Source organism: Alistipes sp. i18-0019-D1 (assembly GCF_042852885.1).
In the GTDB taxonomy this organism is placed as follows: Bacteria; Bacteroidota; Bacteroidia; order Bacteroidales; family Rikenellaceae; genus Alistipes.
Genome location: NZ_AP031424.1, coordinates 1326444 through 1384114 on the forward strand (window position 1 = coordinate 1326444; position 57671 = coordinate 1384114).

The following is a 57671-nucleotide window of genomic DNA, read 5'->3' on the forward strand; positions in this document are numbered from 1 at the left end:
GAAATAACATGGGAGCATTATCACAAGGTCAGGAATGTTCGGGGGATTTTTTTTCTTTTGGGCGTTCCCGTGGGACGGTCGGGCTTTACGTTTCAAGTCCTCGCCTAAAGGCTGTGGGCTTTACTCTGCAATCCCTAACGCATGGCTGAAAAGTCCTCTTGCCGGTGTTCTTCTTCATACAGCCTCATGCGTTCTTGTAATGCTTCTTTTAAATTGTCGCTTTTTTTCAGTCCGAGTTTGGCACGTATGTTCGCTCGTTGGCTGGTTATGTTTCCGCTACTCCGATGTAATAATTCGCATATTTGGCTGACGGTCTTGTCTTGCAGTATTAAACGGCAGATGTTTAATTCGGACGGGGATAAATTGGGATATATTCTCCTGATTGTATCAAGTTTACTTTTTTCCTTTTTCTGGTATGCGGCAAGGGCTGTAAAAAGATTTTCTTTGGATTGTTCCCCTATTATGTTTAACAGGGAGCTTGTCTTTTCTTCCGGGTTATTCTCGCTTAACAACTCGGCGAACGCGAATAGTTCTTCCTTTTTCATTTGGAGACGTTTCAAAAGCATTTCCTCTTCCTCTTTTAGCAAGTTGCTACTTTTTAGCAAGCTGCTGATATTACTGTGTAAGGATCTTCCTAATAAGGGGATCATGGTGTATATGATGATGATCAAAGGCAGATAACTGTATAGGAACGGTTCGTCGGTGATAAGTGTGCAGATTGTATAGGAAGCTATGGTAAGGGAGGACAATAGGATGGAGATATTACTCATATAGGCACAGATGGAAAGCATGGTAAATAAGAGAGAGATAGTAATGTTACTCATTATCAATGCTCTTTGATAACTATATTCATATCCGCTACATATTGAGCAATAAATTATTTCGATAAAAATCTCGATATGTATGGCTATCAGTATAATGGAAAAGGTCGTGGTCAGATTTACTCTCTTTTTAAAATAAGCGAGAGTGCACATAATGATAAACAGGAATAATACGCTGTTAATATAATAAAACTGTTCATTGGGAAATGGAACTGAATATATGTATATGGGTGCGCATAAGACCAGCATGAGCAGGGATAGATGAAAGACTCGTTTTTGTTGATACGTTATTATCATTTCTCTTTCTTTTTTGTCGTAAGTTTGAGTTTTTATTGAACTTAGAAAAGAGGCGGCTTTTGTGCTGAATATCATGTATTTTATTGTTTTAAGTGTTATTAAGTATGATGTTTCTTGCAAAGATAACTGTTTTTTTGTATGTTTAAGTACTTTTCTTTATGATGTTAAGTATTTTTAGTTGTTGTGTAAGCATGATTGGCTGCTATGGTAAGTGTTGTAGTTGTTGTGTGGTCGTCTTTTTAAGTATTTATAAGTTTAAAATGTTTGTTTTTTGCTTTGGAAGCTGGTTTATAAGTGTGTATTTTTGCGGTCGAAATTCAAGGGGGTGTAAAAGCCTGGGTTTGGATTGTCATATTAACAAATGATTAAATGACGAAAAGAGGTTTTTATATTAAATGTGTATTGTTCGTGCTCGTGTTGAGTATAAGCGGAGAAATATCCGCTCAGGAGAAGCGTGATTCGGTAAGGATCTATTTTCATCAAGGAAAGGTAAATATAGATACATGTTTACTTGACAATGGGAACGAGATGGAGCGGTTTGCTAAAATCTGTTCCGCATTGAACGACTCCGTCCGTCTTATCAGGAAAATTCAAATAATAGGAGGAGCTTCCCCGGAAGGAGGGGGGCTGTTGAATGGAAGGCTGTCTGAAAAACGAGCAGAGGTTTTGTGGCGGTATATATCACCTTATATAAAGATTCCGGTATTGGAGAGGGATTTTCATTTTTCGGGAAGCGACTGGAACGGACTTATAACGATGGTGAGAGCGGATGTGAATGTTCCGGAGAGGGAGGATGTCCTTCGTTTGTTGGAGAAGATCGTCCGTTTGGAAAACCAGGACAGCCCTTATTTGGAGGGAGAACTGAAAAGACTGAAAGGGGGGAGGCCATACTCATATTTGTATAAATTCCATTTTCCGAAACTTCGTTCGTCGATGGTGAAAATATGCTATGATAGTGATCCGATAAATCCCGTCAGAGATACGGTATATATACATACACGTGATACGTTGTGCATCCGTGATACCGTTACCGTCATAGCTCCGGTAAAGAAACGGCCGTTTTGCATGGCGGTGAAAACAAACTTGCTTTATGACGCTGTTTTGATACCTGACATCGGGGTTGAGTTCTGTTTGGGGAAGAACTGGTCTGTGGCCGGGAATTGGATGTATGCCTGGTGGAAAAGTGATCGGAAGCATAATTATTGGCGTATCTATGGGGGAGATGTGGAGTTGCGCCGCTGGTTCGGTCGGAGAGCGGTGGAAAAACCGTTTTCCGGGCATCATGTCGGATTGTACGGGCAGATCGTCACCTATGATTTCGAATTGGGTGGGAAAGGTTACTTGGGGGATAAATGGAGTTACGGGGGAGGCGTGGCTTACGGCTACTCGTTACCTGTGGGACATCGGTTCAATGTGGATTTCACGTTGGGAATCGGCTACCTTGGAGGATCGTACAAGGAGTACATCCCTTTGGACGGTCACTATGTATGGCAGACCACTAAAAAACGCCGCTGGTTCGGCCCGACCAAGGCGGGTATCTCTTTGGTGTGGTTGATCGGCCGTGGCAACTACAACGAGAAGAAAGGAGGCAGGCAGTGATACGGATACGCTTTTGTCTGGTGTTCATATTTTTATGGATAGGACTGACGGCTTGTGAGCATAAGGATTTATGTTACGATCATCCGCACTTTGCCAAGGTGCGGGTAGTATTCGACTGGACCAAGATTTCCAATCATGACAAGCCTGAAGGCATGAGGGTCGTATTTTATCCGACCGACGATGAAAGCAACACGTGGATATTTGATTTCCCCGGAGGAGAGGATGGGGAAGTGGAGCTCCCCGAGAATGATTACCGGGTAATTTGCTTCAACTACGATACCGACGGGATGGTTTGGAAAGAAAACGGCAGTTACACGCTTTTTACTGCCGATACGCGTGATGTTCGGTCGCCGGATAACCGGACAATGGCTGTCACCCCACCCTGGCTGTGTGGCGACCATATAGACAGAGTTATCCTCAAGGACATTCCGGGAGGAAGCGCGGAGATAGTACGGCTAACTCCCGTAAACATGGTATGTCACTACACGTATGAGGTGAACGGTCTTCGGGGACTGGATAGGGTGGCGGATTTGCGGGCTGCTCTTTCCGGCATGTCCGGCTCGCTTAACATGTCCGGCGACAGTTTGCCCGCCGGTCTTTCGGAGAGCCTGCTCTTTGATGGAATGGTTTCACGGAATCAGATTATAGGCGGATTCTATACGTTTGGACATTCCGCACTTGAAGGAGAGCCCAATGTTTTCCGGCTGTATCTCAAGAACCGTTCCGGCAGCATGTCTGTATTGGAACAGGACGTGAGCGACCAAGTGCATGATGTCCCGGTAGCGGGGCATGTCGGTGATGTGCATCTGGTGTTGAATTTTGATTATGAGGTACCATCCGAGCCGGGAAGTGGCGGTCCGGGATTTGATGTGGACGTTGATGATTGGGATGATGTGAATGTGGATATAGTGTTGTAATCGAGTTTTATTAATTATATTTATTAACAATTTTATTCATTTTATGAAAAAAAGTACAGTAATGCTTGGGGCAATCTTTGGAACATTGTTGATGGGTTGCTCAGACGAGGAGATTGCGAATGTGGAAACCTCCTCACGGAATGCGATTGGTTTTAACGTGTTAAGTAATGCGGCGGAAACGAGGGCTACCCCTACTACCCCCGACAACTTGAAGAACACCGATTTCGACGTGTTCGCTTTTACGGGGGATGGTACTGCCTTCATGGGAAAGGTAGACACGGAATTTGGACATGACGGAGTGAAGATCGTGTACAAAAATGGTAAGTGGGATTATGACAATGCGAGCGACCTTCGTTATTGGCCTACCGAGGCTTTGGACTTTTACGCGTTCAATCCCGGAACGGTTAGTGAAGACATGATGGTGTTTTATAGTTGGGAAGCCACCAAGGATGTCCAAAAGATAAGTTATACCTGCATGGATGAGTATGGAGCCGGTACTCATGCAAACTACGACGTGATGTATGCCATGGCCAAAGGCCAGACAAAAGACATGAACAACGGAATAGTGAAATTTAATTTCAAACATATTCTGTCACAGGTCGTATTCAAAGCAAAGACCCAATACGATAACATGCAGGTGGACATCGACGTGATCAAGATTCATAATTTCAAATTTGCCGGCGCCTTCACATTGCCTGCGGCAGCCGATGGAACGGGAAGTTGGAGTTCGTCTGATTTAGTATTTCCACACGCATTTACCGTAGTGAAAAACGCAAACATCACGGTCAATAGCAATACCGAAGCTACCGATATTACCACAAATTCTCCTATGCTGAATATACCACAGGAGCTGACTGCTTGGACTGTTTCCGGAGCCAGCAAAACCAAGAAGGGTGCCGACGATGCGAAGCAATGTTATCTGGAGATCGCCTGCAAAATCCGGCAGTCCGGAGCTTATCTGTTGGGTTCAGCAAGCGAATACAAAACAATTTATGTTCCGTTCGGAGATACATGGGAACAGGGCAAGCGTCATATCTACACGTTGATTTTCGGTGGTGGTTATACTGATCAGGGAGAGGCTGTGTTGAATCCGATCCAGTTTGATGCAGAGACAACAGGCTGGGTTGATGCAAATAGCAACGTAAACGTTAAACCTTAAACAAAAAGTTTATCAATATCGTACCCGTTGGCAGGTTAAACATACGCAAGATTAATCCCGCCAACGGGTTCTTTATAGGGAATCGCATTTTCAATATACTTTTTGATGTGTAGGGGTGCTTTTTGCGTACCTTTTTCCTGGAGAATTTCTTTTGTGGAGTGTTTGCCCTGTATATTCCCGATACGCTGTTATAGCAGGGAACTGTTTTTATCCAAGTAGTCAGATATAGCCTCTTGCAATACCGATTTTAGCGAATCGCCTTTGCGGATCGCGATCAGCTTTAAGTTCTGGTGATAGGTTTCGTCCATGACAAAATTACAATGCACGGTTTTCGCTTTCTTCGGCTTTTGAGCCTCTTTTTGCCCGGCCGTGGATTGGATCAGGCTGTCTAATCCCCCGGTCAGCCCGGCCGACATACTGTTTTTTAAATCGTTCTTCTTTGCCATATGGTTACTTTATTTCTGTTAGCAGTTCGTTACATACCTTTTCGTAGTCCTCTGCCCCGGCAGATTTGGGGGCATAGTGAAAAATATCCTGCCCTTGTGTCGGGGCTTCGGCCAGCGTAATGGCGTTGCGTATATGGGTGCTGAACACTTTGCCCTGGAATGTTTCCTGTACCAGTTCCGAAACGCTCTTGTTCAGGTTCTTTCTTCCGTCGTACTGGGTTATCAGAACCCCGGCTATCGAAAGATCCGAGTTCAAACGTTGCTGCACCTTGTGGACGACCTGCATAAGTTTGGCCATTCCACGCATTGCCAGGAATTGAGCCTGAACCGGGATAATCAACCGATCCGAGGCCGTCAGTGCGTTAAGCGTGAGCAGCGACAGCGAGGGGGGACAGTCGATCAGGATATAATCGAATTTCTCCTTTTGGCCCTTGATAAGGTGGGCTAAGATAAGCTCCCGTCCGGCCTCGTTGATTAACTCCGTTTCAACGGCCGAGAGATCCAGGCAGGAGGGAACGACGCTAAGGCCGTCCTTATGCTCGTAGATCGGCAGGTCGTATTCGCCTTTCATCGCACCGTAGATCGTTTGGGGAAGCTCCGCAGAGAAGCCCAGCGATTCGGTCAGGTTGGCCTGCCCGTCAAGGTCGATCAAAAGAACCTTGTACCCTTTTTGACGTAACGCACCGCCCAGGTTGATCGTGGTTGTGGTCTTTCCTACTCCCCCCTTGTGATTCAATACGGAGATTACTTTTGCTTTGCTCATAAATTCAGTTTTTTAAATGGTTGTCATGTCCGCAAATATAGTCAAAATACTAATATACTAAAAGACTAAAAGTAGTATTTTCGTTTTTTGCGTGTTTTTTGTACCGATCGGGGAAGCGTACCGAAATAAATCCTGTTTCCGTCTTTCGGTACGTTTTGTTTCTGTACCGGAATTAATCAAAGACATATTAAACGAAAGAAATCAAACAACGGTAGATAGCAAACGGCGTAACCTCCCCTAAAGGTCGGTTAGCCACCAAATATTATATTTAGAATGAAGAAACGGGACTATAAGGAGCAAGAACGACAACGGCGCTATTATTTCTTCGACTACCTGTTCTGGTTGGGAGAAATGGCACAGAGGCATTACAAGGGCGAGCCAAGACGCCCCGACGGGGAGTCCATGCTGATGCTTTGCATCATGATATTTATCTATGAGCCGATCTTCCTTACAACCGCTCATTTCCTTTTCGACTCCACGGTATTTGAGTGGTTTACAGTCGCCATGATAGCCGGAATCGTCGCAATTCTCCACTATCTATCGAATGGTCGGATATACCCGTTTTCACGAAGGGAAGCGGTCATGCAGCACTATGAGGGACGCAGGTTCAGCCCCTTCAGATGTTACTTCTTCCTGTTCTCCCTCGGCTTTCTGATGATTGCCGAAATGTACCTGTTGCCAAGCACACTGATGCGGATAGACGGGCGCAAGGCGGAGCCGGTGGAGAACACACGGACGGAAGTTCCGCAAAGGTGGAGGGATTACCTTGCGCTGCATATCACGGTAGGAGCCCGTCAGGAAGTACCCAGCGAAGCCTTGCAATATCTGATTAATCAGGACGGTCGCACATCCCGATACGGGCAACCGGTCTATGTCATGCAGGTAAGGGAGGAAGATATGGGAGGAGAGTTCCGTGTAGGGCTATTGAACCATGCCACCTTTGATGAAATCCAAGACGGCAGCCAGAAGTTTGTCGAATGTACATGGGTCAAGGGATATACGCCGGACAGCATAAGGGTACTGCTGACCGGGTGGTACGAGGTGAGAAACACCGGGCTTTGTCCGGTGGACTCTCTGGAATGGACGGAAGATACGGAATTTTAAAACCTACAAAAGTATGAAAAGAGCAGAAACAGGAAGACCTCATTTATTTCGCTTGATTGCGATGATACATAAAACCGCATACATCCTTGCCTACGATATGCTGCGAAGGAAAGGGGGGCATGATTGGGTGGAGCGTCGGGCTGGTGGGATAATTGGACTTCCCTATCTCTCATTAATTTTGGTGGCATTACTTACGCTAAAAGACGACCCGAATAACGGTCAGAAAATAGTTACCGGCATATTGATCGGATGGGCGGTTGTCGCAGCATGGTGCATCTCCGGATTTCAGTTCAAACCTTCTGATTGGAGAATGGAAATCCGAGAAGAACTTGATTTGCGTCCTCTATATTGGAAAAAGGCGATAGAGGTGTACTATGCCGTTGTCATTGCAGTGGCGGTAGTGGCAGGCATTGTCATGCCCAATGTATAAATCCGAAGTGAAACATTAGTGGGAAATTCGCTACGGTCAGGGCGATGACGATAAGGACTATTTTGGCGAGCTTCCTGCCGGAGTGTTTCATCTTTCCGTAATATTTACGGAGCGCTTCACGCCGCCCGGCTGTGTAACGGAGCTGGCAAAATAAGTCGGGAAGAAAGCAAAGAATCATTACTATGGCAAAAGCAATTATCCAACTGAAAAGGCGAAATAGTAGCGGTATTCCAAGCGGTATGGTTATGGCAAACAGCCAGCATAGGAAAAGCAACATTCTCCCATTGAGATTGTTATGCTCTCGCTCGCTCCATTTTTCGGCTACATACCACATATAGTCGATGAAGCAGAACCGGTATTTGCGATTGTCCTTATCCATGCTCTCACCTCCATACAAAGAAATCGACCAATATGAGGATAATCAGAACGCTGACCAGCACTATCTTAATCCGTCGGCGTGTTTCGGGTTTGCAATCATCAAAGAACCATAGCTTTCCATGAAACTGCCACTCACATGCCCATTTCCAACGGAACAGCAACCCTGCAAGCCATAGGGCAAGCAACCCGACACCAAACAGCAACCCGTATTTAGGGTGAGCCTGCAACCACTCGAAAAACGCTTCCGCCTTGCTGTTCATAGCTTCGTATATATCGGTAACTTTCATTGCATAATTATCATTTGTCATACCATAATTCAATATACCAATCGCCCTCAATGTGTCTTGATGCCATACCGCCCGGTGCATCCGGATCATTCCTAACAAGCTCAATCAGGTCGTTCAGTTCCCAATTGACCGCATAGGTTGAGTCCTCCGCGAACCTGTAAGCATACTGCTTGTCCACACTCGGCCCGACAGACCAACCGGCAGAATAGTAAATGATAGAGATGCTTGGAACAATGGTGTCGGGCAGTTCCTCAATGGGAGGAATTGAGCTAAAATCGCCATGTTCAATCTGCCACAAAGTATGCCGGCTTTTGAAATACAATCTCCTACCACCCACCGATGCAAGCAGGGAATCAAGACGCGTGCATTTTTCATTGCCAAGACTTGACAAACACAATGAATCCGTTGCGCTCCCGATTGGATAGAACGGAGGGTAAATGTCGCCATACGGGCAATTCAACAGAATTTCGGTTATTTCATTAAACGCATCTTCATGGGCATAGAAATTATGAATCATATCCTCGTCAGACGGAGGATTGAAACCTCTGTTGCCACACCCTACGGCAATGAAAGCCACTACAGTTGCCGACAATAATACTTGCAGAAATCTACTCGCCATAGCCGATAATCGTGATTCCGAACGCAAAAATAATGTTTTTCGTCCACTCAATCACCACGTTATGCCGAAAAACAATGTGCCGGATGTCCTTTGTCTGCCGCAAAAACAGTATTTTTGCGAAAACGAAAAGCGAAGAAGGGTTTCAGACGGAAATATAAGTTCAGTATAATAGACTACCTGTATTATACGGGTAGCATACGACGCATCCACAACAGGTGGTCTATGCCGTTGGATGCTATCTTCTTGTGGGTTTTCGCTGTTGTCCCTTCGCTTCTTATAATAAGATTCCTATACTGGGTAATACCGTTGTGGCTGCCGTCAGCTTTGTCTGTCGGTTGGGTCTGGGCAACAGTAGAGGTGTATTCAAAGATTGAAAAGAAGTACTTTACCAAAGCGAGGGAGCGTGCCTATTACCGCCGGTATCCTGAAAGGAAAGATAAAAACTATTTCTGGCTTCAGTTACTATTGCCGCTTGGTCTGTTTCTGATTAATTTGGGCATAGCCTATTGGCTTTTCTTTGTGTATCAATGAGCGGGAAGAATGGTAATAGTTTATGGTTCTGATATTTTAAAATTTAGACAATGAGCAAAATTCCAACGATAATTGTGATAATGTTATTATGCGGTTGCAGTTCCATGAAACACTACGGCGTGTTTCAATGTGACAATGGCAACGATTATGTCAGCGAGGGATTGTACCGTATCGTGGACAAGCGAGGGCGTATCGGGTACGCGGACGAAAGCGGCAGGACGGTCATCAAGCCCCGCTTCGCCTTCGGCTTCCCATTCGAGAACGGCAAGGCAAAAGTAACCGACAAGGGAGAAATGAAAGAAGTGCCGGGTTCGGACGGAGAATACCACTATTGGAAAAGCGACGAATGGTATTACATCGACAAGAAAGGGAATAGAAGTGAAGAAAACAGACAACAATAGTCTTACTTGAGAGACTTGAAAATGCCGCAAGGGAAACCGATTTGGGTTTATGGATGAACGAGACAATACATGCGTCAGATACATAGATATTTATCGTTTCGAAACACGGACGGGAGCTTGAAAGGCTTTCTAAAAACATCCCTGCTGTGCGATGATGCTTCTCAAACGGGACAAGTTTTCTGCTAGGGCAGTCTTCACGGAGAGCAGGTAATTCCTGCGCCCCCCCTTCCGTGCCGGAATCCATCACGATCTCGGAAATGCCGGCATCCCATTCCGAGGGAAAAAGCTTGTAGCCGGTATGTACTTGTCTTGCCAGACGGTTGTGAATCACTTGATAGTAGAGCGAGCCTTCCTTCATCTCGACGGAAGAGGCACGGAATTTAACTTTTATTGTTGCCATGAATATATCTGTTATTTAATTTTTCACCTGAAAACTAATCCCGGGGAAACCATTGCATGAATATTCATCTGCCTTTAACACATCTAAAAGCAAAAAGTCCCTTGGCGCACCGGCGTCACAGGAACTTTTCACATATAAAAGACACATGTTCTTTCACTGTATGCGTATATATTCCGAATACCTGATTTCCACATACGGGTTGTCACTGGAAATGGACTGATGGATAGCCTTTACACGCTTCCAGAACCACCATCCCTTGTATTCTACCCAAACCGCCTGATTGAGGGTTACCGGAACTTTGATGTCGCCTTTGAGCCGTTTGTTCTCGATCAACCCGGTAAGTTGGATATACGGTGTAACCATCTCCACCTTCTGCCGCAGCAGTGGAACGGTATCACGGATAATGAGCGTGTCACGGATGGCGGCATCTATCGGGGCTTTCACTTCGACTTCATGCCGTGCAGCCACTTCGAGGTTCCTGATTTTCACGCCTAGCCTTTCGATGGTCTCGGCATCCTTGGCACGGAACTCTTTATACTCATCTATAGTCAGCCGCAATGCCTTGGCATCGAGGACCATCGTCGCTGAATCGATCTGCATCCGCTTCACATCGGAAAGCAGTGCGGTGCTGTTCATGCGGAATCGGTCGCGTTCTTCCGTGAGGCGTATTGTCCGCCGGTGCTGCAGCCAGAGGATGCTACAGAGCAGCAACACCGTTGCCAGAAGTATTCTGTTTAATCTACTCATATGATACTGATTCTTCGGGGATGAACCACAGAAATTCATCCATATAGATTTCTTCCAACAATACAAGGCCGCCCCGGTTCTTTTTTCGGTTCTGCGGGAGGTCTTCAACGACCAGTCCACGGCGACCGACCAGTTCGTCCAACCTCATTTCGGAGAGTTCAGGCGAAGCGATGATGGTAACGTATGCATTCTTTTTCATAACTGGTCTTTCCATGATGTTTTTACTTGTGCGTTCCCTGACATTTGAGAAGTTCACGGATATCGGCACGGATTTCGTGCAGGTCATTCTGTACCGTGTTGAGCTGCATCATGGTTGCCTCGAACACGGACTTGTCCAGCTTCATGGCGTTGATACGGTCATACTGGTTCTTGATTTCCACTTCCAAACCGATACATTTGGTTTCCAGTTCTGCAATTTGGGCGGTGTTGTTGACATGCTGTATGTACAGTGTCAGCGAGAACGAGAGTACCACGACAATGAGCTTGAAGTACTTCATTACAAATTCTTTGAGTTGTTCCATATCTTATTCCATTAAAAGTGAGAATGCGTCCCTGATAGCCCTCAGCAGAGTCTCGGCTGCCGCACTATCCCGGAACCCATAGATGACAAGCGCGATCATCATCGCCAGATAGACCCACCAGGCGATTTCTTCCTTAGTGATTTTACGTTTCCGCTTCGCCATCTTTTACAGGATTTTGGGGTACGATTACATTGAAGATAACATTGCCGTCGCTGCCTTCGATACGCAGGCGGTTCTCCTCCTTGTGCCTGATGGGGAAGATATCCATCAGCGCCTTGGCGGCATTGACCGACACGGCCCTGAGCGGTGCCGGAGAGAGCGGCACACCGAAACGGTCTGTATAGTCCGAAGTGGCCGTCTCGTCCATGATTGCCTTGAGAGTCTCGGTCACCTGCAGCTTTACAGCCATCGTCTCCATCTCGAACCGTTCCGAGGAGAGCAATGCCTTGATATGTGCCAGCACATGCGGTTTGTTCATCAGGTAATTGGCCGAAGCATACGGGTTCTTCACCGTATCCTCACCGAATACCTCCACAAAGCATTTTTTCGGCCGTCCGGCATATTCCAGCCCGCCGTTCACATAGAGGTTGCAGAATTGCAGCTCCTGCTCCGTGAGCGGTTTCTCTTCCGGCCTATCCTGCGTGTTCGTTATCTTGTCTGACATCGGTTCTTCCTTCCTTTTCTGAAAGAGTAGCGGGTTTGTATCCCGGAGGTTTTACAAAATCCGCCTTTTCATTGAGCAACTGCTCCATTAATGCGTCATAGAATACCTGGGCCAACGCATCGGCACACGCCTCCGCATCCGCTAGCGAGTTGATGAGCCGCAGGTTGAACTTGATTTCCAGGTCGTAGCCCGATATGAACGCCATCAGTTCGTTCCCGTCATAGCCCAGCGCCCCGTAGGTCATCCGGTCCGCCGTACGGAATGTAATGGTCTCGGGAATCTGTTCCCGGTCAATGCCTTGGGCTTCCTTATTCGTGTCCATACTCATATCTTGAAATATTTACGGGTTTTCTCTTTCTTCTGTGTAGCGATTGCCGCCCCTTCCGTCTGGCGCAGACGGGAGGTATAGACCCCCAGGATGTCAAGCGTGGCCGTCACATCCGCAGCCGCATCGTGGGCATCGTCCAGTTCCACCCCCAATTTTGAGGCTACCAGTTCCAGTTTATACGAAGTAACCTCCGGATCAGCGGCAAAAGCCAACCGTCCCATGACAAGCGTGTCGATGTAGTGCGGCTGGAAGTTGCCGTAATAGTCCTTGGTACCGGAAAAGGTCTTTTCAAACTCGGCGGCCAGTCCGGCATAGTTCATCAGCTGTTGCAGGAATCCGATATCGAAAGCGATGTTCTGTCCGACCAGCACGGGCTTGCACTGATAGCCCTTCGAGAGGGTGCTGCGTTTGGCGAAGGCGATGACATCTCCGGCGACTTTCTTCATGTCCACACCCTGTGTGCGCAGCATCTCCATGGTAATGGCGGAATAGTCCAATGCCGTCTGTTCGTACTTCATCGGGACATATTCCGGTTCTTTCGCCTGTTCATGGCGGGTACGCAACACCTTGCGTCGGGGAAGCCCCGCGTCCTGTTTCCCGTAGGGGGCGATATACGCCTGATAGCGGTCGAATACCTGCCATGTGTCGAAACGGACGGCTTGCAGGGCGATCTGTGTACAGGCGCATTCACGGCAGTCCAGCCCTCCGGTCTCGAAGTCCAGCCCGATGCCTACATATATCTTCTGTTCTGTCTTGGGTGCCATATCTTTTCAGGATTGAATGAATAACAATGAGTTCCTATAGGTCTGTAATGTATTGCATCCGTTGTAGTCGCTGTAACGGATGACGGCAGTGAGGATGACCACCCGGTCTTTGAGCGACTGGATCTCGGTGTGGTGTTCCATGTAATAGTCGTTCCAGCATACACATTCCGCCAGACGGTTGTTCTGGGAGAGTGTCAGCTTGGCGAAACGCTTCCGGCTTCCCGTCTCCCTGTCCTTGTAGGTATGTTCGGTTACATCCACCACCGTGGCGCAGACAGTCGCACGCCTGCCGTCGTTCTCGTCCCGTGCCACCTCGTCCAGGGTCAGGTAAGAGGCTTTTCCCTTGACCTGCCTGCGGGCTTCCGAATTGTTGAAGATGCGGCGATAATCGATGCTGCCTATGCCCGACACGGCAATCTGCTGCTGCGACCAGAAGAAATGCCGCCCGCGCATGTCCTGCGGGAAGTCTTTTTCAGAAAGGGAGAATCCCAGTTCCCGTGCTGCGCGTTCGAGCAGCGCGCAGCGTTCGGTAACCGCCCCGACTTTTTCGATACGGTCGAAGCATCCGGCAAGGATCATGTGCTTGACATGCCGGGCGTTCACGGGGACTTTCACGGCCTCTTCCGCGTTGTCGGGGTCGTCCCAGTAACTGTATTTCTTGAGTTTGTAACGGAATATGCGGTGGATGAAGTTCTCGATACCGGTATATGCCCCGCCCCGGTCGCGTTCCGTGACGATGTATTCCACTGTCTTGACACCGACCTGTTTGATACGGGTAAGCGACCAGAAGATTTCATCGGTGGCATAGTCGGTGAAGAACTCCGTCCCGGAGCGGTTGATGTCCGGCGGCACGATCTTGGCCGACGAGCAGCGTTCCATCTCCGCCATCAACGAAGGAATCTCCTTGTCGTCCGCCCATTGCAATGCCACCGTGTAGAATGCCGAGGGGTAATTGGCCTTGAGCCATGCCCCGCAATAGGCTGTAAGGGCGTATGCCGCGGCATGGGAACGGTTGAACGAATATTTCCCGGCTACCTCTATCTTGTGCCAGATTTCCTCCGCCTCATAGTCCGGGCATCCGTTCCCGACGGCTCCGGCAATGAAATCCGCCTTCAGCGTGGCCATCAGGTCGGCTTTCTTCTTTCCTATGGCCTTGCGCAGATAGTCGGTCTTCCCGAGGTCGAATCCCCCGAGCGTATGAGCAACGGACATGAACTGCTCCTGGTAGACCATGATTCCGAAAGTGTTCTTCGTTGCTTCATAACAGCCGTAGTTATAGACCGGGGCCACTTCGCCACGCCTGAAACGGACATAATCATCGGTGGCACCGATGTCGAGTGTGGCGGGACGGTACAGGGCATTGATGGCGATCAGGTCCTCGATACACTCCGGCTGTACATCCTGGATAAACCGGGTAATGCCCGGCGAAGAGAACTGGAACACATTCTGCGTGTTGCCGTCCGAGAGCAGTCGGTAGGTCTTCCCGTCTTCCAGCATATCCTGCGTAATACGCCCGATAGTAAGTTCCTGCCCGAAATTCCGGTTGACCAACGCGATGACGGCACTCAGTTTGGCAAGTTCCTTTGTCGCCAGCACATCCTCCTTCAACAATCCGATCTCATCGACCGAATAGCCGTCGAACTCCGATACCAGTGCCCCGTCCATCTTACGGACCGGCAGGAAATCGAAGCATTCGGCGGGCCTGCCGTCCCGCGTGTCCGGTGTGACAACGATGGCCGAGGCGTGTATGGAGGCCGCTTTGGGCTGTCCGAGCAATCCTTGCACGTCCTCGATGACCAGCGGATAGGTCTGGATAAAGTCCCGAAGTTTTCTGTTGAAGGCAGCCTGTCTGAACAGTCCTGTCCAGTCCGTGCCGTCATCTATCATGGCGGTAATATAGTTCACGATGGAGTGAGGCACGCGGTGTACGCGTGCCACGTCCTTCAAGGCGGCTTTCAGTTTCATCGTGGTAAAGGTGCCGGCGGAAAAGACACGCTGGCGGCCGTCCGCGTTGTACCGTTCTTCCAGGTAATCCTTGATCTCCTGCCGCCGGTCGGAGGCATAGTCGACATCTATGTCCGGCAGCGAAGCGTGGCCGCCTTCTGTCAGTCCTTTGTCCACAAAGGCATCCATGACCGTCAGCGGTCCGTCTGCTTTCCTGATTCTTATATGTGTTACTTTCATCTGATATATTTCTTGTATCGTATTATCGCGCTTACCGTCTGGCGGCTGACACCGTACTGTTTTGCCAGGCTGTTCTGGGAAGCCTGGCCGGAGGAATACCTCACCCGTATCTCTTCCGCCTGCCCGTTGGTCAGTTTGGCGTTCACGCTTTTCTCGCCGTAATCCCGTTTGAGGCCACCCGCTATGGCATGTTCCATATTCCGCTGGTGCGTACACATTTCCAGGTTATCCGCACGGTTGTTGTCGCGGTTCCCGTCGATATGGTTCACCTCCAGTCCCGGATTCCAGTCGGGCAGGAAGTGCTGTGCCACCAGACGGTGCACGGAGAACTTCTTTCCGACACCGCCCTTGTAGAGTCGGACACAGTCATAGAGCGAAGTCGTCCCACACCAATGACACATGATACGTTCGGGTTGTGTCCAGGTGATACCGTCATGCGAAACTTGCCGTTCCAGACTCTTGACACGCCCGAGGTTGCTGATCTTGTACTTTCCTTCATAGTTCTTGATATCCACCCAGATTTCCCGGGTGTCAGCCATGGGTTATACGGTTTAGTGCTGTCTGAAAAATTCCCAGGTCTATCTCCACGCCGATGAACCGGCGTCCCGTATTCCGGCAGGCCACGGCTGTACTGCCGCTGCCCATCGCAAAGTCGAGGACGATGTCTCCTTCGTCGGTGTAGGTGCGTATCAGGTATTCCAGCAGGGCGACAGGTTTCTGTGTCGCGTGCAGGCAGGAGAGCTGCTTGTCCGTCTTGAATTTCAGCACACTGCGCGGATAGCGTTCCGTGGATATGTAATCCCGGAAATTATCGTGCTTCCGGTATATCTCGCCGGCATCGCATTTCCGCTGGTGTTCGGCCATCACGACCTTGCGCTTGTGCCCGTCCGTCTTGATCGGATGATACTTCGGCAACCTGTCGTAAAAGACCAGAATGTCCTCGTGCGCCTTCATCGGCATACGCCTGGCGTTTAGGAAGCCTGTCGCCTGCGTCTTCTCCCATACCCAGGCATACCGCAGCCTGCGGAGATTGGAGCTGCCCAGCAGGCTCGTAAAAGGATGCTGGCAGAACAGCAGTACGGGAGTGTCAGGTCTGGATATGCCCTGTACAGCATTCCACATCCCGGGGATGTCTATCACAGCGTCCCATCGACAATGTGTCGTACCGTATGGAGGGTCTGACAATACCATGTCGGCAGTGATGCCTTCTTCAGCCAGCAGGGGCAGCACATCGAGTGCATCGCCCCGGTAAAGGTCGCAACCGTCATAGGGACGGTGGTGTTCGTAGGTCGGATTCATGGGTTTCGAGTTCCTTTAGGTTCCACAAGCAATCTCGGCGGTCAAAAAGGATTTCGTCGCCACACATCAATTCATCTGCGTATATCGTCCGCTCTTCTCCGTTACGGATTACCCGCATCCGGGCATCCGTGCACAGACGGTAAGTCTTGCCTTCAGATTCCATCTCCACATAGCGTTCGCCCTTGCCGAGTGTGATGTCCGGGGCAAGCACCGTCAGTTCGTCTTTCCAGCTGAGCCCGCAGCGTTCCGGCACGAGGAAGCGCGAGAAGATAAGGTCGTATTTCAGCGGGTCGATGGAGGTTATGCCAAGCAAGTAGGAAACCAGCGAGCCCCCGGCGGAACCGCGACCTATACCAGTTGCGATGCCTCTCCGGTGCGCCTCCCGCACCATATCCCACTGCACCAGGAAATAGTCCACATTGTCGGTCGATTCAATGATATAGACTTCCTCGTCCAGCCGTTCCCGATAGCGTTCCCGCTCCGGTTCCGGCACTTTCCGGTCCAGCCCGTCGTCAAGCAGTCGGAGGAACATCGTACGGCGGTCACCATACCGTTCCCGCTCTTCCGGTCGCATACGGTATTCCGGCATGAACATTCGCCCGGTCTCGAATGAGGCGTCCGCACGTCCGGCAATCTCCACCGTGGGACGGCACATGCGCCTGAACAGGGAATCGAAGTCCCATTGCCCGGAGAACAGAGGACGGAGCGTGTCATACAATTCATCCGCTGTCTTGAAATACTGGTCATCGCTCTGTTCATGGGCGGCTCCCGTGGCAATCTTGTTCACCACGATTCTGTACCCTGCATCGTCCTTGTCCATGTAGTAGCAGTCCGGAATCAGGACTGGTTCTACTGTAAATGAATCCGTGTCGGCATCATAACAGTTGCCGAAATAATATTTCAGGGCTTCTAGTTGCTCCCTGTCGATGCGGTCCGCCTTGTATTCGTTGGCGTCGACCTGGTAATAGACCGCTTCGGCACCTTTCCGGATACGCTTCACCTGTTTGGGGTGTCCGGCCATCCAGTAGACGGAACGGATGGCGAAAACCACCACACAACCTGCGGCATACATCAGCAGCTGTTCATAGCGGAGGGTGTTGTCTTCCGAATCGACCATGACGGCCCGTTGGATGCGCAGCAGATTATGCAGCCCCTCGTTATCCAAGGCATAAATCTTCAGCCCGACACGTTCTTCTTCGTGCATCATTGTCAGCGAGTAGCCGAATATATGTTTCAGCCCGGTATTGGCGCACTCCTTCTGAAGGTTCAGCGTGGCGGCCATTGTATTGCGGTCGCAGATGCCGACAGCCGTATGCCCGAGCCATTTCGCCTTGCGGCACAAATCTTCCGGCGAGCAGCAGGCGTTCAGCAGCTCGTAGGAGGTATGGATGCCGAGGTTCACGAAAGGTACATCATGTACCGGAGGCTTGGGCCGGCCGATATATTTCAGCAGGTTGAAACGGAATTCTTCCCGCAGGTCATAGTAGTACCAGTTCCTGCCGAACGGGAAGGCCACATGGAAGATTCCTTCTTCCATCAGCACATCCGGACTTTCCATCAGGTTGAACACGAGCTTGTCCCCGTCGCCGCGGAAGATGGATTCCACTCCCGACAGGTCGGCCGTGAAAAGCCGCCCGAAGCCGGGAATATCCACCACTTCCGTATCGACCGGGATATAGGTTATCCGTTGTGCATCGAGCCATGAGAAAAGTTCCTGTATCATCTTTCCTGTACTTTTTTGAGTTTGTATTCAAGGACGGACAGCAGGCGGCAGGCGAAAATCCCGTAGATTTCCGCTTCCGTGAGTTCGTCCCAGTCTTTGGCGGCATCAGCAATGTCCGCGATGAAAACCTCGAAATAGGGTTTCAGCCGTTCAGCCGTCCGCTTTACCGACTCGACGGCATCACCATCGTAACCGATGACTACGGTTCTGACGCCTTTCGATTGCAGCTTGTAGATCTGTACATCGGATATTTTCTTTCCGAAAGTGGCCACGGCTGCGACATGGGAATTGTCATAGAGTTCGAGTCTGCGGGTCAGGGCGATGACATCGAAAATACCTTCCGCGAGGATGACCGTATCGGTTTCATCCATACGGACGGCATCGTAGTTATAAAGGAGTCTGGAAAAGTCGTTTTCCGTGGAGTTCCGGTAACGCAGGATCTTGTACCCGCCGCTATGTCTGGTCTTGCGGTTGTGGGCGTCTATATCCTCTTTCGGCCAGGTATGGCGGGAGACATAGCCGACAACCGTACAGTCATCGATGACCGGAAAGACGACATAGTCCGCGTAGCGCGGATTGAGCCTGCCGGTTATCCCGACCGGGAAATACTCGTAATCGTCGAAACAGAAGCCGCGCCGCTGCAAATACGGATGCCGGAAAGTGCGCTTGTAAAAGTCCGGCAATTCGACCGGCACCAGTTCGTCGTCTATTTCTTCCGCCTCGTCCTTCTCCAGCAGGTGCAGGTTCAACGGTGCGGCAATGTCAGCTGTCTGCAAAACCATCAGGTCCATGCGACCGATAGCCGCCAGAAGTTGCTCCAATGTACGGGTGGATGCCCCGCAGGAGAAGCAGTGGGCCATGAAAGGCCGGCGGTGGGCAGTCGCCTTGCCGATGTAGATACCGAACTTACCGCCCGACTTTCCGCAGAACGGGCAGCGCGGAACGATAAGGTTCTTACCGCTCCCGTCCCGTTTGGCACCCGTCTCGCGGGTTATCTCCGAAACCAGATATTGATATTCCTGTACCGACAGTTCCATATTAAGGTATAGTCGTGACCGCTACAGGTTGGTTTGAAATGTTTGGAAAAAGAATCCGGATTAGCCCAATAAAAATAGACCGGCAGAATCATGGAAGGTCTTTCCACCCAAAGGAAAAGAGAAATTGTCTTCCCGGCTGGACAAAAAATGACTGCTTTTGTCTAATCGATAAAACAATATATAAATAAGGAGATTGATAATCAGCATTGGCTGATTATCAGGTGTAGAGATGTACTTTTCTAAAATGATCACTCTCTACATAAAAAAAGCGTATTTTTTGTGCAGTACAATAAACATACTGAATGAAAAGTATCGTTTTCCAATTACTACAAATAACGGATTTGTATTTGCGAGGTCATTCGAACTTTCCTCGAACAAAGGTCGTATGATATCTCGAACGCCAAGACCCGTGAGCGGAAACTGAAAGCCTTGGAGGCGGCAGAGGAATTGAAATGTGAAAACCTGCTGTTGATAACATGGGGAACGGACGATATGGCGGAATACAAAGGGCATACAATAAAAATCGTATCTGTCCGGAATTGGTTTTACGCATGTAAGCTGCCATATATTCTCAACATTCCAGTCGTTACAAGTCAAAAAGCCACCGACACGCCGCATCCGGATCGATGGCTTTTTATTCCCTGTTCAGATTCAGTGTCCTCTGCCCGTCATAGAACACCTCATTGTCGTAGTCGGTGGCAATCCTGATAGTGTCTCCTTTCTTGAAGAACCGGCTTTTGGCCACGTGCAGGCGCATAACGTTCTCCTTTCTTTCTGCCGATGACTGGTTGAGCGAAACAAGGTGCGTGCACGGGCGGGCCAGACCTTTGGCCTCCGAACAGTTGTACTCGGTCAGCACGTTCCGCTCGTCATTCAGCCACTCCCGGTCTTCGATGGTAGACTGGTAAGTCACCACCATCCATACCTTTTCGTCCGCCGCCAGGTCCTTCAGGTCATTAGCCACCGCGATACGCTTCGCCCGTTCATGGTCGGCTCCCCATGAACGGCGGTTGGCATCCGTCAGCAAGTCCATCGAATCCACAATCACGATGTCCGGATTATATCCTTTGAGCTTCCTGTATTCCGAAATGCCGTTCTTGATGTCGAGTGTCGAGACCTGGGCATTGAAACGCGGGTAACTGCGCACCGTGATGCTTCCGGCATACGAGGCGACCAGTTTTTCCAGATGTCTCATCTCCGTATCCGAAATCTTTCCCCGCTCGTAATAGTAGGCGTTCCTGGAAATCAGTCCGCCGGAATAGGCGTTCAACGCCTCTTCTTCCGAACCTTCCAGCTGGAAATGCAGCACATGCAGCCCGTCATCGATGTCCGCCCTGACACCGATCCATTTGGCGATGTGCGACTTTCCCACGCCTGTGCTGGCCAGGAAACAGGTCAGCTGACCTCGCAGGTTACGTCCGGCATTGAGCGCATCCAGATACGGGATGTAGAAGCGGGACACACGAGGGGCGGCCGAGCGTTCCTCTTCCTCCTCGCGCCGGCGGTTCCTCTCGAAACGCTCCTTGAAAGTCGCGGCCACATCGACGAACGAGGAACTCTTCAGCGTGAACCCTGCCAGCCACTCGGCATATTCCCGAAGAGTCTTCTCCGCCTTGTCCTGTTTGTTCTCGTTATACAGTTTCCCGACCTCCGCATAGACCGACTGCAACCGGACCCCCTTGATGTAGGACTCCAGCATGTCGGTCATCACCTCGGCACTCTGTCCCTCGTCATACTCCCGGAAAGTGTCTATCAGCTCGATGGCGTCGTAATCCTCATGGAAGGTCTGTGCCAGCACGGCATACGACGGCGGTGTCTTGTATGTCTTGAAGTGTACGGCTATCGCCTCCTGTACCTGCTGGAACGAACGGTCCGGCAGGTATTCCTTACGCATATGCCGGGCTAGGACAGCACACAACGGTTCCTGTCTGAGCGCCGTGGCATAGAGTTCATACAGGAACTCGGCACTGAGCGGATTGACGGCACTCATGGCTTCGCCTCCTTTTTCCGCCACGCCTCACAGCGGATACGGTACAGTTCCGGATAGCGCGCCTGTGTCCTTCTGCGGCATGGCTCCGCTTTCGCACATTTTGAGCATGACGGGGAGAAAGGCGTCCACATCAGCGTGGAGAGCGCACAGACGAGATATCCCGCTTCGGTGGAGAGCAGTCGCCGCTTGGTCGTCTCCTCGTATTCCGGATAAATAAAACGCCCGAACGGATGGCTGCGGCGGTCTTCCACTGCCCGCGCCAAATCATGCCGTGACAGCCCGAAACTCTTCAGCCACCGGTCCTCCCGGTAGCGGCGTTCCTTTCCCGAGCGGAGATAGCGGCCGATGGCTTTCTTTCCGAATGAATGGGAGACGTTCCATTTCCTGCGATACGCGGTATCATATCCGGAAATGGCATATGTCTGGCAGATACAGAAGTCGGACAGGCGTTCCGCACTGACGGAGACGACCTCCCGGCACAAGCCGTCGAAACACATCCCGAGCTGCCTGTCCGACTTGCCGCCGGTAGGGAACACAAAATCCGCCCACACCGTGGTGCGGACCAGCCGTGTAAAGAGCCTCCGGCATCCGTCAATCCATTCTTTTCTCTCCATCGCGTGTCAATAGTTTGCGCAGCTGCGTCTTGGCTAGGAAGATGCGGCTTTTTACCGTTTCTACGTTCCTGGTCTGCAAAGTACCGTTGTTATAGGTGATTTCCATGATTTCCCCGAGTTTGTAACCAGCCTGCTGCAAGAGCAGGGCTTCCCGGTAAATCGGTTTGAGCCGGTCCAGTGCCCAGAGGATGTCATCGTTATAGAACTCGCGGTAGTTGTCCATCCCCATGCTGTTTCCCGACGGTTCGTCCTCATCCGACAGCGAAGAGGATATTTCCGAAATGTCGATATTGTCGTCCGGGGGCATGCGGTTCCTGTTGCGGTTGTTCAGGTCCGCCACAAGCCGTTTGGTCACGGCATAGATCCAGGTCTTTACCGGACGGGCCGGGTCATAACTGTCCATATACTTGAAGAAGTTGGCCAACGCCTCGAGGTAGTTGTCCTCGATGTCCTCCTGGTTATAGGTATATTTGATACAAATGCTGTATATCAGATTCTTGTGCGGCATCACATATTTTCTGAGAAGTTCCGCCCTCTGTCTCGCGGATTCGTCTTCAGGCTGGAGAACCGCAATAAACACATCTTTCTTTTCCACGTTTCCACTGACTGAAAAGGTTGATAATGAATCTCATGTCCTAATCTGTCAGCTACCGTGAGCGTCAATTGAAAAAACGGGCGGCAGCATTACCGCCGCCCGGAAAAAATCCAAACCGTTGTCGGCTTGTCACAGCCTGTGCCTGCGGATGTAATAGTAGAAGAGGTGGCAGGCATCCGCCGCATTGTCATCCACCGGGACAATACCGTATCTGTCCTTGCAGGCCGCGACCATCTGCGTCTTGGTGGCGTGTCCGTCTCCCGTCGCCCATTTCTTGAGGACAGCCGGGTTGACGAACTCCGGTTCCGGGATATCCAGTTCATCGCACACTTCGAGCAGGATACCCCTGAGTTCCGAGAGCCGCCGCATGTCGTAGAAATGGCGGTTCACGCTCACATCCTCGGCCACGACGCGGCGGATGCCGTAACGACGGAGCAGCGAGAGCAGCGTAGTCCTGAAAGCGCCGTGCATCTTGTTGCCGTTGCGCCGTTTGCTTTCGGTGAAGTTCCATGTCCCGGCCTCATGCAGGGAGAAGTATCCGGTATGCGTGGCGATGTCCAGCGCCAGTACCTGCTCCCGGGTCAGTACGCTATTCTCCGAGTCTCGATTCGCCATTCTCTTTCACGATTACCAGTTTATGCGGATAGCCTTCAGCCACATTCCCGTGCGAGACTACCAGCACGGTACCGCCGAGCGAGTTCAGCGCCTCGAACATGGAGGCCAGCCCCGCTTCATCGACCGCCTCGAGTATCTCGTCCAGCACGAGCAGATCCAGTCCCTTGTCCCCGTCGCAGTTGCTGTTCACGAGTTTCTGCATGGCAAGGATGGTCGCCAAATTCACACGGGCGGCTTCGCCTGCCGAAAACTTGCCGAACGAGCCGCAGTCCATGCCGTCGCGCAGCAGTGAGATGGAGATTTTCTCCCTTACCTTACCACTCTTGAGGACGGTATACCCGTCGAAGCGGATACGGATGTCGCTGCCGATGTCTTGCAGGAACTCGTTGGTGATACGGCTGAGCGCCTCGATTTTCGTGTTGGCCAGATAGGTCTTGAACTGCACGAACCGTTCCCGCTGTATCTCCAGGGCACGGACCCGGGCATCGACGGCCGTCTTGCGCCCTGCCGCCTCGTTGGACTTCCCGCGCGTTTCACGGAGAGTGTCCTTGAGCGATTGTATGAGGTCGGGTGAAGCCGCCTCATCCAGCTCCCGGATCGTGGCCTGCAAAGTGTCGATGGCGCAGGCCGCAGCCTGTATATCTTCCTTGCCTACCCGTATGCCGCGGTTCAGTGCGGCATTGCGCTCGTCTATGAATCCGAACACCTCGTCGAATACCTTGCGGCGGACACCTTCGATTTCACTTTGCAGGGCGGTAATTTCGGAAGCGATGCGTTTATGCCCGCTTTCCACCTCTTCCACGTGGCGGGTGGCATTCCTGATGGCCCGTTCGTGCCCGGCCAGCTGCTCCTCCCATCCGGTGCGTCTGCCTTCCAATATCCGGCGCTCATGGTTCAGCCGGTTCTGCTGCAACTCCACGGCATCCGTCTCCTCCTGCTTCTCATCGATACGGCCGTTGATTTCCGTGAGCTGCCGTTGACGGAGCTTCAGTTCCTTCATGCCGGCCTCGATGTCGAACTGTGGTTCTGCCACCAGAAACTCATGCCCGCAGAAAGGACAGGTGATGGAGCCGGCCAGTTTGTTCGAGAGGCCGTCAATACCGGCAGAAACGATACGCCGTTTATGACGCAGTTCCTCGATGCTGCCGGACAGGTCGCGCAGACGGATGTCGATTTCCCGCAGTCTCTCCGCAGTCGTATCGGACTGATCCCTGTATGCCTCACAGAATGCGGCATACTCCTTCTTGAACTGTTCCCAGCCGTCAGTCCTGTTTTTCAGTTCCTGTTCCGCCTGCTTCAAGACGGCATCGCAATCCTTCAGCCGCTCTGTGGCGGTCTGTAACCGTCCTTTCTTTTCGGCAATGACCTTGTCCCAGTCCGTCTGCCGGGCATCGGGAAAGAGGGACATCATTTCCGCTATCTTTTCCAGACATGCTTCCAATGCGGTATCTCCGGCTTCCAGTTCCTGCAAAGCCTCGTCCGCCCGCTGCACTCCGGCAAGCTGTTCCTCAAGCCTGTCCACGTTCTCGTGCCCGGTACGGATCTGCTCCCTCTTGGCCGCTATGGCCGTTTCCAGTCCCATGATACGTTCCACACGGGTACGCCCCCGCTCGGCTCCGGCTTCCTCCTCCTTGCGTATCTGCTCCTGTAACATCCCGATACGCCCGTCCAACCCGGCCAGTTCCAGTTCCACCTGCCGTTTCTTTTCAGAGAGCGGCACGATGTCTTCCTCCACTTTGGCGATGGCTTCATCCACCAGGATACCGTTGGAAAAGCGGTTGATGACCTCTTTCTTCTCCTTGTCCGATGACGAGAGGAAATCCTCATACCGGTATTTGGAAAGGATGAAATTGTTGAGCAGCTCGTCGCGTGTGATACCCAGTTTGTCAAGAATATACCGGTTATAGGCATCCACCGAAGGCTGTACCGCTTCATCGGTTACCACCTGCTTGCCGCCACGGTAAAGCGTACAGCTGACAGAGGAAGCCCCCTTGCGCGGGATACGGCGGTTGACGAGCAGTTCCTCGGCGGCGGAATCGTTGATGAAACGCAAAGCGATACGGCATTCTTCCGCTGCATCGTTGATAATCTCCTCCGAGCGTATCTTTCTAAGCGGGCTGCCCGTGATACCCACGGCAATGCATTCCAACAGGGCAGACTTGCCGGCCCCGTTCGACTGCTGGGACTCATTGTCCCGGTTATCGCCGAAAATCAATGTCGTCACGCCTTGCCGCAGCATGTAGGACAGCGAACGGAAGGCGCAGAGATTTTCGGCTTCTATCGTCTTTAATTTCCACATGATCTGTTTTCTATTCTAGATAAATACTCCAATCCCATCGACACATCCTCGATCTGTTTCTCCCGGCAGAAGTCCTCGTAGGTTTCCCGGATGCGGCGGCTGTCGAATTTCTCGAAGAGCGAAGAGGATACCGCCTCCGGCAGCTGCTCGTCATCGGCAACCAGTTCTACCTTCGCCGCTCCGGCTTCCAGCAAGGCGGCTTTGTCCACCGATTTCATCGCGGCGGCAGGTGCATGGACACGCACCTTGACCTTGTAGCGACCATCGGCCTCCATTTCACGCAGCTCGTCCATCAGGTGCAACCCGGCACGTTCCGCCGGCATATCCATGACACGGTACCGCATGTTCACGCGGTTCTTGACAAACTCGTACGTGCCGTCCGTATACAGCACCGTGTATCCTTTCTCCTCGTCCTCCCCGAAGTTATGCTGGCGCGAGGAACCGATATATTCGATTCCCGTCCCCGGAATGACGGTACGGTTGTGGTAATGGCCGACAAAGACCTTGTCGAAAGGAGAGAATATCCTGGCAGGCAGTTCCTTTTCCGAAGGCTGTGCCAATGCCCCGTTGATACCCTCATGGATGTAGAGGAAGTGCTCCGGTTCTCCGGAAAGCGCTTCCGCAGCCAATCGTCCGAGCCTTTCGGCAAAAGAGCCGTCTTCCGGAAAATAGCTCATTACATGGAGCGCGAACTTCCATTCCGGGCGGCACAGGGTCAGGTACTCATCCACGACAGTCACATTCGGATGCCGGTCGAAGACATGACAATATCCGCGCAGGGATTCCTGGTTCACCTTGTCGTGGTTCCCTTCCGCCAGCGTGACATGAATGTCATGGTCCGCGGCGGATACAAGCATATCCCTGACGGCCAGCAGGACATCGAGTGTCTGGGCGGCACGGGAAAAGAACAGGTCTCCTCCGACAACCACTTCCCGGATATCCCGTTCCCTGCAAATTCCCATGGCCTCCTGCCAGTTGGCCTGGAATGCAGGGATGTTGTCTTTCGAGATGTGGATGTCATTCAATAACAAAAGGCAGGGTTTGTTCTCTTTCATACTAAGTGATTGTGATTAGGACGGGAGGCCCGGATGCCTCCCGTCGGATTAGAATTCAAGAACTTGTGAAAGGCTTATCTGCGGTGGCGGGGACGCCCGGCACGCTCTTCCGTTTCCTCCGGCTGCTCTTCTTCCTCCCCGGGGACATCCTCCGGTTCGTCACTGGGCTTCGGACCCTCCATCTCGCTTTCGATCAGGTCGAGTAGTTCCCGGTTGCTCGTGGAGCGTGTGACACGCACGGAGAGCCCTTCCTGCTCGATGTAGCCGCGGATCATCGCACGCAGCTCCTGGCCTTCCTCGGTCTTCTCACCGAGTTCCTGCCGCTGAAGCTCGTCATAACGTTCGAAAAGGTCGTCCAGCGAGATGCCTCCGCCTTCACGCCCGTTTTCTCTGTTATCTTTCGTACGGCGGTCGAACGAGAACGCGGATATATCCTCCTTGGGCAGTTCACCGTCCAGCGTGTCGATGACCGTCTTCATTTCATCCGTCTCCATGAGCGACATGCCGTAGATACCGTCGCACTGTTTGAGGAACTCGACGGTGGCTCCCAGATGATAACGGGTGTAGCGGTAGATGATTTCCGGGATACGCGGCGCACCCATCAGGGCGGTCAGCTCCTCCTTGGTCAACGGTACCGGTTCCGATTCGTTGTCAATGGAAATGACATACTCGGTCTTGGCTCCGTTCTTGCGCTTTTCAATCTCCACCGGATAGGCGTCATACACCGAGGAAATCGGGCACGGGTAAGACGGATTCTTGGCCAGTTTCTTGCTCCACAGCTTGAACTTCCTCTCATCCAGATCCTTGAACTGGGCATGGGAAAGGGTCATCATCTGCACGCCTTTGGCTCGTTCACCCAGGTCGAATACATAGAGACAGTGGCCGTAACTGTATTTCAGACCGCCTCCGAACGAGCCCCCGGCAATCTTTTCCGCCAGTTTGTCGTCCCCGTCCTCTTTTGCGGCTTCGACGGCCATGCGGCGGTAAGTCTCGATGGGATCAACGCTATATCCGGCATCGGTAGCGCGGGTGACAGTGACATACATCTTCTGGGGCTTGTTCCCCGTAGCGGGTTTCTCCAGCTCCAGAAGCAGCTGGTGGACGGGATACTCATAGCCCGGACGTGTCGGCGAGCCGTCCGGATTGGGAGCGATGGGCAGGATACGGAGACGGTAAGTCCCGAACTTGTCCATGCGGAAGAACTCCGTACGGGCGAACGCCCTGTTCTCCTCCTGGGCACGCAACTGTGCCTCCTGATAAGATTCCTGAACGCCGAGGAACATTTCCTCGACAGACATGCCTTCCATGCCGTTGTTCTTTTCTTCTTCTTGCATAAACGCTTTGTTTTATGGATTTAAAAATGCCCGAAGAATGCGACACGGTATACCCGCATCGCAAAGAAACTGGTAACAGGACGGACGGGTTCGGTTGCACCGTCCGCGTTCAACTGATAAAATTGGGAGAGGATGTCTCGCTGACCGTATCCCGAAAGAGGATACTCATTTGACAATATGGAAAGGTCTTGCAGCGACCGTGGAATACAAAATTAGGCAAATTACCCGGAACAGCCATACATGTACATGAATGTTTCTCACCGGCATTGTCCTTCAGCGCATTACCGTTTCATTTTAAGAATGCTTTTAATCTCTCCGAGCAGTCTGTCGCCGCCCGGCGCGTTCCGCGCTTCGGCAAGCAGCCTCCTGCGGTTCCGGCGGATATACTCTTCTCTCTTGCGGCGGCATATGCCTTCATAGTAGGCTTTGCGCTCCGGCGTGAGCCGTTTCCCGCGCCGGCAATAGACCCCGTCCCGGCGGTACTCGTCCAGGTAGCGGCGGAACTTCGCCTTGCCGCAGGAAGGGTCTTTCGATGCCTCCGCCACCGACCGTATGACCTGCCAGTCCGGCTCGAAGGGCTGCTGCGTGGCGCATAACCTGCGGAGCAGATGATAGACTACCGGCATCTCATACCGGAGCATGAAGCCTATCCGTGTCTCGTCGAAAGGAAAGCGCTTAAGCGTCCCCTGCGGTCTTCCGTCTTCTCGCTTTCGGGGCTTCTGCTGCCGGGGAGACGGTTTCTTCTGCGGCTGCCGCCTGATTTTCTTCTGTTTCATGATGTTGCGGTTGAATGGTTTGCTGTACGGTTTCACGGACGGGAACGTTCCTGCGCTCCGCAATCCTCCGGCGGCTTTCAATATCGCCGTTTACATTGAGTTTATGTTTCATGACTATACAAAATAGGTGAAGTTGAGTTCTACATTGACATTGTACATACCGCGCTCGTAAAGCTGTATCCTGCGCGAACCGCCGTAGATGGTGAACGAGGAGCCCCGGTTGTACTTGTGGTCATCGTTCCAGTCAGCGGCGCTGCAGCGCACGCTGTATCTCGGGGGCTGTATCTTGTTCGGGATGACGGCAACGATGCCGCCCCAGTTGCTGCCGTCCCTGCGTGCGGTATTGATATACCCCTGTATGGACACGATATTCCCGATCTGGCGGATAAACAGCCCCTGGGTATCTGTTCCCGAGCCGCTGTTCTCCATGTGCATCCATCCCGTATCCGCCAGCAGGGGCTGGTATTCTTCCGCATAGGCGGCTCCGATAGCGCGGCAGGCCTGCCGTTTCGCCTCCGCTGTCGGCAAGGACAGGTCGGAAAGTTTGCCGTCCTTGCGCAGGTAGTCCTTGACGATTTCGTCTTTGGACAGCACGTCCAACTTGTTCCGCAGGAGCTGCCGGGCTTCCATGGGGGATTTTCCTTGCCCGGTCAAAAAGTCGATGTAATCCTGGAACAGGTTTTCAAGCGCGGCGAAGCGGGCGTCCGCCCCGGCCTTGGTATACAGGTTCAGGTTGGTGGCGATGGTATCCTTTTCGGAAGCGTTGTAGCCGCCCATCAGCCGCTCCGCCTTTTTCTTGAGTTCCCTGACAACCTGCGAGGTCATCACGTATCCCTCGACCTGCGCGTGCGAAATGCCGCCTTCATCTATGTAGGCGAACGAACCGGTCTTGATTTCCAGCAGTTTGTCCCTGAGTTCGGGTGTGAAGACAATGCCCTCGTAAGCGGAGTCAGTCCCGAGCTTGCCGTCCATCATCCGGTCTATCTCGGCCGTGGAATAGACTTCGAGGTTCTTGCGTGCCTTGCCCTTGTCCGGAAGGTCGGACAGGTTCGAGGTCTTGGCCAGTTTCAGCTCCCCGGTACCTTTCTTTTCGGCATCGAGGGTATCCCTGACGGCCGCCTGCCGCTTTGCTTTCAGTTCGGCGGCTTCCTCTGCCGTCAGCCCGCTGATCTCGTCCGCCGTCAGGCGCACCAGCTCCTTCAATCCTTCGGAGATTTCCAGAAATACCTCCCCGGCTTCCGCTTTGGAATAGACATCGATATTCTTCCGGGCGGCAGCCTTGTCCATGACATCGGAAAGGTTCCCGTCGGCGGAGAGTTTCATTTTCAAAGCCGCCGCGACGGTTCCCGATGTGACATAACCTTCGCCGCCCTCCGTCAGTTCTCCGGTAGTGATAGCCGCCAGTTTCTTCCTGTATTCGGTCGTGAAGTCTTCGGTAGAGAGCTGTTTGCCTTCTACCACATCCACTTTCTTTCCCATCGCCTCCGTAAAGGCCCTGACGGTCACATAGGTGTCGGACACGGATTTTCCGTTGATTTTAAGCGTACCGAGCACATCCACCGCTCCCAAAGGGGCAAGCACGATGTCGCCCAGAGCGTTCCTCAGCGCAAAACGGAAACTGTCAGCGGTGTCGAAGCCGACGGTGGCGAGCAGCGCGGCGGCACTGTCGCGCCAGGTAATCAGGTTTGTCAGCCTGGCATTGTCTTTCGTATAGGCGGTATTCTGAATATCGATACCCCGTCCGGTGCTTTGCAGGGAGAGCAGTCCGCCGACCTGCAGGGTGGCGGTACGCCCGATGACTTTCAAAACAGGTGTGGTGCAGGCTTTTCCGTCATGCACGGCAAAGTCACGGTATTTTGTTCCGCCGCCCTCCGTGCCGTGGTAATTGATACGGATACAACCCTCATCCGTCACATCCGAGGTGTTATAGATGTCGTATCCCTTGATGCGGACAGCCCCGATCCGGGCGTTTTCATTCAGCGAAGTACCGCAGGATATGCCGTCTTCCGTAACCCTGGCCAGTTCCTTGCCTTGTTTCATGAAACTGAACGTGCCGTCCGTCCGGATGACAATCTCGTTGACAAGCAGACCGTGCAGGTAGGCACCGATGGCGGCATGGCCGTCCGCCTTGACGATGCCTTTGAGCATGTAGCCGTTCCCGCCGCTGACGGAGACGGCGGTCTTGGAGCTGATTTCTTTCTGCCCGGTGAACGTTCCGGCCAGCACCAGATCCTTCTTGACGGTCTGCCGGGCAAAAGGTGTATCGAGCAGGACAGCATAGCGGCCGAAGAACTTGTCGATGAACCGGGGTGCATAGCTCTCCGTCACCTCGATGGCCGCCGGCAGTTTGTCAGTAACCGGATCGACCGTATCCGGGACAGCCTTGGCTCCGGCACAGAGATAACAGGTACGCCCGCGCTTGTTGACCTCATTGGCGTAGACCACCGATTCATGCCGGTTGATTTCGTATATATAATAGGGATAGACAGCATCGGCGCAGCCGTCGAAACGGCGTACCTTTCCGCCGAGCCAGACATAACCCGGGGAGACGCGGGGACCCTCGATCTCGCATCCGGAGATGATGAAGTCCGAGCAGCCGTCAAAAACGGCACTCATGCTGAGAGCCAGTTCCTGCAAGTTCAGGATATCGTCCGAGTAGGTATACCGTCCGCCGGTTTCCGCAATATATTCTTTCATTGTCCTGTATTCTTATTGGGGGTGTATTCGTCTTCGTCGATCTTGATCAGGTAGGTCTTGCCTGCTGTCTTATAGGTGTTCACCACATAGGAAAGCATATAGACCAGTTCCCGCGGAGGTATGGTGACGGGCGGGACGCAGACCATGAAGCTGACCTTGTTGATCAGCTTCTCTTCCGCCAGCAGGTAGAACGGACGGGGGCGTTCCGCCTCATTGTCCGTTGTAACCTGTTCCCCGTTGTACCATACGGTGAAAGGACGCTGGTATTCCGCCCCTTCGTGGTACAGGTCCACACCGACACTCGTGCTGTCCTTGATGAAGATGCGGTCCTTGCCGTCCTTGATGTATTTACCGAACCGGTAGTTCAGGAACCACTCGAAATAGATGACCTGTGAGGTCATGCGCGCCTCGATATGCCGTTCCCGTGCAAACGTACGGAACCGTTCGTTCAGGCTTTGCAAGGGATAGAGGCAGCTCTGCACGAAGAGGATGAACCGCCGTCCCGACAGGTAGTGCGGCACGAGCCGGTTCACCGAACGGTCTATGGGCAGCTTATATCTCATGGTTTTCGACTTTGAGCGTGATGGCTTCCCGGAAGGTCGGCAGTTCCGACTCCTCGTCCTTGCGCGAGGACTCTTTCAGGTAGCCCGAGGCGGTGTATGTCATGCGGCCGACACGTTGCAGGGGCTGGATTTGCCCGTCCGTATCGTGGCAAGCAATAAACACGCCCTGCTCGGGGATTGCCGTCTCGTCGATATAGACGTCTGTAACGTGTTCGGCACGGCGTATGGCATCCGTCAGGCGGGAGACATAGACCGCAGCGTCGAAGTCGATGCCCATAATGTAGTCCCGGATACGGGTCTCGATGCTGTCGTACATCTCCGCCTCGGGAACGGCACCATCGTAGAAGACCGTAAGACGCGGCACCAGCACGTCGCCTTTGGTCGAGATGACCTCGATGCGTGTGCCGGCGAATTTCAGCTTGCCGATATAGGCATTGATGGGCACCAGCTCCTCGGCGGGAATAGCTTCCAGATGTCCTTTCGTGCCGGTAGCGATTTTCAGTACCAGCTTGCTGTCGAGGTTGCTGTCGTCCGTGCTCTCCACATAGGAGACCTGCGTAATGATGCGTTTGGTCTCATCGACCTGGGCATACCCGAAAGCCAGTCCGTCCTCGCGGACGGTCAGCTCGTCGCCCTGCTGGTATTGCAGCAGCGCATTGGCGTAGTAGTCCGGCGTGCCGTTGATCCGGTTGTTGATGGCTTCCGAGATATCCACCGCGAAGACATCAAGCAGCGTCTCGAAACTGTAGATGACAGCGGCTACGGTCCATAGGATACCGTTCATGACAGACAGCTTCGAGTCGCTGGCGAACTCCGTCAGTTCCAGCCGCCGGTTGCGTTCCTGCACGGCTTCATTGTATATCTCCTTAATCGTCCGGCTCATTCCACTGTATAGGTTATATCGTCGATAATGAATTTCCACGCGCCACCCTCATTCCAGGCCTCCTCGTGCAGGATGACCCATACGGCTTCCATGCCCGAGGCGATACGGTAGCGCCCCGTTTCGGTATCCCGGTCCGGCTCCCGATAGGTTCCCGTCGGGGCTGTAGGTAAAATGACCGTGCAATTCCGTCGGTCGCCGTAATGTTCCACAAGGGTTGTCAGGTAATGATCTATGACTGTCGGTTTCAGTCGGGCGGCGGAGAGGTCGAGTGTCATCAGTTCCCGGCATTCGGCAAGCGGTGCAAGATCGGCCAACGCGCAATTCGACAGGTTCAGGCTGTAGGTTCCGGAAAGCAGCCGCAGGCTCTCCAAGGAGAGTGTGGCGTGCGTGAGCGTCAGCTCCTCCACCGGCAGTGTCTGCACCAGTACCAACGACCGCGGTTTGAGCCCGCTCCAGTCGATACTCCGGAAGCAGGCATCGGTAAACCAACGGATACGACGCCTGTCCCTGACTTTGTTGTCGAAGGTATGGGTGAGCAGCTGCGGCGTGTCCGCGAGGAGGACGGTCTCGGTGTCGCTGTTGTCGCCCCAGTCGATTTCCAGCTGTCCCGCACCGGAAACGGCACACTGCACGGTGATGATCCCGGCAGCGAGCGTGAGGACGACAGCAAGCGGCAAGGTGAACGTTTTGGGATAGACATGCCGTTCACCGTTAGCGGGGACGATGCCGTGCAACCCGTTATAGGCGACTACATCGGCGCGGATAACGAAATCGTCCGTGTAGACAAGTTCCCGGCCGGCAGTCAATGTCGTGGCGAAGGAGAGATCGGGGTTGTTGATGAGCAAATCCACGACTCCCTCGATGCTGCCGTACAGGTACAGGGCCACATCGTAGATATTCTGTCCGGCTACGACCCTGTACTTACCCATCGTTCTCCTCCTTTTCCTCGGTTTCTAAAAGCAGCTCTCCCGTGGCAGAATCCATATAGGCATTCTTGATGACGACCTTGTCCGACAGGAATTCCGACTGCAGTTTGGCGGCAAGACCGTTGTTTTCCAGACTCGAATGCAGGTAGTCGACGAGGCCGACACCTGTCGTAGAATGTTGGTAGAGATTTCCGGCTGAAGCTTTCAGCAGAAACGTCTCGTTCTGGGCTTTGGCGGCTCCTATTTCGAAGTCGGTCTCTGAGCCGCTGTACACGGCAAGGTAACCGTCCCGTGACAGCAGGTTGTAGACTCCCTTCTCATTGAGGGAGAAAAATGCGGCCAGGGCGATATCGGCCGTGCCGGCTTCCGTCTCCGCCACGACGGGAAACCAATGTTTGCCCGTCGCAGGATTTCTCAGGTACTCCGTGCCGCCCGAACCGCTTTCCATAACCAGACGGACCGTCAGGCGGCGCATGTCGGGCGTATAGGGAATCCTGACATGGAACCCTTTGCCGTCGTTATACGTGTACACGAAGCCGACGGGGACGGTAATCTCTCCGTAGCGGAAGGTGTCGTTGTCCGCACCCGCGACGGCATCGAGCAGGCGGAAGTCGTAGAAACTCTTGCCGGCGATATTGCCGGAAGTCTCCACCTCACCGTATTCGGCGTCCATTGTTATGTCCTGTCTTGCCATGAACGATACTTCAACAAAAAGCCCGACCATACATCAGAGTACGACCGGGCACTCTTTTCAAAAGAGTAGCGGCAGAAAGAAAGGATGGTTTACTTCTCCTGAATGAAATCGTAGATGCGCGACACGGTAGCCCACATATCGTCCGGAAGCTCCTCGTCCGAGATGCGTTCGCAGGCTTTCCGGAGATACTCCATCTCGTCCCCCGAGAACTCCACGGCAAGCGGTTTCTCCTTCTCCACATCCCATTCGATGCGCTTGTCCTCGGCATTCTCGTGAAGACCGATGGCTTTGCGCTCCTCGTCCGGAATGGCGATCTTGCGCAGAATCTCTTTTTTGAGGTTGAAGTCCTTGAAGTTGCCCCGTGCCGGCAAAAAGGACGGCAGGTAAAGGCGGTCTTTGACTGACAGTTCCATATTATTTATGCATTTTGTACGTTACTCTTTTTTATTTCGTCGATCATGGTATCGAAATCATGAAACAGGGGTGCAAGCGGCTCTCCCATAGGAATGTTGCATGAAATAACGCCTTGTTCCATGTAGATGATACCTATCTGCGGAGCGTTCCCCGAGCCATCCGTATCCTTCTTGCGGATGGAGGCGTGGACGCGGGTCAGCGCGTCATTGACGATGGAATATTCCAACTGGTAGTCGGCATTCTCCGTGCTCTCTTCGGCAACCTTGGTTACCGTTACGTTGGTGATGTTCATAATTCGCTTCTGTTTTTATTAAGTGTAGGGATATTCCCAGCAGAAAAGTTTTTAATAAGAGTGATTTAATATCTGGTAATGGAACGAGGGGTAATTGGCGCACAATACCGTAATGGAGTCTCCCTTGGCTAACGTGTAACTGGCAAGATCCCCGTTGTGGTTACGGATATTGGTGAATACAAGGCTATTCCCCCAGTTGTAGTTGTAAATTAGGGTAAATATGCAGGCGAAGTCCGACGGCAGAGTCGAGTAACCGAACATGGTGGCCACGGACGATGCCGACGGCAGGGTCACGCTGTACTTCTGGTTGGCATAAACGAAAAAGATGTTGAACTGCGAGAAATCGATCGTGTAACCGCTGCCTGTGAAATAGACATTCTTGATCTTGTTGCCGATGCAGGCAGGGGCTATAACAGAGGCATTGGACCATATTCCGTAGTTACGGTTACCGTTTTTGACATCGATATAAAGCCCGTAGTTGTTATTAAAGATGCTGTTCACCTTGTTGTTCACAATACGTCCGGTGGCACATGATCCGCCGGCGGATGCCGGTATGGTGTTGCTGCCGAACAGGACATACGAAATGGTGTCCCCCACGCGGAACAGGTCGTCGTAGATGGCAAGGCCGCCGCCTGAGCCGGTTCCTGTCGCCGTCGAGCCGATGCGCCCCTGACCGATGACGAATCCCCCGATGGTGCCGGCATTGGCGTTGATGGTGCCCGTCATCGTGACATTTCCCGAGGCGTCCCATTTGATATTCTGGTTGGCCAGATAACCCGATCCGTCATTGGCAAAGGAGATTTTCCCGCACCCGAACGTGGCGGAACCGTCCGTGTTCAGCGCCCAATAGTTTACTCCGGTGGAAGGGTTGTCGTGGTAAATATATCCTGAAGCCCCCATAACGATGCGGTGCCCCGAGGCCGGAGCCGAAGCGGTCAGGGCGCTTGTTCCGAGAATCCAGCCGCCGATCTTGCCGCTCACGGCCGTGATACCGTTCCTGTCCAGCGTGACCTTTACGCTATTGTTCGCATCCTTGACGGAGATGCTGCCGTTATAGCTGCTCCCTCCGACAGTCAGGGCGGAATCCACGATAATCTGGTTGGCGCGTACGGTTCCCGTGTAAATGCCGTTGGCATCGATGGTGGTCGTGTATTTCTCCGTGGAGGTAAGGTCGAAGACCGTGGCATAGGCCACATACCAGATGACAGGCGTATCGGAAGTCCCCTGCGTGCCGTCCACGTAGAAGAAATGGGTGCTGGAAAAATCGGCGGTGCCGCACACGACCTTGTAGACGTATTCTTTCCAGTCGCCCGTGCCGGCGTTCGACGTAAGCCACCGGTGCGAACCTCCCGTGCCGACGCTGTTCGTCGCCCAACAGAGATTTCTGCCGGCGGGGATCTTGGCGATAATGCGGGCGACGAGCACCTTGCGGTAACCGCATTTCGCCCCGAAATAGAAGCCTCCGTTGCGAGGGCTGGCACTGCCGCTGGTCTGGATTTTCAGGACATACTTGCTGTCATTGGGTGCCGTGGCATCCTGCTGCCGGGTAACGGTCACCATACCGTTCTGGGAGTTGTTGTAAACCACGACACCGTTGTTTCCGTTCCAGAAAGTCGGGTCGCGGTAGAGCATCTTCCCGAACGCCATGGCCGAAGCGAGTTCCTGCGCCGTCGTGATGCCCGTAGTCCACTGGGCGGATACGGATGCGGCAAAGGTAACCGTGCCGGCGGCATTCCATGAGATATTACCCGAGGCTATGTGCCCAGACCCGTCGTTGTTCAGACTCCATTTCGTGGAGTTGGCGATAGATCCGTCGCTGCCCAGCGAGATGTTGTTTTTCCAGATATGGTTGTGGTCGAAGGCCCACCCCGCGATACGGTTGTATACCTCCTTGCTGCCGCTTTTGGTATAGTTCACCGAGAGGCAGAAGTATTCCAGATTGTCCCATGACATCATCTGAAGACCTATGAATCCGGTCTTGACACTGTTGCCGGATGCCGCCACCTGCCCGAGGACGATATGCCCTGCATTGCTGCTCTGATACCACGTAAGGCATATACCCAGCGGCTTGTAGGCTCCCGTGTACCAGTAACCGCTGCCCGTGGAGGCGGAACGGATTTGCAACGGGATGGCACCCACAGCTCCGACGTTCCCTATGGTCATGTTGTCACTGCCGATGGAGAAACCGCCGATCTTGCCCTTCGTGAACGTGCAGCTGAGACCGTTGATGTAATCGGTATTGATAATGGACGACTTGATACCCACGGCATCGAGTTTCGAGGCGCTGATGCTGCCCGCGGCGATACGGTCTGCCGAAAGTGTTCCCGTCTTGATACTGCCGGCATCGATCGCCACGGCGTTGACCTGCGCCGCGGTAAGGGTGCCCGTGTAAATCCCTGTCGAGCCGATATAGGTCAGCGGGTGCGCCGCAAGCGTGCTGTCCGTGCTTTGCGCCAGAGCAATGAACCGATGGCGGCGGATCTCCTCCTCGACGGCAGCCGTGAGGGTGCGCGGCGCGGGGGCATAGGCTTGTGTGGAACCGCTCTGGAAGATAAGGTCGTTGCCGTAAGCGATTTGCGGAGCTGCCGGAATCGGCGAAGGACTATAACTGCTGCTCTCTATCGGCTGGTCGGAGTAGAGGTGGTACACGGCACCCGTATCGCCGCCGCCACGCAGGAAGACGGCGAACATGCAGTAGTTGCCGCACAGCTGCGCCCCGGCGAACATCCGGCAGTAGGTCTCGGAAAGGTCATAGATATCCCATGAATAGGCAATGCCACCCCAACCGCCGAAGTTGGTTTTGATAAGTACGATCAGACCTCCTTTGTGCGTGGATGTGTTCCACGAGACCGGAGCCTGCTCGGCATATCCCCGACGGACGAGAATGGTACGTTTGATGTTCTGGTCGCCACCTTTGAAAACGACTGGATAATAGGTCGCTTCGTCGCCGTTGATGATGAGTTTCTTGTAATATCGATAGCCGAAGTTCGTAACCTTGGCCGCTTCGATGTCGTTCTTCCATTGCAGCGATACGGAAGCCCCGAACGTAACGTTCCCGGCAGTGTCCCATGCAATGTTGCCCGAGGCGATCTGCCCCGAACCGTCGTTGTTCAGTTTCCATTTCGTGGAGTTGATGATCGAGCCGTCGCTGCCCAGCGACACGTTGCCCTTGCGAATGGAAGTCGTGTCGATCGTCCAGCCGGCTATGCTGTTGCTCGAACCCAGCTGTGCCACGCAGTACCCTGCACTGTCCGTGGTATAGAGCCCGAAGTCCGTGTCGCTGTTGTAGTAGAGCTGCACCCGCTGCCCGCTAGCGACACCCGAATTGGCCCCGTACACCGCGATGCGTCTGTTGCCGCTGTCTATCGAGATATGCGTGGCAGTGAGGGCCGAAGCCCCGATCATCCAGCCGCCGATTTTTCCTTTGGTGAAGGTACAGCTCAGGCCGTTGATATAGTCCGTGTTGATGATGGAGGACCTGATGCTGGCGGCATCGAGCTTCGAGGCCGCTATACTGCCTGCCGCTATGCGGTCGGCGGAGATGGTTCCTGCGGTAATCTGCGAGGCGGTGATACTGCCGGTATAGATTCCGTCGGCCGTGATCTTCGTCAGCTTGGGATAGCCGCTGCCGCCCAAAGCCGTGGTGAGGGAGCCGATAGGTGCCGTCCACAAGGCACTGACCGTCGAGGCGAACGTGACGTTGCCCGAAGCGTCCCACGCGATGTTGCCGCCCGCGACCGCTCCGGCTCCCGAGGCATCCAGCCGCCATTTATAGCCCCGGATACCGTTCGAGCCGAGCGTAATGCTACCTGCGGCAGAGGTGCAGCTCCCCACAGTGTTGTTCTTCGTACCCCGGTAAAGGGAGTCGGCATCCACCGTCCAGCCGCCGATTTTCCCTTTTGTAACGTTCAAGGTCAGAGCTTCGATGTTTCCGGCGGTAATCAAGGAGGCTTTCAACGCCGCCGTGTCGATGCGTGCCGCAGCGATAATCCCCGATGTGATCTGGGAAGCACTGATGGAAATCGTCTTAATCGTATCGGCCGAGAGTGTTCCGGTAAAGACGCCGTCCTTGTCGATGTAGGTCGCACCGACCCAGTTCAGACTCACTCCGCTGCCGAACTCGACCTTGCCTGTCGTGGCGTTATACCTGACATACTGGTCGCCATAACCCAACTGGGCGTTACCGCCGTTATCTACATAGAAGGTTTTGTAGCCATCCCTAAATCCATAGATGCCGTTTACCGCCTCTGCGGCGATCGTTCCCGAGGAGGTCTTCGTATTGAGTGTAAACGAGCCTATGGCTATCCCGGAGACGGTGCCGTCGCTGTTTTTCGTGCCCGCAAAGAGTTTGGGGGTGATGACCGTGTTGCCGTTGATGAGCGTCTTACCCGTATTCCACTCCTTGACCCAGTCGAGCATGTCGGCATCGACCCCGTCCTTGCCCGGGATACCCGCCTTGGCTTTCGACCAGACGAACGACAGATGATAGACAATACCGGAAATTGTCACGGGAATATCTATTGTTCCGTGGTCGGCGAGGGTCGTCGTACCGGCGGTGATAACGTAGGTTAAGGTCTTCGTGCCGTTATTGACGGTAACGGATGAGAATCCCGCCGGCTTACCCACCGCACCGATGGTAAAGGCCGTGAGTTCCTCGTCCCCGCACATCACCCGTACGGTCGAGGTGAGAGTGACGGACGAGAGAATCTTCCCCGTGTCATCCGCGGGGAACACGTATTCACCCAAAGACTGGGTTATGGTATACCCGTCCTTCTGGACATAGATGGTCGCCTGTCCCCGGGCGATGAGAATCTTTGCCATGAAACCTTTTTCTGAAAGTATAGTGCGGAATGATTCCGGCAGGTTGCGGATTTTTTTTCGTGTAAATGATATTATTATAAAACCCGTTGGTTGAATTAAAAAGTTAGTAAAATGACAAATGAAAGGTTGTGCATATTTCTGGTTTTTAGTAACTTAATAGCATCCAAACTATTGAGTTCAAACCGTCGTATGCACAACTTCATCGAAAAATTCACAAAAATCAACGACATCTGCAAGAAATTTGCAGGAAATCGTGTAAATGAACATGGCAATGTATCTCGCCGTGGAGTTATTCCCACCTTTTCTGATTTGGAAGTTATAGCTCTTTCTCTTACAGCCGAAGCATTCGGTTATGACAGCGAGAACAACCTCTTTAAGAGATTGGCTGAATCTCCCGAACATATCCCTAACCTTATATCCAGAAGACAGTTCAACGTCCGTCGCAAACTCACGGCTTGTCTTGCAGAAGACATCCGCAGGGATATTGCCAAGAGCATAGACGGTGGGGAAAATGTCTTTGTGATAGACTCCAAGCCTGTCAAAGTATGCCAGCTGGCACGAGCCAAGCGTTGCGTTATGGGAAATGATAATCCGCAAAGCGCACCTTCCAAAGGCTTTTGCGCCTCCCAACAAATGTATTACTATGGGTATAAGCTCCACGCTATCTGTGGAATAAGTGGTGTTATTCACTCTTATGATATAACGGCTGCAAATGTTCATGATATACATTATCTGGATGATGCAAAGTGGGATTATCACGACTGTCTTATGCTTGGAGATAAGGGGTATTTAAGTGCTGAGGTGCAACAAGACCTTTTCGAAACGGCTCATATCAAGCTTGAAGTCCCGTATCGCTTGAACCAAAAGAATTGGAGAAATCCTTCGTGGGCTTACAGGCGTTTCAGGAAGCGAATCGAAACCGTTTTCTCTCAACTTAACTACCAATTCATGATGGTACGCAATTATGCAAAGCAGACAGGCGGACTGTTTACACGTACTGCCGCAAAAATCGCTGCTATGACCGTGCTGCAATACATCAACTTCTGTAACCATCGTAAAATTGGTCTTGTTAAAGATGCTTTATTTTAATTCAACCAACGGGTATTATAAAAAATATTTGTATTTTTGTAATTGGAAATGGTTCCGGGCGGTTCGCCGCCACGGATGAAAAGGGAATCCGGTGAGAATCCGGGACAGTACCCGTTGCTGTAAGTCCCCTCAAGGTTGCCGCAACCTGCCACTGGTGTAATGCTGGGAAGGCGCGACGACTGGGACGAGTCAGAAGACCTGCCATGACCGGAAAAGGATTTACACCCGCGGGAGAAAATCGGGTTGCGATCAGATACGGAATGCCGTAGGAGTCATTCTCATATTTGAAGACAAACATAATCCCGTTCGTGTAAACCTGCGCGAACGGGATTTTTTGTGTTTGTTAAAAATATGTTTTATTAAAAAACAAGTAAGCTATGAAAAGAAATTTACGCTTTCTGGCGGGAGCTTTCCTGTTGACGGCAACCGCCCTGTTCACCGGCTGTAATTCAGACGATGACTTTTTGATGAATCCTCAAACTGATTCAGTAACTCCCGAAACCCGAGCCAACTTTAATGATGATGGCACTACAACCATTACATTCGATGACTTCGATGAAACATTCATGGCGGTTTCGCCTAAAGCAGAGAACTACTACACGCTTTATGGATATACTGCAGAGAACCAAATCAGGGAAATATACGATCCCGATTTTGTGTTTGTCTCCGACATGAATACTGTAACCAATTCTTATGGAGCGTATACTGAATTTTCCAGTGGTGCCATTGCGTTGTCGAAATACAATTATCGTTCTGATTCTGCTGCCGGCAAGACTTCTGGAACTAATTGGTGGTATACTTGGGAGAATCAATGTAGTGTCTATAATACAGCATCCACAGATGGGGCCAATACAGGGGCAGGTCACAGCGGTTCCAATTTTGCTGTTGTATACGGCTACTCTGATTTCGGAAATACGGAGTGGATGGCCAAACCTGAATTCTATTTTGACTCCCCTCGCAAATTCAAGGGTTTATGGTATTGTAACACAGCATATACCTATGGTGTGATTATAAATGGTAATCAGTTCGGAACATCGGGTGTTGCAACACCGTTGAGTAATCTGAAAGATTCTGACGGCAACAATATAGGATATTTCCAAGTCAACATCGAATGTTATGACGTAGATGGAAATTTGATCACCACTGTATCGAAATTGTTGGCCGACTACCGATATGATAAACCAACAGTGTCCCCCGTAACTACATGGACATATTGGGATATTAATGTAGCGGATGTGCAAAGTGTAAAATTCAATTTTGAAGGATCTGATGTCGATCCTATATATGGACTCAATACTCCGGCGTATCTTTGTATAGACGACGTTACAATAGAATAACAATTTAATATAGTTTGACATAGAACTGATTTCAGTTCTATACCTTTTTTATTATGAAGGCTTTCATATTTAGTATTCTTGTACTTTTGTTTTTTATTACAAGCTGTAATAAGAACGATGTAATTACTGAAGAAATAAAACAAGCTCCTATAATTGAACTCGATAGTGAGACTGGCATTTACACTATCAAAGTTGGGCGTGAACTGACAATTGCCCCGACATATAAATATGCGAATAATGCACTTTATGCATGGACAGTAGATGGAAAACTTCTTTCATCTGAATCAATATTGAAGTATACATGGAATCAGGAACAACATCTATATATCAAATTGCGAGTTGATACACCAGAGGGTTATGCGGAAGAAGAGTTAAAAGTAGAAGTATTGGAGTTAACTCCACCTACAATTTCAATCATAATCCCCTCTAAAGGATTAAAAGTGCCTCAAAACACGGATTATATTTTATCTCCAGATATTCAACATGACGATCTTGAAAATTTTAGAATTGAATGGGTACGCGATGGAGAAATCGTCGGAACAGAAAAAGCATATACGTTTCACGAAAAAGAACTCGGTACATATTCGATAACAATCCGGGCATCCAATATAGACGGAGAAACAATCCGTGATTTCGACGTAGAAGTTGTGGAAACAATGCCTTATTCCGTACGGTTTCCGACACCATCCTATACACAAACTTCTACGGATCGTTATACTTTTGCAGGGCGTCCTGTATATTTGCGGCCTTTGCTGGAATATTTCGATTATCCACAGTATCAATGGCAGGTCAATGGAAAAATTATGGAAGCCGCTACCGACAGGGTTTTTAAATTCACGCCGACGACTCCTGGAGAATATTTCGTTGCTGTTACTGTTACAGAAAAAATGCCCAACACACAGCCACTTTCACGTAACATAACACGTAGTAATACTTCAATTACAACGACAGTTAAGGTTATTTGTGAAGAAAAAACGGAACAAGAACGCTATCGGCAAGCGACAGCGACAAGTTCAGGTATTTGGGATAAGGTTTATGAATTCATTCCTGCTCCCGGACAGTTTATTAATGAGTTATCCCAAAATACCGGATTTATAGGAAATGAAACGACGCCCCAACAAGCCATAGAGTATGCAACGAAACGATTGAACAAAAAAGCGCATGTTTCACTGGGATCTTTCGGTGGTTATATCATCATCGGTTTTGACCATAGTATTGCTCCGAGTGGCCGAGAATACGATTTTGCAATACAAGGAAATGCTTTTAACAGTTCGAGCGGTGGCTCAAATGAGCCGGGCATTGTTTGGGTAATGCAAGATATAAATGGCAATGGCCAGCCAGACGATGAATGGTATGAATTAAAAGGATCTGAAACCGGCATCGATGGTACAATACAAGACTACGAAGTAACTTACTATAGACCTGCACCCAGAGCACATACTCCGTGGGTAGATAGTGAAGGTAATTCAGGTTCTGTCGATATGAATGCATACCATGGCCAAGAATATTATTATCCCAATTGGATTAAAGAAGATAGCTATACATTATATGGGACGCGTCTGACTCCTCGCAACAATCAAGATCCCGTTACAGGATATTGGGCGAATAACGCTTATGAGTGGGGGTATGTGGATAATATGGGTTCAGATAATCTGGTAGGAGGAAATGTCATTGATGGTAGCGGTCAGCGCAACGGATTCAAAATAGCCAATGCAATATATCATGACGGGACTCCAGTAAAATTGCAATATATAGACTTTATCAAAGTTCAGTGTGGAGTATTATCGAAAAGTGGTTGGCTTGGAGAGATATCCACAGAAGTATTTTCATTTGAAGACTTATCAATAACTAATAATCAATAATATGAGACAGTTTTGGCTTTTACTATTCATTGCCCCATTTCTTTTTTTATCATGTTCAGAAGATAATCAGACTCCAGAAAGTCCTGCTGATGCCGATGACAATTTTATCACATCAGTCGTGATGACTGTGGCAAGTCAATCCTATACAGCGGAAATAATTGACAATATAATTACCATAACAGTTCCATATACTGTTTCGTTAAATAATGCTCAAGTCGAATTCAAATACACATCCTCGGCAACAATTATTCCCGATCCGGCAAGCATTACTGACTGGGATACGGAACGAACGTTTCGTGTAACCTCTTACAATGGAGAAGCGAATGATTATACATATAAAGTCATTAAAGACGAGATTCGCTATGAAGGGGATGTGGAATTGAAGACAACAGCGGATGTTACGGCTTTCATTGATACGGACGTAACGGTTATCAAAGGTGATTTGATTATCGGGTCGGATGCTGAGGATGCAGAAGAATTGTCGGATATCGCCGCATTAAAAATATTGAAGGAAGTCGAAGGAAACATCATCATTCGGAAAAGTTATGTTGGACAAGATCTTACGGGACTTGATAATATCACTTCAATTGGAGGTTTGCAAATAGGAACTGAAACTGCCTTTGCGACCAACAGTAAATTGCAGATGGTCAGTATGAGATCTTTGCAGCATATTACTGGCGACATCGTTGTCTGCAACAATCAAGTAGCATATGTGCAATTCGACAACCTTGAAACGATTGATGGAAATATAATATTCAGGACTTCATCTCTACAAAGTTTTGAATTCCCTAAATTAACCACTGTCGTAAAGGATTTTGATCTCCAGTGTCTGACAAGTGACGGAGAACCAGGAGGAGAAATCACATCTTTGAGAATTCCTGAATTGACAAAAGTAAACGGTCGCTTAGGGGTTAATAATTTAGGCAAAATGATTTCTTTGGAATTTCCGAAATTACAAGAAGTTGGAAGTGTGGATTTTGCTTCTATACCGATTCCGTTGGAGACCCTTTCATTGCCGGAATTATCGGTAGTAAACGGCGACCTTAATCTCGTTTCCAGTTATATTGCGTCCGATGCTTTTACATCTACGGGAAATAATAAATTACAAGAAATAGATGGACTGTCTAACTTGTCGATTGTTAAAGGCACATTGACAATATCTAAATTCCAAGTCTTGAAAAAATTGCCGGATTGGAGTAAATTAGAACAACTCGGAGGACTGACCTTGCTGCGTTTATTGGAGTGTTCTGATCGAATTTTAGATTTGAGCAAAGTAAATTTTGTACCTTTTGAGGATAACGAACCTTTAATTTCTATTACAGACGGGACTATATTCTCAAAAATTATCACAAAAGAGGATATGTCGCAAGTTAGCATGTTTCTAGCTCCGAGCGGTATTACCGGTTCAAGTGTTGGAATAGATCCAGAATTGAATTTTAAGAGTATTAAGAATTTTAAGTATTCTAGCAATATGACAACAGATCCTGTATTCCAATTTGAACGAGTTTACGGGAATATGGAAATTATAAGAGGTTCAAAAAAAGGCGTTTCAGCCCCTAACTTGGTAAGTGTAGATGGATATTTAAGCATCGAAACTACAATGGCAAACAATATCTCGTTCCCGAAATTGGAAATTGTCGGAGGTCAGTTATGTATTATCGGTAATCTGAACGCTGTTTCTAACTATGATTATGATTTTACGAATTTAAAGTCAGTCGGTTGTTCAAGCAATCCTCAATATATCAAAGAAGGGGTGATTAATAATATTTTATATGGTTCTTTAGATTTTATGGCATCAAATAAAGATTTTACATTTCCGTCATTGGAACATGTCGGGGGTGTTGGTATGACTGTTCGTACCGTAAAAACTATTTCATGCCCCAAATTGCAGGCCATTGATGGAACACTTTGTGCTGCAAATGCAGCATCGCTTACGACTTTCAATATGCCAACTTTAACAAAACTCTCAGGAGTTCGATTTATCCGGTTGACACGGTTTGTTGATTATACGTTCTTCAAATCTTTTGTAGAAGAAGAGCAAATCAAGAAAGAAGACTGGCTTGTAACCAATTGCGGTTATAACCCCACCTACGAGGATATGCAAGCCGGTCGCTATACCCAGCAGTAACACCCATTATTTTACAAGGGAACAGGGTACTGGCCGAAAGACCGGTACTCTTTCCCGTTTATAACAAGCCAATGAAACATCTGATACGACATATCATTCTTCTATGCGGGTTGCCGCTGTTGCTGGCGGGCTGCATGGAGTGGGACTACGGAGATGCGGTGGAAGATTTCAACGCTACCGGAGCCGGGTTGTTCATCACCAACGAGGGCAACTTCCAGTACGGCAATGCCACGTTGTCGTACTACGACCCCGAAACCCAACAGGTGCAGAATGAAGTGTTCTTCCGTGCCAACGGCATGAAGCTGGGCGACGTGGCGCAATCGATGTGCATCCACGACAATAAGGGCTGGGTCGTGGTGAACAATTCCCACGTGATTTTCGCCATCGACCTCAATACGTTCAAAGAGGTGGGCCGTATCACGAACCTGACTTCGCCGCGCTATATCCATTTCCTCAGCGACGAGAAAGCCTATGTCACCCAATTGTGGGACAACCGCATCTTCATCATCAACCCCAAGAAATATGAAATCACCGGTTACATCCAGGTGCCGGACATGACGATGGAAAGCGGCTCCACGGAGCAGATGGTGCAGTATGGCAAATATGTCTATTGCAACTGCTGGTCGTACCAAAACCGCATCATCAAGATCGATACCGAAACGGATCAGGTGGTAGAAGAACTGAAAGTCGGCATCCAGCCCACCTCGCTGGTAATGGACAAGAACCACAAGATGTGGACGATCACCGACGGTGGGTACGAGGGTTCGCCCTACGGCTACGAAGCCCCGTCTCTCTACCGCATCGATGCCGAGACGTTCACCGTAGAGAAGCAGTTCAAGTTCAAGATGGGCGACTGGCCTTCGGAGGTGCAGCTCAACGGTACGGGCGACAAGCTCTACTGGATCAACAAGGACATATGGTCGATGGACGTGGATGCGGAACGTGTTCCCGTGCGCCCGTTCCTCGAATACAGCGGTACGATTTATTACGGCCTGACCGTCGACCCCGTGCGTGGCGATGTCTACGTGGCCGATGCCATCGACTACCAGCAGCAGGGCATTGTCTACCGCTACTCGTCCGAAGGTGAACTGATCGATGAATTCTATGTCGGGATAATCCCCGGCGCATTTTGTTGGAAGTGATGGGCAGGATACGACACCTATACCATCTCATCTTCGTTACCAAAGGACGCAAGATGACGATTCCGACAACGGGAAAAGGATTGATGCTCGAGCGGATGACACGGATTTTTACAGGGAAAGGTTGCCGCGTACATGCCGCCAATGCCTTTCTCAACCACGTGCATGTACTTGTCGAGATTCCGAATTCCGGGGATTTCAGCAAGATCGTGAACAAGGTGAAAGGCGCCACGGGAACGGTATACCAGAAAACCCCGGAATATGCCGACTTCTCCGGTTGGGCTGCCGGATTCGACTCGTTCAGCGTGTCGTTCAGCGACCTTCACCGGCTCAGACGGCACATCGAGGAGCAGCATACAATCCATCAGGAGATCTCGTTCGAGGAAGAATACGGACAACTGCTTGAAGAGAATGGGTTCGACCCGCATCAAACGTCCGTGCCGGCATCCTCCACGGTACATTTTTCCGCGAATACCCACCCTAAAAACGGAATCAAATGATTTATACGAAATACATACTTTTCTCGCTACTGCTCGTCTGTCCGTCCGTATTGTCCGCGCAGGGAATCACACGACGCATCCACCAGATAGACGAGGTCACGGTGTGGGGCAAACGCCCGATGAAAGAAATCGGCGTGCAGAAGACGAAGTTCGACTCGCTCGCACTGAAAGAGAACATTGCCTTATCGATGGCCGACATTCTGACGTTCAATTCGTCCGTGTTCGTCAAGAGTTACGGACGCGCCACGCTCTCCACCGTTGCTTTCCGCGGCACGTCGCCCAGCCACACGCAGGTGACGTGGAACGGCATGCGCATCAACAATCCCATGCTGGGTATGACCGACTTTTCCACCATACCGTCCTACTTCATAGATCAGGCCTCGCTGCTTCATGGCACGTCGTCGGTGAATGAAACGGGCGGCGGACTCGGCGGACTTGTCAAACTCGGTACTACGCCGCAGGTCGGCGAGGGCTTCCATGCCCAATACGTGCAGGGCATCGGGTCGTTCCGCACGTTCGACGAGTTCGCCCGCTTCACCTACGGCAGCGACCGATGGCAGGTCTCGACCCGCGCGGTCTATTCGTCGTCGCCCAACGATTACAAGTACACCAACCACGACAAGAAGATAAATATCTACGACGAGGAGAAGAACATCATCGGACAGTATCATCCCAAGGAACGCAACCGATCGGGTTCGTTCAAGGACCTGCACCTGTTGCAGGAGGTATATTACAACACCCTGAAAGGCGACCGTTTCGGGTTGAACGCATGGTATATCAACTCCAACCGGGAACTGCCGATGCTCACGACCGATTACGGCGATGAGACCGCCTTCGAGAACCGCCAGCGGGAGCAGACGTTTCGTGGTGTCCTGTCATGGGACCATATCAAAGAGAAATGGAAAGTCGGCGTGAAAGGCGGTTATATCCATACGTGGATGGCCTACGACTACCGTCGTGAGGTGGCGCCGGACAACTGGGCCTCCATGACCCGTTCGCGGAGCAAGATAAACACGTTCTACGGACAGGCGGAAGCGGAATACTCGCCCGGCAGGAAATGGTTCTTCACCTCGAACGTATCCGTGTACCAGCATCTCGTGCGCAGCGAAGACAAGAACATCATCCTTCAGGATGGCAACAAAGCCGTCGTCGGATATGACAAGGGGCGTGTCGAGCTCTCCGGTTCTGTATCGGCCAAATGGCAGCCTGTCGAGCCGTTGGGCTTGTCGCTGGTCTTGCGCGAGGAGATGTCGGGCGACAAATGGGCTCCGCTCATCCCGGCATTCTTCATCGACGGACTGATTTCGCGCAAAGGGAACGTGATGGTGAAAGCCTCCGTATCGCGCAACTATCGTTTTCCGACTTTGAACGACCTCTACTTTCTGCCGGGCGGCAACCCCGACCTTAAAAACGAACACGGCTTCAGCTATGACGCCGGAGTGAGTTTCGATGTCGGCAAAAAGGGGGTATATAAACTGGGCGGCAGCGCAAGCTGGTTCGACTCCTACATCGACGACTGGATCATCTGGCTGCCGACGACCAAGGGGTTCTTCTCGCCGCGCAACGTGAAGAAAGTCCATGCCTACGGTGTCGAAGTGAAGGCCAACCTTGCCGTGCAGCCGGCAAAGGACTGGCTGATAGACCTGAACGGTTCCTATTCGTGGACCCCCTCCATCAACGAGGGCGAAAAGATGTCGCCCGCCGACCAGTCGGTGGGAAAACAACTGCCTTACGTGCCGGAGCACTCCGCCTCGCTGACAGGACGGCTGTCATGGCGGACGTGGGCGTTCCTCTACAAGTGGGCTTACTACTCGGAACGTTTCACCATGTCGAGCAACGATTACACGCTGACAGGCCACCTGCCCCGGTATTTCATGAGCAATATCTCACTGGAGAAAATGCTGTCGTTCAAACCGCTGGATGTACAGTTGAAACTTGCCGTCAATAACCTGTTCAACGAGGACTATCTCTCGGTGCTGTCGCGTCCTATGCCCGGCATCAACTTCGAGTTCTTCATCGGCATCACCCCGAAATTCGGGAAAAGCAGAAAATAATGTAAACGTAAATAAGGTAATGATATGAAAGTATTAAAGAATTTGAGCCTGATGGTGCTGCTTGCGCTGGCATTTGCAGGCTGTCGTGGCAAGAGTTCCCAACTTGCCGATTTCAACAAACAGCTTTACGCTCCCGAATATGCCTCGGGATTCAAGATTGAAAGAGCAGACGGCAGACAGAGCGTGCTGGTTTCCGTCATGAATCCGTGGCAGGGCGCGGATAGCGTCACCACCCGGTTGTTCATCTCCCGTAACGGGGAACCCGTTCCCGAGGGTTTCGACGGGCAGGTCCTCGAAGGGGATGCGCAGCGCATCGTGGCGATGTCCTCGACCCATATCGCCATGCTCGACGCCATCGGCGAGACGGCACGTGTGGTCGGCGTTTCGGGACTCGACTATATCTCCAATCCCGACATTCAGGCACGCCGCGACAGCATCGGCGACGTGGGTTACGAGGGAAATATCAATTATGAACTTCTGTTGTCGCTCGACCCTGACCTTGTGCTGCTTTTCGGCGTGAACGGGGCCAGTGCGATGGAGAGCAAACTCAAGGAGCTCGGCATCCCGTTCATGTATGTCGGCGATTATCTCGAAGAATCTCCGCTGGGCAAAGCCGAATGGCTGGTGGCGCTTTCGGAGGTCGTCGGGAAACGCGCGAAGGGCGAAAAGGTATTCGCGGATATTCCGATCCGATACAATGCGCTGAAACAGAAAGTGTCCGGTGCCGTTCTCGATGCCCCGTCGGTCATGCTCAATACGCCCTACGGCGATTCGTGGTTCATGCCCTCGACGGAAAACTATGCCGTGCGGCTGATTACCGACGCCGGAGGCGACTACATCTACAAGAAGAACACGGGCAACTCTTCGACGCCTATCGACTTGGAGGAGGCATACCTGCTCGCTTCGGAGGCCGATATGTGGCTGAACGTCGGCATGGCGAACACACTCGACGAACTGAAAGCCGCCTGCCCGAAGTTCGCCGATACCCGCTGCGTCCGAAACGGCTATGTCTATAACAACAACGCCCGCACCAATGCCGCCGGAGGCAACGACTACTACGAATCGGCCGTCGTGAATCCCGACCTTCTTCTGCGCGACCTCGTGAAGATATTCCACCCCGAGTTGGTCGAAGAAGATTTCGTATACTACAAACAACTGAAATAGATGCGTTCACGCCCCGTCATCCTGTTCACCGCGTTGTCCGTGCTTACGGTCGGCCTCTTCCTGTTGGATTTGGCTGTGGGCGCGGTTCGCATTCCCGTCGGCGACGTATGGGCGGCCCTGACGGGCGGCGACTGCCCGCGGACTACGGCGAAAATCGTACTGAACATACGGCTGATAAAGGCGGTTGTGGCTCTGCTGGCCGGGGCGGCGCTATCGGTCAGCGGCTTGCAGATGCAGACATTGTTCCGCAATCCGCTGGCCGGCCCCTACGTGCTGGGCATCAGCTCGGGTGCAAGCCTCGGCGTGGCGCTCGTGGTGCTGGCAGGCGTCGGCTCGTCGATAGGCATCGCCGGAGCGGCTTGGCTGGGTGCGGCCGTCGTGCTGCTCGTAATCGCTGCCGTCGGACACCGCATAAAGGACATTATGGTGATATTGATTTTGGGTATGATGTTCTCGTCAGGCGTGAGCGCTGTCGTGCAGATATTGCAATATCTGAGCAAAGAGGAGGCGTTAAAGGCGTTCGTCATCTGGACGATGGGGTCGCTCGGCGACGTGACGGTGCCGCAGCTCGCCATCCTCCTTCCGTCGGTCATCGTCGGGTTGCTGCTGGCCGTATGGACGATCAAACCGCTCAACCTCCTGCTCTTCGGCGAGGAATATGCCGTAACGATGGGACTGAATATCCGCCGTTCGCGCGGTCTGCTGTTTCTCTCGACGACGCTGCTGGCCGGCACGGTAACGGCTTTCTGCGGCCCGATCGGCTTCATCGGTCTTGCCATGCCTCACGTCGCGCGGATGCTCTTCCGCGAGGCCGACCACCGCGTGCTCCTGCCGGGAACCCTTCTCTCGGGGGCGGCGGTATTGCTTCTTTGCGATATCGTTTCCAAAATGTTCACTTTGCCCGTAAATGCCATTACCGCACTGCTGGGAATCCCGATAGTCGTATGGGTGGTTTTACGCAATAAATCGATGACGGTATGATAGAACTGTGCGATTTTTCCATAGGCTACGCAGAGAAGAGGCTTCTCGATAAGGTCGATGCCTCTTTCAAAAGAGGACAGCTGACTGCCCTTATTGGCAGGAACGGCACGGGGAAATCTACACTTCTCCGTGCCATAGCCGGACTGAATCATAATTATTGCGGTAAAATCCTGCTCGACGGACATTGTATCGCAAACATGAGAACTCCGGAGAAGGCAAGGCAACTGGCATTTGTCACGACCGAGCGCACACGCATCGCCAACCTGCGGTGCGAGGATGTCGTGGCTATCGGCCGCGCCCCTTACACCAACTGGATCGGCCGCATGCAGCCTCAAGATAGGGAAATCGTCATGCGGTCGCTCTCTTCGGTCGGAATGGAGGCGTATGCCGGCCGCACGATGGATAAGATGTCGGACGGTGAATGCCAGCGCATTATGATAGCCCGTGCTCTGGCTCAGGAAACGCCCGTCATCCTGTTGGACGAGCCGACCTCGTTTCTTGACATGCCCAACCGTTACGAATTGTGTTCCCTGCTCGCACGGTTAGCGCATGCTGAGGGCAAATGCATTCTGTTCTCCACTCACGAACTGGATATAGCCCTCTCGCTGAGTGACAGAATAGCCCTTATCGATACGCCCGTCCTTCACTGTCTGCCGACCTCCGAAATGATCCGCAGCGGGCATATCGAGCGGCTGTTCAACAATGCCGCCGTACAATTCGACCCCGTGAGCGGGATCGTGAAATCCATGCCAAGAGACTGACTTTCCTGTCGGGAAACACGTCAGACGCAATGAGGGTGTCCCAAAAAGTATTTGGCACCCTCGTATTCGTTGTAAGACATGTCGTTTATTTCGATACCTCGCACATCAGCACGCCTTTCCCCGTCACATCGGCTTTCGAGACCGTGATGGATTTTCCCGTGTAGGTCTTCACGACGGAAGTCCCGGCAGAGTTCCACAGTTTCCATGTATAGGTATAAGCTGTCCCGCCCGTGTCGATTTCCTCACCGCCCCTGTATAACACGGCTTTGGCATCCACGTCATTGCCGTTGTTCTTGATGGTGAACCCCTTCTGGCTGACCAGATCAACCGTGATGGGGTCGGACATATCCGTGAAGGAGATGATGTCGCAGACGACCTTGTTCGCCGAGGCGTTGCCCGCCGAGGTGTCCGTATCCTTGATGGCGCACTTGAAGGTCTCGAAGTTGAGAACGGCATCTGCCGTAATCGTGATTTCGTTTGTCGTCCAGCCTGCCGTCACGCCCCGAGGATTGGTCGAGGTAAGGCATGCCCAGCCGGCACCCAGCATGGAGTTGTAGTAGGGACACGAAACGGCGGCTCCCGATGCGGCTGCGGCACTCAGTGCGGAGGTCAGCGTCACGACCTTCGTGGAGGCGTTGACTGCCGAAATGGTGTACTGTGCCGATCCTATGGTTATCCTGCCTCCCGCCTCCATGTTCATTACCGAAGCGACCGTTATGGTCGTGGCTCCGGCTGCCGCGGCAGCTGTCAGTGTCGTGCCCGCGAATACCGCCGAATCCTTGATGCCCCACGCGTAGGTGACGTTCGTCGTGTCGATAGAGGCTCCGCGCCACAGGTCGCAATGCGCCCTGAGCGTCGCCACCTCGTCGTTCTTGAATACGATGCCGTCGGGTGCATACGCCACGGCGGCGATCATCGCTCCGGCGTTCAGGTGCTGCGTGAACTGAATCTCCGCCCGGAACGGAATCTCCAGCCCGTTGGCGTCGATGTAAACCGCCTCGAAAGTATAACGCACTTGCGGAGCGGAAACGGTCATGTGGTTGGCTTTGACGGTAAGGGCATACTTGGCCGATGCCGCGCCGATGGTGCAGCTGTCCTGTCCGGAGACGATCGCCGTACCGTTCTTGTACCACTTGGCCGAGCCGCTCTTCACGCCTGCCGTAAGCGTCGCGGCATTGCCTACCGAGGTGATCTGGTCGGTCGCCGCCTGACCGCTGACGAAGAGCGAAGGGGTAAGTACCAGATAGGGAGAAGCCGCCCACGAAGGGGCATAGGCATTGTTGTCTCTGTTGTACACCTGTGTCAGGGGCTGCGAGGAGCCGATGAATGCCTGCAACGATACCGCGTCGTTCTGGTCGATGATGGTGACCTGCCCGCGGGCTACTTTTACTGCCATAATAGATTATCGGTTATTTGTTATTTCCACTTCGCAATCGAAAACGGCCTTGCGCCACACGTCCCCGCCGGTTATCTCTATCTCCCTGCCGTAACGCGGTGCGGCGTTCCATATCCTGTCACTCTCCGTATCGCGGCTCGTCCGTATCCAGCGGAAATTGCCGTCGGGAATGAGCGATGTAATCTCTTCACCGCCCCTGTACACCCTGGCACGGAGTACCGTCGAGACGATTCCGTTGCGGAATGTCGTGCCGTTTTCAGACTCCACATAAACAGTATAGGAGGGAGATCCGTCGTAAAGTTTGAAAAAGGTATGGGTCGCACTGATTTTTTCATTACGGTATGTTGCCGTGTAGCGGAGGGTCAGCACGTCGCGCCCTTCCCAGCCATGAAACGGGGGTGTCATTTCAAATACGGCGGCATTGCATCCGGCATCTTTCCATATGCCGTCAACGGCAAGGTATTCCCACTGCCGACTTTCCGGCTCGAAATTGTATTCGGTCGCCACAAGCGGGATATTCTCCGGCTCGCATGCGCCTGAAAGCTCGTCCTTGAAATGGAACGCCGTGCCGCCTGTCAGGGAGACGGAACGGGGCTTGAGCAGTTCCTGCGCCTCCTCATCGAGGTCTTCCCAGCGGATGGTCACATCGCGCAGTTCGATGGTATCCTTGCCCCACTTGAACCGTCCCGAGGCGAAATGGCCCGTCCCGTCCGGATGGATGACGAAAGAACCGTCCCGTGAAACGATCGAGCCGTCTTCGTTCAGCCGCAACAGGGGATTCTGTATGGTACCCCCGATACCTCCCTTATTGAACCAGGCACCGTAATCGTCCGTGTAGGACAAGGCTTCATCGGTCGCCTGATAGGGGGTCACGTTCCTTCCGGCCTCCAATTGAGGGGCGGACAACGACAGGGGGACGGAAGCGGCAATGCCGAGACACATGACGGGGGAATCTGACCCGCGTATGAGGAACGGGACATTATAACGGACCCATCCTTTACCGGCAGCCACCGTCCGATCACCGACAAGATGTTCATCCTGATAGAACCGGATGGCTGCCGTATCTTCCGCTTTTATCCAGACTGAGAAACAATAACAGACTCCTGTATGAGCCTCCCGCCAGGCGGCACTTTGCGCACCAAGAAGACTGTCTCCGGCTATCCGTACACACCGCCCGAGTCCGGCGGGAGATGTTTCATCCAGCTCTTCCGAATGGCTGAACCGGCAGGACAGGCTGTCGGGTATGACATTCTTGTGGATTTTGCCCACATAAAACGTGCTTGAAAAACCGTTCTCGTCTCCCGCGGTAAGCGTGCCGGCTATATTGACATTGCGTGTGGCATAGAGATTCTGGAAATAGGCCCCGTAACCATCCAACATGCCGAAGACCGGATCGATGATGCCGCTGACCTTTCCCACACGGGCCTTGCTCGCCTCGCTGAAAGCGGATACGGAGGCAAGACGAACAATGTTCAGGTCGGCGACCTCGCACCAGTCCCCCTCGGAGGCCAGGCTTGATGTCAGGTCAAGAAACAGGCTCCGGCTGTACTGTGCCGGGTAATCCACGGTGATGACCCATAACTTGTACTTCCATTCCCGGCCGATGGAGATTTCATCTTCCGCATCCGTCTTTTCACGGTTCGTATAGCCGAATCGGATCGGTACGGAACCTGATGTTTTGGAAGACCTGACCTTGAACGATACCAGCAGGCGCTCCGGGTATCCGACCGGTTCTTCCAATGTCAGCATCAGCCCGAAGGAAGCGTTTCCTGCCGGTTCCGCGTTGCGGATAATGCGGACAATGCGTGTCGCTTCCGAATCGGCATCCAGATATTCCGTTTGCAGCATGCTGCCATAAACGGCGTACCTGGACTTGTCCGGCACTCCCGCCATGCCTCCGTCCATGACGGGATAGCACAGGGAGCGTTCGGTCGCCATGCCGTCGATGACATCCATATAGGGTGAATCGCTGTCAGAAGCCGTCAGGTACAAGGCGCCGCTACGTGCCGTATCGAACAGGTTGGTAATCCGCACGAAGTCCAGCAGTTCACCGCCCTGCGGTTCGTCCCCGTCCAGCAATGCCCCGATGAAATAAGGGGCGTCCTTGTCTCCGACAAGCTCCGTTCCGGTTTCTGTCACGCACATCAGCGAATAGACGGTACGCTCCCGTTCGGCATATTGCCTGCGGATGATATCCCCGGCTTGCAGTCCCTGTGTCTTCTGCGAGTCGGGGGCAATACGGATCTTGTATGTCGGATAACGGAATACGGACATGGATTATGACAGTTTTTCCACGGTGTCTCCCGAACAGCTGTCGCTGATCCAGAAGGAACCGTTGGTTACCGAAGTCTTTTCGACCTCGAACTCATAGGCGCGGAACTTACGGCGGGCCACCACCTCGTCGAATGTGGCGGAGACGCCTCCTGTCGTCCGGTTCCGGCGGACAGCCCATCCGCTTCCGGAAAGGCCCGGGGAAAAGAACTCCGAAGAGAGCGACCCGGTAAAGACGCTGTTTCCGTAATGCCGGATACCGTCCTCCACCGCTTGCAGGCGTAACGCCTCTGTCAAGTATAGGATTCTGTCAGTAATCCGGGTGGGCGACGCATGGATTCCGATATGCCCGGCTGCTTCCAACGGAACAGCGACCGTAACGAAATCGGCATCGGTGCGGATATGGAACGATTCGCTGTGACGGTTCTGCGGGGCATAACAGCTCACGGACGGACGGTGTGAAAAATCCGTGCTGTGAGGGATAGCCGTCCTTACGTCCTCTTCCTCGTAGATTACCTCGGAAGAAAGCGATACGCGCTCCCTGTCGCCTGTGAACATAAATCCCTCTGCTGTGCCCATCCGCAAGCGCTTGTGGATAACGATACCTTCATCGGAAGTGTCTACCCGGTATGAGGAGAGCAGGTCGGCGCCGTAGTTGTGGCGGACAGTCAGCGAGCCCGGAAAACAAGCCTTTCCGTAAGGGGAAAGCATCAGACACTCGCCGTCCACGTCCGATATGCCGGAGAACAGGCGTATCTTCGGGGTATGGTCGCCGCCTAAAAGAAGGTCACCGCCGATACTCCCGAACTGTATCTTGTCCTTGTCGGTACAGAGCAGTACGGGAACATCTCCGATCCGGATGCCGAATCCGTCCAGGAACGAGAGGAACCCGCCGAGCGCGACATCCTCTTCCGAAAACGAAAGCAGACATTTCCCTTTGTCGCCCAGTTCCACGCCTTGCAAGGCTTTCAGTCCGCCATCCATGACCGTACTCCCTCGCAC

The 57671-nt window shown here is 52.1% G+C and carries 54 protein-coding genes and 1 riboswitch (1 of these 55 only partly in view); of the genes, 16 read left to right on the forward strand and 38 right to left on the reverse strand.

Going from position 1 to position 57671, the window contains the following annotated elements; all coding sequences use genetic code 11:
- Positions 1-134: 134 nt before the first annotated feature.
- Positions 135-1193 carry a LuxR C-terminal-related transcriptional regulator gene (locus tag ACGHP5_RS05410; protein ID WP_018665648.1) on the reverse strand — a complete coding sequence of 353 codons (1059 nt, stop codon included), beginning with the start codon at positions 1191-1193 and terminating at the stop codon, positions 135-137.
- 294 nt (positions 1194-1487) lie between these two features.
- Between ACGHP5_RS05410 and ACGHP5_RS05415 the strand changes: the two genes are divergently transcribed.
- From ACGHP5_RS05415 to ACGHP5_RS05425, 3 genes are read left to right on the forward strand one after another with little or no spacing between them, the layout of a single operon-like run.
- On the forward strand, positions 1488-2717 hold the full coding sequence (locus tag ACGHP5_RS05415) for a DUF3575 domain-containing protein (RefSeq protein ID WP_390461219.1): 1230 nt from the start codon (positions 1488-1490) through the stop codon (positions 2715-2717).
- The gene (locus tag ACGHP5_RS05420) at positions 2714-3634 is read left to right on the forward strand and encodes a DUF5119 domain-containing protein (RefSeq protein ID WP_120096625.1); all 921 of its coding nucleotides are present in this window, start codon (positions 2714-2716) and stop codon (positions 3632-3634) included. Before ACGHP5_RS05415 ends, ACGHP5_RS05420 begins: the two co-directional genes overlap by 4 nt.
- Before the next feature lie 43 nt (positions 3635-3677).
- Complete coding sequence (locus tag ACGHP5_RS05425) at positions 3678-4793, forward strand: fimbrillin family protein (RefSeq protein WP_368136990.1); 1116 nt, start codon at positions 3678-3680, stop codon at positions 4791-4793.
- A 188-nt stretch (positions 4794-4981) separates the two neighbouring features.
- Here the strand turns inward: ACGHP5_RS05425 and ACGHP5_RS05430 are convergent, their stop codons facing one another.
- Complete coding sequence (locus ACGHP5_RS05430) at positions 4982-5239, reverse strand: hypothetical protein (RefSeq protein WP_005648607.1); 258 nt, start codon at positions 5237-5239, stop codon at positions 4982-4984.
- Between the two features lie 4 nt (positions 5240-5243).
- On the reverse strand, positions 5244-6002 hold the full coding sequence (locus tag ACGHP5_RS05435; RefSeq protein WP_005868802.1) for a ParA family protein: 759 nt from the start codon (positions 6000-6002) through the stop codon (positions 5244-5246).
- A gap of 273 nt (positions 6003-6275) precedes the next feature.
- On the opposite strand from ACGHP5_RS05435, the gene ACGHP5_RS05440 reads away from it, so the two are divergent.
- Together ACGHP5_RS05440 and ACGHP5_RS05445 are read left to right on the forward strand one after the other, a co-directional pair.
- Positions 6276-7106 carry a hypothetical protein gene (locus ACGHP5_RS05440; protein ID WP_009316574.1) on the forward strand — a complete coding sequence of 277 codons (831 nt, stop codon included), beginning with the start codon at positions 6276-6278 and terminating at the stop codon, positions 7104-7106.
- A gap of 13 nt (positions 7107-7119) precedes the next feature.
- Positions 7120-7536, forward strand: coding sequence for a hypothetical protein (locus ACGHP5_RS05445; protein WP_009316573.1), 417 nt, complete (start codon positions 7120-7122; stop codon positions 7534-7536).
- On the opposite strand, the gene ACGHP5_RS05450 is transcribed toward ACGHP5_RS05445, so the two are convergent.
- The 3 genes from ACGHP5_RS05450 to ACGHP5_RS05460 are packed head-to-tail and all read right to left on the reverse strand — an operon-like array spanning position 7520 to position 8820.
- Positions 7520-7915, reverse strand: a complete 396-nt coding sequence (locus tag ACGHP5_RS05450; RefSeq protein ID WP_018665652.1) for a hypothetical protein — start codon at positions 7913-7915, stop codon at positions 7520-7522. The genes ACGHP5_RS05445 and ACGHP5_RS05450 overlap by 17 nt on opposite strands.
- A gap of 4 nt (positions 7916-7919) precedes the next feature.
- Positions 7920-8201 carry an Imm17 family immunity protein gene (locus ACGHP5_RS05455; RefSeq protein ID WP_009316572.1) on the reverse strand — a complete coding sequence of 94 codons (282 nt, stop codon included), beginning with the start codon at positions 8199-8201 and terminating at the stop codon, positions 7920-7922.
- Positions 8202-8211: 10 nt separating this feature from the next.
- Positions 8212-8820, reverse strand: coding sequence for a DUF4948 family protein (locus tag ACGHP5_RS05460; RefSeq protein WP_009316571.1), 609 nt, complete (start codon positions 8818-8820; stop codon positions 8212-8214).
- A gap of 635 nt (positions 8821-9455) precedes the next feature.
- Here ACGHP5_RS05460 and ACGHP5_RS05465 point away from each other — a divergent pair.
- Positions 9456-9752: a WG repeat-containing protein gene (locus ACGHP5_RS05465; protein WP_018665654.1), complete on the forward strand. Its 297-nt coding sequence runs from the start codon at positions 9456-9458 to the stop codon at positions 9750-9752.
- Between the two features lie 553 nt (positions 9753-10305).
- Here the strand turns inward: ACGHP5_RS05465 and ACGHP5_RS05470 are convergent.
- The 29 genes from ACGHP5_RS05470 to ACGHP5_RS05610 all read right to left on the reverse strand — a co-directional run bounded on the left by ACGHP5_RS05470 (position 10306) and on the right by ACGHP5_RS05610 (position 39987).
- Positions 10306-10899 carry a DUF6549 family protein gene (locus tag ACGHP5_RS05470; protein ID WP_008860767.1) on the reverse strand — a complete coding sequence of 198 codons (594 nt, stop codon included), beginning with the start codon at positions 10897-10899 and terminating at the stop codon, positions 10306-10308.
- A complete protein-coding gene (locus tag ACGHP5_RS05475) occupies positions 10892-11098 on the reverse strand; it encodes a hypothetical protein (RefSeq protein WP_008860768.1) in 207 nt (68 codons plus the stop codon). Before ACGHP5_RS05475 ends, ACGHP5_RS05470 begins: the two co-directional genes overlap by 8 nt.
- 22 nt (positions 11099-11120) lie before the next feature.
- On the reverse strand, positions 11121-11420 hold the full coding sequence (locus ACGHP5_RS05480; protein ID WP_129614700.1) for a hypothetical protein: 300 nt from the start codon (positions 11418-11420) through the stop codon (positions 11121-11123).
- Positions 11421-11423: 3 nt separating this feature from the next.
- Positions 11424-11582 (reverse strand): hypothetical protein, encoded by a 159-nt coding sequence (locus tag ACGHP5_RS05485; RefSeq protein ID WP_008860769.1) that lies wholly within the window; start codon positions 11580-11582, stop codon positions 11424-11426.
- Positions 11563-12084 carry a hypothetical protein gene (locus ACGHP5_RS05490; RefSeq protein ID WP_009316566.1) on the reverse strand — a complete coding sequence of 174 codons (522 nt, stop codon included), beginning with the start codon at positions 12082-12084 and terminating at the stop codon, positions 11563-11565. The genes ACGHP5_RS05485 and ACGHP5_RS05490 overlap by 20 nt, the downstream gene beginning before the upstream one ends.
- Positions 12053-12412 carry a hypothetical protein gene (locus ACGHP5_RS05495; protein ID WP_009316565.1) on the reverse strand — a complete coding sequence of 120 codons (360 nt, stop codon included), beginning with the start codon at positions 12410-12412 and terminating at the stop codon, positions 12053-12055. The genes ACGHP5_RS05490 and ACGHP5_RS05495 overlap by 32 nt, the downstream gene beginning before the upstream one ends.
- Complete coding sequence (locus ACGHP5_RS05500; protein ID WP_390461216.1) at positions 12409-13176, reverse strand: PolC-type DNA polymerase III; 768 nt, start codon at positions 13174-13176, stop codon at positions 12409-12411. The genes ACGHP5_RS05495 and ACGHP5_RS05500 overlap by 4 nt, the downstream gene beginning before the upstream one ends.
- Positions 13177-13182: 6 nt before the next feature.
- Entirely contained in the window at positions 13183-15360 is a 2178-nt protein-coding gene (locus ACGHP5_RS05505) for a DNA polymerase III subunit alpha (RefSeq protein WP_117965151.1), read from the reverse strand.
- Complete coding sequence (locus ACGHP5_RS05510) at positions 15357-15899, reverse strand: HNH endonuclease (protein ID WP_004322855.1); 543 nt, start codon at positions 15897-15899, stop codon at positions 15357-15359. The genes ACGHP5_RS05505 and ACGHP5_RS05510 overlap by 4 nt, the downstream gene beginning before the upstream one ends.
- Positions 15892-16659 carry a site-specific DNA-methyltransferase gene (locus ACGHP5_RS05515; protein ID WP_009316563.1) on the reverse strand — a complete coding sequence of 256 codons (768 nt, stop codon included), beginning with the start codon at positions 16657-16659 and terminating at the stop codon, positions 15892-15894. The genes ACGHP5_RS05510 and ACGHP5_RS05515 overlap by 8 nt, the downstream gene beginning before the upstream one ends.
- Positions 16625-18382, reverse strand: a complete 1758-nt coding sequence (locus ACGHP5_RS05520; RefSeq protein WP_004293558.1) for a PHP domain-containing protein — start codon at positions 18380-18382, stop codon at positions 16625-16627. The genes ACGHP5_RS05515 and ACGHP5_RS05520 overlap by 35 nt, the downstream gene beginning before the upstream one ends.
- Complete coding sequence (locus ACGHP5_RS05525) at positions 18379-19419, reverse strand: toprim domain-containing protein (protein WP_004293559.1); 1041 nt, start codon at positions 19417-19419, stop codon at positions 18379-18381. The genes ACGHP5_RS05520 and ACGHP5_RS05525 overlap by 4 nt, the downstream gene beginning before the upstream one ends.
- Before the next feature lie 634 nt (positions 19420-20053).
- Positions 20054-21409, reverse strand: coding sequence for a DnaB-like helicase C-terminal domain-containing protein (locus ACGHP5_RS05530; RefSeq protein WP_004293560.1), 1356 nt, complete (start codon positions 21407-21409; stop codon positions 20054-20056).
- A complete protein-coding gene (locus ACGHP5_RS05535) occupies positions 21406-22023 on the reverse strand; it encodes a hypothetical protein (protein WP_008672745.1) in 618 nt (205 codons plus the stop codon). Before ACGHP5_RS05535 ends, ACGHP5_RS05530 begins: the two co-directional genes overlap by 4 nt.
- Positions 22001-22603, reverse strand: a complete 603-nt coding sequence (locus tag ACGHP5_RS05540) for an RNA polymerase sigma factor (protein WP_004322848.1) — start codon at positions 22601-22603, stop codon at positions 22001-22003. Before ACGHP5_RS05540 ends, ACGHP5_RS05535 begins: the two co-directional genes overlap by 23 nt.
- Before the next feature lie 144 nt (positions 22604-22747).
- Entirely contained in the window at positions 22748-23233 is a 486-nt protein-coding gene (locus ACGHP5_RS05545; protein ID WP_004293563.1) for a crossover junction endodeoxyribonuclease RuvC, read from the reverse strand.
- Positions 23208-25532: a hypothetical protein gene (locus ACGHP5_RS05550; RefSeq protein WP_004293564.1), complete on the reverse strand. Its 2325-nt coding sequence runs from the start codon at positions 25530-25532 to the stop codon at positions 23208-23210. The genes ACGHP5_RS05545 and ACGHP5_RS05550 overlap by 26 nt, the downstream gene beginning before the upstream one ends.
- Entirely contained in the window at positions 25520-26587 is a 1068-nt protein-coding gene (locus ACGHP5_RS05555) for a phosphoesterase (RefSeq protein ID WP_004293565.1), read from the reverse strand. The genes ACGHP5_RS05550 and ACGHP5_RS05555 overlap by 13 nt, the downstream gene beginning before the upstream one ends.
- Before the next feature lie 74 nt (positions 26588-26661).
- Entirely contained in the window at positions 26662-27921 is a 1260-nt protein-coding gene (locus tag ACGHP5_RS05560) for a hypothetical protein (protein ID WP_004293566.1), read from the reverse strand.
- 281 nt (positions 27922-28202) lie between these two features.
- Positions 28203-28562, reverse strand: coding sequence for a hypothetical protein (locus tag ACGHP5_RS05565; protein WP_224241394.1), 360 nt, complete (start codon positions 28560-28562; stop codon positions 28203-28205).
- Between the two features lie 34 nt (positions 28563-28596).
- Complete coding sequence (locus ACGHP5_RS05570; RefSeq protein ID WP_191835317.1) at positions 28597-28809, reverse strand: hypothetical protein; 213 nt, start codon at positions 28807-28809, stop codon at positions 28597-28599.
- Positions 28810-28811: 2 nt separating this feature from the next.
- Entirely contained in the window at positions 28812-31394 is a 2583-nt protein-coding gene (locus ACGHP5_RS05575) for a hypothetical protein (protein WP_004293569.1), read from the reverse strand.
- Positions 31391-31957: a hypothetical protein gene (locus tag ACGHP5_RS05580; protein ID WP_004293571.1), complete on the reverse strand. Its 567-nt coding sequence runs from the start codon at positions 31955-31957 to the stop codon at positions 31391-31393. The genes ACGHP5_RS05575 and ACGHP5_RS05580 overlap by 4 nt, the downstream gene beginning before the upstream one ends.
- Positions 31947-32840 (reverse strand): hypothetical protein, encoded by an 894-nt coding sequence (locus ACGHP5_RS05585; protein WP_004293574.1) that lies wholly within the window; start codon positions 32838-32840, stop codon positions 31947-31949. The genes ACGHP5_RS05580 and ACGHP5_RS05585 overlap by 11 nt, the downstream gene beginning before the upstream one ends.
- Complete coding sequence (locus tag ACGHP5_RS05590) at positions 32837-33769, reverse strand: hypothetical protein (RefSeq protein WP_004293575.1); 933 nt, start codon at positions 33767-33769, stop codon at positions 32837-32839. Before ACGHP5_RS05590 ends, ACGHP5_RS05585 begins: the two co-directional genes overlap by 4 nt.
- Positions 33762-34439, reverse strand: a complete 678-nt coding sequence (locus ACGHP5_RS05595; protein WP_004293576.1) for a hypothetical protein — start codon at positions 34437-34439, stop codon at positions 33762-33764. Before ACGHP5_RS05595 ends, ACGHP5_RS05590 begins: the two co-directional genes overlap by 8 nt.
- 110 nt (positions 34440-34549) lie before the next feature.
- Positions 34550-34873, reverse strand: coding sequence for a hypothetical protein (locus ACGHP5_RS05600; RefSeq protein ID WP_004293577.1), 324 nt, complete (start codon positions 34871-34873; stop codon positions 34550-34552).
- A 5-nt stretch (positions 34874-34878) separates the two neighbouring features.
- On the reverse strand, positions 34879-35166 hold the full coding sequence (locus ACGHP5_RS05605) for a hypothetical protein (protein ID WP_004293578.1): 288 nt from the start codon (positions 35164-35166) through the stop codon (positions 34879-34881).
- A 51-nt stretch (positions 35167-35217) separates the two neighbouring features.
- Positions 35218-39987 carry a hypothetical protein gene (locus ACGHP5_RS05610; protein ID WP_004293579.1) on the reverse strand — a complete coding sequence of 1590 codons (4770 nt, stop codon included), beginning with the start codon at positions 39985-39987 and terminating at the stop codon, positions 35218-35220.
- 111 nt (positions 39988-40098) lie between these two features.
- Between ACGHP5_RS05610 and ACGHP5_RS05615 the strand changes: the two genes are divergently transcribed.
- The 10 genes from ACGHP5_RS05615 to ACGHP5_RS05660 all read left to right on the forward strand — a co-directional run bounded on the left by ACGHP5_RS05615 (position 40099) and on the right by ACGHP5_RS05660 (position 53002).
- Positions 40099-41076: an IS982 family transposase gene (locus ACGHP5_RS05615; RefSeq protein WP_370823324.1), complete on the forward strand. Its 978-nt coding sequence runs from the start codon at positions 40099-40101 to the stop codon at positions 41074-41076.
- 32 nt (positions 41077-41108) lie between these two features.
- A riboswitch (cobalamin riboswitch) is annotated at positions 41109-41297 on the forward strand.
- Between the two features lie 156 nt (positions 41298-41453).
- A complete protein-coding gene (locus ACGHP5_RS05620; protein WP_004293580.1) occupies positions 41454-42413 on the forward strand; it encodes a DUF4465 domain-containing protein in 960 nt (319 codons plus the stop codon).
- 53 nt (positions 42414-42466) lie between these two features.
- On the forward strand, positions 42467-44275 hold the full coding sequence (locus ACGHP5_RS05625; protein WP_004293581.1) for a PKD-like domain-containing protein: 1809 nt from the start codon (positions 42467-42469) through the stop codon (positions 44273-44275).
- Position 44276: 1 nt separating this feature from the next.
- The gene (locus ACGHP5_RS05630) at positions 44277-46403 is read left to right on the forward strand and encodes a hypothetical protein (protein WP_008142913.1); all 2127 of its coding nucleotides are present in this window, start codon (positions 44277-44279) and stop codon (positions 46401-46403) included.
- Positions 46404-46474: 71 nt separating this feature from the next.
- Positions 46475-47545 (forward strand): glutaminyl-peptide cyclotransferase, encoded by a 1071-nt coding sequence (locus ACGHP5_RS05635; protein WP_004293583.1) that lies wholly within the window; start codon positions 46475-46477, stop codon positions 47543-47545.
- The gene (locus ACGHP5_RS05640) at positions 47545-48042 is read left to right on the forward strand and encodes a transposase (protein ID WP_004303978.1); all 498 of its coding nucleotides are present in this window, start codon (positions 47545-47547) and stop codon (positions 48040-48042) included. The genes ACGHP5_RS05635 and ACGHP5_RS05640 overlap by 1 nt, the downstream gene beginning before the upstream one ends.
- A complete protein-coding gene (locus tag ACGHP5_RS05645) occupies positions 48039-50096 on the forward strand; it encodes a TonB-dependent receptor (protein ID WP_004293585.1) in 2058 nt (685 codons plus the stop codon). Before ACGHP5_RS05640 ends, ACGHP5_RS05645 begins: the two co-directional genes overlap by 4 nt.
- 24 nt (positions 50097-50120) lie before the next feature.
- Complete coding sequence (locus ACGHP5_RS05650; protein WP_004293586.1) at positions 50121-51260, forward strand: ABC transporter substrate-binding protein; 1140 nt, start codon at positions 50121-50123, stop codon at positions 51258-51260.
- Positions 51261-52241, forward strand: coding sequence for an iron ABC transporter permease (locus ACGHP5_RS05655; RefSeq protein WP_004293587.1), 981 nt, complete (start codon positions 51261-51263; stop codon positions 52239-52241).
- The gene (locus ACGHP5_RS05660) at positions 52238-53002 is read left to right on the forward strand and encodes an ABC transporter ATP-binding protein (RefSeq protein WP_004293588.1); all 765 of its coding nucleotides are present in this window, start codon (positions 52238-52240) and stop codon (positions 53000-53002) included. Before ACGHP5_RS05655 ends, ACGHP5_RS05660 begins: the two co-directional genes overlap by 4 nt.
- An 85-nt stretch (positions 53003-53087) precedes the next feature.
- Here the strand turns inward: ACGHP5_RS05660 and ACGHP5_RS05665 are convergent, their stop codons facing one another.
- The 3 genes in view from ACGHP5_RS05665 to ACGHP5_RS05675 are tightly spaced (at most 6 nt apart) and all read right to left on the reverse strand, a layout consistent with a single transcriptional unit that may run on beyond the window.
- Positions 53088-54398 carry a hypothetical protein gene (locus tag ACGHP5_RS05665; protein ID WP_004293589.1) on the reverse strand — a complete coding sequence of 437 codons (1311 nt, stop codon included), beginning with the start codon at positions 54396-54398 and terminating at the stop codon, positions 53088-53090.
- A gap of 6 nt (positions 54399-54404) precedes the next feature.
- The gene (locus tag ACGHP5_RS05670; RefSeq protein ID WP_004293590.1) at positions 54405-56672 is read right to left on the reverse strand and encodes a hypothetical protein; all 2268 of its coding nucleotides are present in this window, start codon (positions 56670-56672) and stop codon (positions 54405-54407) included.
- Positions 56673-56675: 3 nt separating this feature from the next.
- Positions 56676-57671 carry the 3' portion of a hypothetical protein gene (locus ACGHP5_RS05675; protein ID WP_004293591.1) on the reverse strand. The gene runs 693 nt beyond the window's last position, so the window shows 996 of its 1689 coding nt (coding positions 694-1689); its start codon lies off the right edge, out of view — the gene reads right to left on this strand; it ends in the stop codon at positions 56676-56678.

Bases quoted from the DNA above. Each gene is read 5' to 3' on its own strand.
- ACGHP5_RS05410 (WP_018665648.1), bottom strand. From the start codon at position 1,193: ATGATATTCAGCACAAAAGCCGCCTCTTTTCTAAGTTCAATAAAAACT.
- ACGHP5_RS05415 (WP_390461219.1), top strand. From the start codon at position 1,488: ATGACGAAAAGAGGTTTTTATATTAAATGTGTATTGTTCGTGCTCGTG.
- ACGHP5_RS05425 (WP_368136990.1), top strand. From the start codon at position 3,678: ATGAAAAAAAGTACAGTAATGCTTGGGGCAATCTTTGGAACATTGTTG.
- ACGHP5_RS05430 (WP_005648607.1), bottom strand. From the start codon at position 5,239: ATGGCAAAGAAGAACGATTTAAAAAACAGTATGTCGGCCGGGCTGACC.
- ACGHP5_RS05435 (WP_005868802.1), bottom strand. From the start codon at position 6,002: ATGAGCAAAGCAAAAGTAATCTCCGTATTGAATCACAAGGGGGGAGTA.
- ACGHP5_RS05440 (WP_009316574.1), top strand. From the start codon at position 6,276: ATGAAGAAACGGGACTATAAGGAGCAAGAACGACAACGGCGCTATTAT.
- ACGHP5_RS05445 (WP_009316573.1), top strand. From the start codon at position 7,120: ATGAAAAGAGCAGAAACAGGAAGACCTCATTTATTTCGCTTGATTGCG.
- ACGHP5_RS05450 (WP_018665652.1), bottom strand. From the start codon at position 7,915: ATGGATAAGGACAATCGCAAATACCGGTTCTGCTTCATCGACTATATG.
- ACGHP5_RS05455 (WP_009316572.1), bottom strand. From the start codon at position 8,201: ATGAAAGTTACCGATATATACGAAGCTATGAACAGCAAGGCGGAAGCG.
- ACGHP5_RS05460 (WP_009316571.1), bottom strand. From the start codon at position 8,820: ATGGCGAGTAGATTTCTGCAAGTATTATTGTCGGCAACTGTAGTGGCT.
- ACGHP5_RS05465 (WP_018665654.1), top strand. From the start codon at position 9,456: ATGAAACACTACGGCGTGTTTCAATGTGACAATGGCAACGATTATGTC.
- ACGHP5_RS05470 (WP_008860767.1), bottom strand. From the start codon at position 10,899: ATGAGTAGATTAAACAGAATACTTCTGGCAACGGTGTTGCTGCTCTGT.
- ACGHP5_RS05475 (WP_008860768.1), bottom strand. From the start codon at position 11,098: ATGAAAAAGAATGCATACGTTACCATCATCGCTTCGCCTGAACTCTCC.
- ACGHP5_RS05480 (WP_129614700.1), bottom strand. From the start codon at position 11,420: ATGGAACAACTCAAAGAATTTGTAATGAAGTACTTCAAGCTCATTGTC.
- ACGHP5_RS05485 (WP_008860769.1), bottom strand. From the start codon at position 11,582: ATGGCGAAGCGGAAACGTAAAATCACTAAGGAAGAAATCGCCTGGTGG.
- ACGHP5_RS05490 (WP_009316566.1), bottom strand. From the start codon at position 12,084: ATGTCAGACAAGATAACGAACACGCAGGATAGGCCGGAAGAGAAACCG.
- ACGHP5_RS05495 (WP_009316565.1), bottom strand. From the start codon at position 12,412: ATGAGTATGGACACGAATAAGGAAGCCCAAGGCATTGACCGGGAACAG.
- ACGHP5_RS05500 (WP_390461216.1), bottom strand. From the start codon at position 13,176: ATGGCACCCAAGACAGAACAGAAGATATATGTAGGCATCGGGCTGGAC.
- ACGHP5_RS05505 (WP_117965151.1), bottom strand. From the start codon at position 15,360: ATGAAAGTAACACATATAAGAATCAGGAAAGCAGACGGACCGCTGACG.
- ACGHP5_RS05510 (WP_004322855.1), bottom strand. From the start codon at position 15,899: ATGGCTGACACCCGGGAAATCTGGGTGGATATCAAGAACTATGAAGGA.
- ACGHP5_RS05515 (WP_009316563.1), bottom strand. From the start codon at position 16,659: ATGAATCCGACCTACGAACACCACCGTCCCTATGACGGTTGCGACCTT.
- ACGHP5_RS05520 (WP_004293558.1), bottom strand. From the start codon at position 18,382: ATGATACAGGAACTTTTCTCATGGCTCGATGCACAACGGATAACCTAT.
- ACGHP5_RS05525 (WP_004293559.1), bottom strand. From the start codon at position 19,419: ATGGAACTGTCGGTACAGGAATATCAATATCTGGTTTCGGAGATAACC.
- ACGHP5_RS05530 (WP_004293560.1), bottom strand. From the start codon at position 21,409: ATGAGTGCCGTCAATCCGCTCAGTGCCGAGTTCCTGTATGAACTCTAT.
- ACGHP5_RS05535 (WP_008672745.1), bottom strand. From the start codon at position 22,023: ATGGAGAGAAAAGAATGGATTGACGGATGCCGGAGGCTCTTTACACGG.
- ACGHP5_RS05545 (WP_004293563.1), bottom strand. From the start codon at position 23,233: ATGGCGAATCGAGACTCGGAGAATAGCGTACTGACCCGGGAGCAGGTA.
- ACGHP5_RS05550 (WP_004293564.1), bottom strand. From the start codon at position 25,532: ATGTGGAAATTAAAGACGATAGAAGCCGAAAATCTCTGCGCCTTCCGT.
- ACGHP5_RS05555 (WP_004293565.1), bottom strand. From the start codon at position 26,587: ATGAAAGAGAACAAACCCTGCCTTTTGTTATTGAATGACATCCACATC.
- ACGHP5_RS05560 (WP_004293566.1), bottom strand. From the start codon at position 27,921: ATGCAAGAAGAAGAAAAGAACAACGGCATGGAAGGCATGTCTGTCGAG.
- ACGHP5_RS05565 (WP_224241394.1), bottom strand. From the start codon at position 28,562: ATGCTCCGGTATGAGATGCCGGTAGTCTATCATCTGCTCCGCAGGTTA.
- ACGHP5_RS05570 (WP_191835317.1), bottom strand. From the start codon at position 28,809: ATGAAACATAAACTCAATGTAAACGGCGATATTGAAAGCCGCCGGAGG.
- ACGHP5_RS05575 (WP_004293569.1), bottom strand. From the start codon at position 31,394: ATGAAAGAATATATTGCGGAAACCGGCGGACGGTATACCTACTCGGAC.
- ACGHP5_RS05580 (WP_004293571.1), bottom strand. From the start codon at position 31,957: ATGAGATATAAGCTGCCCATAGACCGTTCGGTGAACCGGCTCGTGCCG.
- ACGHP5_RS05585 (WP_004293574.1), bottom strand. From the start codon at position 32,840: ATGAGCCGGACGATTAAGGAGATATACAATGAAGCCGTGCAGGAACGC.
- ACGHP5_RS05590 (WP_004293575.1), bottom strand. From the start codon at position 33,769: ATGGGTAAGTACAGGGTCGTAGCCGGACAGAATATCTACGATGTGGCC.
- ACGHP5_RS05595 (WP_004293576.1), bottom strand. From the start codon at position 34,439: ATGGACGCCGAATACGGTGAGGTGGAGACTTCCGGCAATATCGCCGGC.
- ACGHP5_RS05600 (WP_004293577.1), bottom strand. From the start codon at position 34,873: ATGGAACTGTCAGTCAAAGACCGCCTTTACCTGCCGTCCTTTTTGCCG.
- ACGHP5_RS05605 (WP_004293578.1), bottom strand. From the start codon at position 35,166: ATGAACATCACCAACGTAACGGTAACCAAGGTTGCCGAAGAGAGCACG.
- ACGHP5_RS05610 (WP_004293579.1), bottom strand. From the start codon at position 39,987: ATGGCAAAGATTCTCATCGCCCGGGGACAGGCGACCATCTATGTCCAG.
- ACGHP5_RS05615 (WP_370823324.1), top strand. From the start codon at position 40,099: ATGACAAATGAAAGGTTGTGCATATTTCTGGTTTTTAGTAACTTAATA.
- ACGHP5_RS05620 (WP_004293580.1), top strand. From the start codon at position 41,454: ATGAAAAGAAATTTACGCTTTCTGGCGGGAGCTTTCCTGTTGACGGCA.
- ACGHP5_RS05625 (WP_004293581.1), top strand. From the start codon at position 42,467: ATGAAGGCTTTCATATTTAGTATTCTTGTACTTTTGTTTTTTATTACA.
- ACGHP5_RS05630 (WP_008142913.1), top strand. From the start codon at position 44,277: ATGAGACAGTTTTGGCTTTTACTATTCATTGCCCCATTTCTTTTTTTA.
- ACGHP5_RS05635 (WP_004293583.1), top strand. From the start codon at position 46,475: ATGAAACATCTGATACGACATATCATTCTTCTATGCGGGTTGCCGCTG.
- ACGHP5_RS05640 (WP_004303978.1), top strand. From the start codon at position 47,545: ATGGGCAGGATACGACACCTATACCATCTCATCTTCGTTACCAAAGGA.
- ACGHP5_RS05645 (WP_004293585.1), top strand. From the start codon at position 48,039: ATGATTTATACGAAATACATACTTTTCTCGCTACTGCTCGTCTGTCCG.
- ACGHP5_RS05650 (WP_004293586.1), top strand. From the start codon at position 50,121: ATGAAAGTATTAAAGAATTTGAGCCTGATGGTGCTGCTTGCGCTGGCA.
- ACGHP5_RS05655 (WP_004293587.1), top strand. From the start codon at position 51,261: ATGCGTTCACGCCCCGTCATCCTGTTCACCGCGTTGTCCGTGCTTACG.
- ACGHP5_RS05660 (WP_004293588.1), top strand. From the start codon at position 52,238: ATGATAGAACTGTGCGATTTTTCCATAGGCTACGCAGAGAAGAGGCTT.
- ACGHP5_RS05665 (WP_004293589.1), bottom strand. From the start codon at position 54,398: ATGGCAGTAAAAGTAGCCCGCGGGCAGGTCACCATCATCGACCAGAAC.
- ACGHP5_RS05670 (WP_004293590.1), bottom strand. From the start codon at position 56,672: ATGTCCGTATTCCGTTATCCGACATACAAGATCCGTATTGCCCCCGAC.